General features: G+C 69.7%; 53 protein-coding genes and 1 tRNA gene (1 of these 54 only partly in view). 28 read left to right on the forward strand and 26 right to left on the reverse strand.

Annotation, left to right across the window (positions count from 1 at the left end):
- Positions 1 to 403 precede the first annotated feature (403 nt).
- On the forward strand, positions 404 to 2,479 hold the full coding sequence (locus AC3WLN_RS07080; protein WP_492480344.1) for a M23 family metallopeptidase: 2,076 nt from the start codon (positions 404 to 406) through the stop codon (positions 2,477 to 2,479).
- Between the two features lie 40 nt (positions 2,480 to 2,519).
- Here AC3WLN_RS07080 and gluQRS read toward each other — a convergent pair whose 3' ends face one another.
- From gluQRS to AC3WLN_RS07095, 3 genes are read right to left on the reverse strand one after another with little or no spacing between them, the layout of a single operon-like run.
- Positions 2,520 to 3,425, reverse strand: coding sequence for a tRNA glutamyl-Q(34) synthetase GluQRS (gene gluQRS, locus AC3WLN_RS07085; RefSeq protein WP_492480345.1), 906 nt, complete (start codon positions 3,423 to 3,425; stop codon positions 2,520 to 2,522).
- A gap of 27 nt (positions 3,426 to 3,452) precedes the next feature.
- Positions 3,453 to 3,734: a hypothetical protein gene (locus AC3WLN_RS07090; RefSeq protein WP_492480346.1), complete on the reverse strand. Its 282-nt coding sequence runs from the start codon at positions 3,732 to 3,734 to the stop codon at positions 3,453 to 3,455.
- Positions 3,735 to 3,772: 38 nt separating this feature from the next.
- Complete coding sequence (locus AC3WLN_RS07095) at positions 3,773 to 5,872, reverse strand: ATP-binding protein (protein WP_492480347.1); 2,100 nt, start codon at positions 5,870 to 5,872, stop codon at positions 3,773 to 3,775.
- A 219-nt stretch (positions 5,873 to 6,091) separates the two neighbouring features.
- On the opposite strand from AC3WLN_RS07095, the gene trpA reads away from it, so the two are divergent.
- From trpA to AC3WLN_RS07115, 4 genes are all read left to right on the forward strand, one after another.
- The gene (gene trpA / locus AC3WLN_RS07100) at positions 6,092 to 6,949 is read left to right on the forward strand and encodes a tryptophan synthase subunit alpha (RefSeq protein WP_492480348.1); all 858 of its coding nucleotides are present in this window, start codon (positions 6,092 to 6,094) and stop codon (positions 6,947 to 6,949) included.
- A gap of 62 nt (positions 6,950 to 7,011) precedes the next feature.
- Entirely contained in the window at positions 7,012 to 7,923 is a 912-nt protein-coding gene (accD, locus tag AC3WLN_RS07105; protein WP_492480401.1) for an acetyl-CoA carboxylase, carboxyltransferase subunit beta, read from the forward strand.
- Between the two features lie 47 nt (positions 7,924 to 7,970).
- The gene (locus tag AC3WLN_RS07110; protein ID WP_492480349.1) at positions 7,971 to 9,296 is read left to right on the forward strand and encodes a bifunctional folylpolyglutamate synthase/dihydrofolate synthase; all 1,326 of its coding nucleotides are present in this window, start codon (positions 7,971 to 7,973) and stop codon (positions 9,294 to 9,296) included.
- A 128-nt stretch (positions 9,297 to 9,424) separates the two neighbouring features.
- The gene (locus AC3WLN_RS07115) at positions 9,425 to 10,294 is read left to right on the forward strand and encodes an outer membrane protein (RefSeq protein ID WP_492480350.1); all 870 of its coding nucleotides are present in this window, start codon (positions 9,425 to 9,427) and stop codon (positions 10,292 to 10,294) included.
- A 198-nt stretch (positions 10,295 to 10,492) separates the two neighbouring features.
- Here AC3WLN_RS07115 and trxA read toward each other — a convergent pair whose 3' ends face one another.
- Positions 10,493 to 10,813, reverse strand: coding sequence for a thioredoxin (gene trxA, locus AC3WLN_RS07120; RefSeq protein ID WP_055956782.1), 321 nt, complete (start codon positions 10,811 to 10,813; stop codon positions 10,493 to 10,495).
- 333 nt (positions 10,814 to 11,146) lie between these two features.
- Between trxA and AC3WLN_RS07125 the strand changes: the two genes are divergently transcribed.
- Positions 11,147 to 12,430: a PQQ-dependent sugar dehydrogenase gene (locus tag AC3WLN_RS07125; protein WP_492480351.1), complete on the forward strand. Its 1,284-nt coding sequence runs from the start codon at positions 11,147 to 11,149 to the stop codon at positions 12,428 to 12,430.
- Positions 12,431 to 12,467: 37 nt separating this feature from the next.
- On the opposite strand, the gene AC3WLN_RS07130 is transcribed toward AC3WLN_RS07125, so the two are convergent.
- The 4 genes from AC3WLN_RS07130 to rpmB all read right to left on the reverse strand — a co-directional run bounded on the left by AC3WLN_RS07130 (position 12,468) and on the right by rpmB (position 14,972).
- Complete coding sequence (locus AC3WLN_RS07130) at positions 12,468 to 13,031, reverse strand: TetR/AcrR family transcriptional regulator (RefSeq protein WP_492480352.1); 564 nt, start codon at positions 13,029 to 13,031, stop codon at positions 12,468 to 12,470.
- A 26-nt stretch (positions 13,032 to 13,057) separates the two neighbouring features.
- Positions 13,058 to 13,531: a nuclear transport factor 2 family protein gene (locus AC3WLN_RS07135; protein ID WP_492480353.1), complete on the reverse strand. Its 474-nt coding sequence runs from the start codon at positions 13,529 to 13,531 to the stop codon at positions 13,058 to 13,060.
- Between the two features lie 71 nt (positions 13,532 to 13,602).
- Positions 13,603 to 14,532, reverse strand: a complete 930-nt coding sequence (locus AC3WLN_RS07140; protein WP_492480354.1) for an AEC family transporter — start codon at positions 14,530 to 14,532, stop codon at positions 13,603 to 13,605.
- 134 nt (positions 14,533 to 14,666) lie between these two features.
- Entirely contained in the window at positions 14,667 to 14,972 is a 306-nt protein-coding gene (gene rpmB, locus AC3WLN_RS07145; protein WP_055956796.1) for a 50S ribosomal protein L28, read from the reverse strand.
- Between the two features lie 317 nt (positions 14,973 to 15,289).
- On the opposite strand from rpmB, the gene AC3WLN_RS07150 reads away from it, so the two are divergent.
- The 12 genes from AC3WLN_RS07150 to AC3WLN_RS07205 all read left to right on the forward strand — a co-directional run bounded on the left by AC3WLN_RS07150 (position 15,290) and on the right by AC3WLN_RS07205 (position 30,266).
- Positions 15,290 to 16,195 (forward strand): DUF3108 domain-containing protein, encoded by a 906-nt coding sequence (locus AC3WLN_RS07150; RefSeq protein ID WP_492480355.1) that lies wholly within the window; start codon positions 15,290 to 15,292, stop codon positions 16,193 to 16,195.
- 14 nt (positions 16,196 to 16,209) lie between these two features.
- A complete protein-coding gene (locus AC3WLN_RS07155; protein ID WP_492480356.1) occupies positions 16,210 to 16,539 on the forward strand; it encodes a hypothetical protein in 330 nt (109 codons plus the stop codon).
- Between the two features lie 66 nt (positions 16,540 to 16,605).
- Positions 16,606 to 20,025 carry a helicase-related protein gene (locus AC3WLN_RS07160; protein WP_492480357.1) on the forward strand — a complete coding sequence of 1,140 codons (3,420 nt, stop codon included), beginning with the start codon at positions 16,606 to 16,608 and terminating at the stop codon, positions 20,023 to 20,025.
- A 6-nt stretch (positions 20,026 to 20,031) separates the two neighbouring features.
- Positions 20,032 to 20,307 (forward strand): RNA-binding S4 domain-containing protein, encoded by a 276-nt coding sequence (locus AC3WLN_RS07165; RefSeq protein WP_492480358.1) that lies wholly within the window; start codon positions 20,032 to 20,034, stop codon positions 20,305 to 20,307.
- Between the two features lie 235 nt (positions 20,308 to 20,542).
- Positions 20,543 to 20,881, forward strand: coding sequence for a ferredoxin FdxA (fdxA, locus tag AC3WLN_RS07170; protein WP_463774544.1), 339 nt, complete (start codon positions 20,543 to 20,545; stop codon positions 20,879 to 20,881).
- Between the two features lie 427 nt (positions 20,882 to 21,308).
- Entirely contained in the window at positions 21,309 to 21,899 is a 591-nt protein-coding gene (locus AC3WLN_RS07175) for a CarD family transcriptional regulator (RefSeq protein ID WP_103710281.1), read from the forward strand.
- A gap of 253 nt (positions 21,900 to 22,152) precedes the next feature.
- Entirely contained in the window at positions 22,153 to 23,025 is an 873-nt protein-coding gene (locus tag AC3WLN_RS07180) for an RNA polymerase factor sigma-32 (protein WP_055956812.1), read from the forward strand.
- Positions 23,026 to 23,072: 47 nt separating this feature from the next.
- Entirely contained in the window at positions 23,073 to 23,909 is an 837-nt protein-coding gene (locus tag AC3WLN_RS07185) for a 4'-phosphopantetheinyl transferase family protein (protein ID WP_492480359.1), read from the forward strand.
- 97 nt (positions 23,910 to 24,006) lie between these two features.
- Positions 24,007 to 24,083, forward strand: a tRNA-Pro gene (locus AC3WLN_RS07190).
- Positions 24,084 to 24,433: 350 nt separating this feature from the next.
- Positions 24,434 to 27,526: a glycosyltransferase gene (locus AC3WLN_RS07195; protein WP_492480360.1), complete on the forward strand. Its 3,093-nt coding sequence runs from the start codon at positions 24,434 to 24,436 to the stop codon at positions 27,524 to 27,526.
- Between the two features lie 313 nt (positions 27,527 to 27,839).
- Positions 27,840 to 29,318 carry a GumC family protein gene (locus AC3WLN_RS07200; RefSeq protein ID WP_492480361.1) on the forward strand — a complete coding sequence of 493 codons (1,479 nt, stop codon included), beginning with the start codon at positions 27,840 to 27,842 and terminating at the stop codon, positions 29,316 to 29,318.
- Positions 29,319 to 29,459: 141 nt separating this feature from the next.
- Complete coding sequence (locus tag AC3WLN_RS07205; RefSeq protein WP_492480362.1) at positions 29,460 to 30,266, forward strand: WecB/TagA/CpsF family glycosyltransferase; 807 nt, start codon at positions 29,460 to 29,462, stop codon at positions 30,264 to 30,266.
- A gap of 13 nt (positions 30,267 to 30,279) precedes the next feature.
- Here the strand turns inward: AC3WLN_RS07205 and AC3WLN_RS07210 are convergent, their stop codons facing one another.
- The 5 genes from AC3WLN_RS07210 to AC3WLN_RS07230 all read right to left on the reverse strand — a co-directional run bounded on the left by AC3WLN_RS07210 (position 30,280) and on the right by AC3WLN_RS07230 (position 34,154).
- Positions 30,280 to 30,852, reverse strand: a complete 573-nt coding sequence (locus AC3WLN_RS07210) for an NUDIX domain-containing protein (RefSeq protein WP_492480363.1) — start codon at positions 30,850 to 30,852, stop codon at positions 30,280 to 30,282.
- Between the two features lie 70 nt (positions 30,853 to 30,922).
- The gene (locus tag AC3WLN_RS07215; protein ID WP_492480364.1) at positions 30,923 to 31,210 is read right to left on the reverse strand and encodes a sulfurtransferase TusA family protein; all 288 of its coding nucleotides are present in this window, start codon (positions 31,208 to 31,210) and stop codon (positions 30,923 to 30,925) included.
- A gap of 135 nt (positions 31,211 to 31,345) precedes the next feature.
- Complete coding sequence (locus AC3WLN_RS07220; RefSeq protein WP_492480365.1) at positions 31,346 to 31,750, reverse strand: hypothetical protein; 405 nt, start codon at positions 31,748 to 31,750, stop codon at positions 31,346 to 31,348.
- Between the two features lie 155 nt (positions 31,751 to 31,905).
- Positions 31,906 to 33,273 (reverse strand): glutamate--cysteine ligase, encoded by a 1,368-nt coding sequence (locus AC3WLN_RS07225; protein WP_492480366.1) that lies wholly within the window; start codon positions 33,271 to 33,273, stop codon positions 31,906 to 31,908.
- Positions 33,274 to 33,401: 128 nt separating this feature from the next.
- Positions 33,402 to 34,154, reverse strand: a complete 753-nt coding sequence (locus tag AC3WLN_RS07230) for a 16S rRNA (uracil(1498)-N(3))-methyltransferase (protein WP_492480402.1) — start codon at positions 34,152 to 34,154, stop codon at positions 33,402 to 33,404.
- 284 nt (positions 34,155 to 34,438) lie between these two features.
- Between AC3WLN_RS07230 and AC3WLN_RS07235 the strand changes: the two genes are divergently transcribed.
- Together AC3WLN_RS07235 and ubiA are read left to right on the forward strand one after the other, a co-directional pair.
- Positions 34,439 to 34,903 (forward strand): hypothetical protein, encoded by a 465-nt coding sequence (locus tag AC3WLN_RS07235; RefSeq protein WP_492480367.1) that lies wholly within the window; start codon positions 34,439 to 34,441, stop codon positions 34,901 to 34,903.
- Positions 34,904 to 34,954: 51 nt separating this feature from the next.
- Positions 34,955 to 35,908 (forward strand): 4-hydroxybenzoate octaprenyltransferase, encoded by a 954-nt coding sequence (gene ubiA / locus AC3WLN_RS07240; protein WP_492480368.1) that lies wholly within the window; start codon positions 34,955 to 34,957, stop codon positions 35,906 to 35,908.
- Between the two features lie 15 nt (positions 35,909 to 35,923).
- On the opposite strand, the gene AC3WLN_RS07245 is transcribed toward ubiA, so the two are convergent.
- A complete protein-coding gene (locus AC3WLN_RS07245; protein ID WP_492480403.1) occupies positions 35,924 to 36,403 on the reverse strand; it encodes a DUF6101 family protein in 480 nt (159 codons plus the stop codon).
- A 334-nt stretch (positions 36,404 to 36,737) separates the two neighbouring features.
- On the opposite strand from AC3WLN_RS07245, the gene AC3WLN_RS07250 reads away from it, so the two are divergent.
- Entirely contained in the window at positions 36,738 to 37,565 is an 828-nt protein-coding gene (locus AC3WLN_RS07250; RefSeq protein WP_492480369.1) for a 3'(2'),5'-bisphosphate nucleotidase CysQ, read from the forward strand.
- Positions 37,566 to 37,695: 130 nt separating this feature from the next.
- Here the strand turns inward: AC3WLN_RS07250 and AC3WLN_RS07255 are convergent, their stop codons facing one another.
- Both AC3WLN_RS07255 and AC3WLN_RS07260 read right to left on the reverse strand, forming a co-directional pair.
- Complete coding sequence (locus AC3WLN_RS07255) at positions 37,696 to 37,926, reverse strand: AsnC family transcriptional regulator (protein ID WP_492480370.1); 231 nt, start codon at positions 37,924 to 37,926, stop codon at positions 37,696 to 37,698.
- A gap of 207 nt (positions 37,927 to 38,133) precedes the next feature.
- Complete coding sequence (locus AC3WLN_RS07260; protein WP_055956856.1) at positions 38,134 to 38,343, reverse strand: cold-shock protein; 210 nt, start codon at positions 38,341 to 38,343, stop codon at positions 38,134 to 38,136.
- Between the two features lie 289 nt (positions 38,344 to 38,632).
- On the opposite strand from AC3WLN_RS07260, the gene AC3WLN_RS07265 reads away from it, so the two are divergent.
- A complete protein-coding gene (locus AC3WLN_RS07265; RefSeq protein ID WP_492480371.1) occupies positions 38,633 to 39,022 on the forward strand; it encodes a hypothetical protein in 390 nt (129 codons plus the stop codon).
- 6 nt (positions 39,023 to 39,028) lie between these two features.
- On the opposite strand, the gene AC3WLN_RS07270 is transcribed toward AC3WLN_RS07265, so the two are convergent.
- On the reverse strand, positions 39,029 to 39,247 hold the full coding sequence (locus tag AC3WLN_RS07270; RefSeq protein ID WP_463780926.1) for a hypothetical protein: 219 nt from the start codon (positions 39,245 to 39,247) through the stop codon (positions 39,029 to 39,031).
- Positions 39,248 to 39,405: 158 nt separating this feature from the next.
- Here AC3WLN_RS07270 and AC3WLN_RS07275 point away from each other — a divergent pair, with 158 nt between their 5' ends.
- Positions 39,406 to 39,981, forward strand: a complete 576-nt coding sequence (locus AC3WLN_RS07275) for a type 1 glutamine amidotransferase domain-containing protein (protein ID WP_492480372.1) — start codon at positions 39,406 to 39,408, stop codon at positions 39,979 to 39,981.
- A 95-nt stretch (positions 39,982 to 40,076) separates the two neighbouring features.
- Here the strand turns inward: AC3WLN_RS07275 and AC3WLN_RS07280 are convergent, their stop codons facing one another.
- The 6 genes from AC3WLN_RS07280 to AC3WLN_RS07305 form a co-directional block, all read right to left on the reverse strand.
- Complete coding sequence (locus AC3WLN_RS07280) at positions 40,077 to 40,373, reverse strand: hypothetical protein (protein ID WP_492480373.1); 297 nt, start codon at positions 40,371 to 40,373, stop codon at positions 40,077 to 40,079.
- Positions 40,374 to 40,742: 369 nt separating this feature from the next.
- Entirely contained in the window at positions 40,743 to 41,594 is an 852-nt protein-coding gene (locus AC3WLN_RS07285) for an NAD(P)-dependent oxidoreductase (RefSeq protein WP_492480374.1), read from the reverse strand.
- A gap of 130 nt (positions 41,595 to 41,724) precedes the next feature.
- On the reverse strand, positions 41,725 to 42,927 hold the full coding sequence (locus tag AC3WLN_RS07290) for a pyridoxal phosphate-dependent aminotransferase (protein WP_492480375.1): 1,203 nt from the start codon (positions 42,925 to 42,927) through the stop codon (positions 41,725 to 41,727).
- A 229-nt stretch (positions 42,928 to 43,156) separates the two neighbouring features.
- Entirely contained in the window at positions 43,157 to 44,557 is a 1,401-nt protein-coding gene (gene cysN / locus AC3WLN_RS07295; protein ID WP_492480376.1) for a sulfate adenylyltransferase subunit CysN, read from the reverse strand.
- A 1-nt stretch (position 44,558) separates the two neighbouring features.
- Complete coding sequence (gene cysD, locus AC3WLN_RS07300) at positions 44,559 to 45,500, reverse strand: sulfate adenylyltransferase subunit CysD (RefSeq protein WP_492480377.1); 942 nt, start codon at positions 45,498 to 45,500, stop codon at positions 44,559 to 44,561.
- Positions 45,497 to 46,294 (reverse strand): phosphoadenylyl-sulfate reductase, encoded by a 798-nt coding sequence (locus AC3WLN_RS07305; RefSeq protein WP_492480378.1) that lies wholly within the window; start codon positions 46,292 to 46,294, stop codon positions 45,497 to 45,499. Before AC3WLN_RS07305 ends, cysD begins: the two co-directional genes overlap by 4 nt.
- Positions 46,295 to 46,591: 297 nt before the next feature.
- Between AC3WLN_RS07305 and AC3WLN_RS07310 the strand changes: the two genes are divergently transcribed.
- The 5 genes from AC3WLN_RS07310 to AC3WLN_RS07330 all read left to right on the forward strand — a co-directional run bounded on the left by AC3WLN_RS07310 (position 46,592) and on the right by AC3WLN_RS07330 (position 52,056).
- Entirely contained in the window at positions 46,592 to 47,098 is a 507-nt protein-coding gene (locus AC3WLN_RS07310) for an Lrp/AsnC family transcriptional regulator (protein WP_492480379.1), read from the forward strand.
- A gap of 109 nt (positions 47,099 to 47,207) precedes the next feature.
- Entirely contained in the window at positions 47,208 to 48,983 is a 1,776-nt protein-coding gene (locus AC3WLN_RS07315; RefSeq protein WP_492480380.1) for a diflavin oxidoreductase, read from the forward strand.
- A 76-nt stretch (positions 48,984 to 49,059) separates the two neighbouring features.
- Entirely contained in the window at positions 49,060 to 50,868 is a 1,809-nt protein-coding gene (locus AC3WLN_RS07320; protein WP_492480381.1) for an NADPH-dependent assimilatory sulfite reductase hemoprotein subunit, read from the forward strand.
- A gap of 224 nt (positions 50,869 to 51,092) precedes the next feature.
- Complete coding sequence (locus AC3WLN_RS07325) at positions 51,093 to 51,290, forward strand: hypothetical protein (protein ID WP_055956893.1); 198 nt, start codon at positions 51,093 to 51,095, stop codon at positions 51,288 to 51,290.
- Between the two features lie 142 nt (positions 51,291 to 51,432).
- Positions 51,433 to 52,056 carry a TetR/AcrR family transcriptional regulator gene (locus AC3WLN_RS07330; protein ID WP_492480382.1) on the forward strand — a complete coding sequence of 208 codons (624 nt, stop codon included), beginning with the start codon at positions 51,433 to 51,435 and terminating at the stop codon, positions 52,054 to 52,056.
- A 12-nt stretch (positions 52,057 to 52,068) separates the two neighbouring features.
- Here AC3WLN_RS07330 and pyrF read toward each other — a convergent pair whose 3' ends face one another.
- From pyrF to AC3WLN_RS07345, 3 genes are all read right to left on the reverse strand, one after another.
- Positions 52,069 to 52,764: an orotidine-5'-phosphate decarboxylase gene (gene pyrF, locus AC3WLN_RS07335; protein ID WP_463774458.1), complete on the reverse strand. Its 696-nt coding sequence runs from the start codon at positions 52,762 to 52,764 to the stop codon at positions 52,069 to 52,071.
- 49 nt (positions 52,765 to 52,813) lie between these two features.
- Positions 52,814 to 53,458: a uracil-DNA glycosylase family protein gene (locus tag AC3WLN_RS07340; RefSeq protein WP_492480383.1), complete on the reverse strand. Its 645-nt coding sequence runs from the start codon at positions 53,456 to 53,458 to the stop codon at positions 52,814 to 52,816.
- 74 nt (positions 53,459 to 53,532) lie between these two features.
- Positions 53,533 to 55,644: the 3' portion of a xanthine dehydrogenase family protein molybdopterin-binding subunit gene (locus AC3WLN_RS07345; protein ID WP_492480384.1), read on the reverse strand. It continues 96 nt past the right edge of the window; 2,112 of the gene's 2,208 nt are visible here — the last part of the coding sequence; the start codon falls outside the window, past its right edge; it ends in the stop codon at positions 53,533 to 53,535.

Genomic DNA, 55,644 nt, shown 5'->3' on the forward strand with positions numbered 1-55,644 from the left:
ATCCCCCTCACAGGGGATCCGCAAGAGCAAATACGCCGCCCACGCTTCTCTTTCTCAGATTCACTTGTCAAAGAACACCGCACCCAACCAAACCAAACAGCAGAGCAAGCCCAGAAACCCAGGCTCAAAACCCCGCCAATCGTCAGGAGATGCAAAAGCAAGCCGCCAACCCCGTTGGCCGCCCGCCGATGAACCGGGGTATACGGACCACACCCGAACCCGTCAACACCTTTGTCGAAAAATCTTCACATCCGTCGCGAACACCGTGCCGGCCGCCCGGTGACGCCGTGCCCGAAACGTGCCTCAATCTCGACATGCTGGGCCACGACATCGGTCGCCGGCCGCGCCCCTGCGCTGCGATCTCTCGCGCCGGACCGGCGAACCACGGATAGGAACCATCCCATTGAAGCGCGGCCGTCTCAAGATCGGGGAGCAGGACGGCCCAGGCCAGGACGCTGCGGGTGAATCCCGTGCGGCCGCCCGCGCTCCCGTCGGCAACCTGCCGCCCCTCGACCTCCTCGGCCCGGATGCCACGCGGATCGACCGGCGCGACGTCAATCTGCGCTGGCTCTGCGCCAGTGCCCTCACGGGCCTGACCGGAGCGGCCCTGATCGGCGCGGCGATCCACGTCTCGCTCCAGAGCGAGGTCTCCTTCGCGGCGATCCCCGAGCGCGCCTCGAACGCCGTGCGCCCCGCGCTGAGCGACGGGACCGCCAACGTCGCGCGCAAGAGCGACCGGCTCGTGCGCAACCTGATGATCGCCTCGGCCAAGCAGAGCTTCCGCTCGCCCATCACGGTGCGGCTCGGCGACCGCGAGATCATCAAGGTCCGTCCCTTCATGCGCGTCTCCACCGCGCTCTCGATGACGACCGGGGTCTTTGCCACCGAGATGCCGCGCTTCGACCCGATGAAGCTCAGCACGGACGAGCCCCTGGAGCGCGCCCCGGAGCCGGGCCTCGGCGACGCGCCGGGCGCCGAGGTCTCGGTGATGAAGCGGGATCTCGCCGGTCTCGAGGTCGAGGCGGGCGCGCCTGCGCTCTCCGACGACGACGTGGCGGCGCAGATCGAGGAGGAGCGGCGCCTCTCGGCCGAGGCCGGCCGCCGCGCCGCGATCCCGATCGCCCCGCAGATCATGCTGTCGCGCACCCTGCAGCAGGGGATGGCGAGTTCGGCCTTCGATTCGACCGCCCGCCTCGGGGACGAGGCCTCGCCGTTCAAGTCCATCGACGTCCTGGTGGTGCCGGAGAACGTGACCAGCCTCGCCAAGAGCGGCGGCGGGGCCGAGCCGCCGCTGGTGGAGGAGCGCGACCTCGCCCTCAAGCGCGGCGAGACCCTGGAGGCCGCGCTGAAGAACACCGCCCGCGTCAGCGACGAACAGATTCGCGGCATCGTGGCGGCCCTCGGCGGCCGCACCCGGACGGCGGACCTGTCCGAAGGCCAGCAGTTCCGGGTCCAGGTCGCCCCCGGCCCGAGGCCCGGCGATCCCCGGCAGGTCACCCGGGTGGTGCTCTACGGCGAGACCGGCATCGAGGGCATCGCCGCCATCAACGACCGCGGCAGCTTCGTTTCGGTGGCGCCGCCCACGGAAGATGCGCCGTCGCGCGCGGCCCCGGTCGCGGCCGAGGCCTCGGAGGACGGCGAGGAGGAAGGGGGCACCGGGCCGCGCCTGTACCAGAGCCTCTACGAGACGGCGGCCCGGCACGACCTGCCGCGCGGCGCCGTCGACGACCTCGTCAAGATCTTCGGCTACGACGTGGATTTTCAGCGCCGGATCTCGCAGGGCGACAGCCTCGACGTCTTCTACACCTTCGACGACGAGGGCGCGCAGGGCTCGACCGATCGGCCCGAACTCCTCTACGCCGCGCTCAATCTCGGCGGCGAGGCCCGCAAGGTCTACCGGTTCCAGTCGCCCGACGACGGGACGATCGACTATCTCGACGAGCAGGGCCGCTCGCTCAAGAAGTTCCTCATCCGCAAGCCGATCGCCGACGGCATCATGCGCTCGGGCTTCGGCTACCGACGCCATCCCGTCCTCGGCTACGCCAAGCTCCACACCGGCGTGGATTGGGCGAACCCGATCGGTACGCCCATCGTGGCCGCCGGCAACGCGACGGTGCTGAAGGCGGATTGGGATTCCGGCTACGGGCGTCGGGTCGAGCTGCAGCACATCAACGGCTACGTCACCACGTACAATCACATGTCCCGGTTCGCCCGCGGCATCACCGCCGGCGCCAAGGTGCGCCAGGGCCAGGTGATCGGCTATGTCGGCTCGACCGGCCTCTCCACCGGTGCCCACCTGCACTACGAGGTCATCATCAACGGCCACTTCGTCGATCCGATGAAGATCCGCGTCCCCCGCGGGCGCGAGCTCGACGGCCGGATGCTCGCCGAGTTCACGCGCCAGCGCGAGCAGATCGAGGGCACGATGCAGAAGTCGCGCACGGCCTCCGCCATGGCGCAGCGCGACGTGATGCGCTGAGCGGCGCGGGTCTCCCCCGTCGAGGACAGAGGCCGCGTCGCTACGAAAAACCGAGGCGCTTCCGGATCGCGGCCGGGGTCTCGCCGTCTGCACGCAGATCGGCGAGGGATCGCGAGCCGCGGGACTTCGCGAGCTTCTCGCCCGCGGAATCCAGCAGCAGGCCGTGGTGATGGTAACGGGGCGACGGCGCCCCGACGAGCGCCTGCAGCAGCCTGTGCAGGTCGGTGCTGGCACGGAGATCCGCGCCGCGGACCACGTGGGTGACGCCCTGTTCGGCATCGTCCATGACCACCGCGAGGTGGTAACTCGTCGGCACGTCGCGGCGGGCGATCACCGGGTCGCCCCAGCGCGCCGGATCGGCGGCCTCGTCCCGCTCGGCCCCGATGTGCCGAAGCCCCCTCCCCTCCCCCGTATCCACCGTGAAGGTCCGCACCGCATGCGGTCCGGGGGCCGCCGCCAGGGCGCGGGCCATGTCAAGGCGCCAGGTATGCGGCTCGGCGGCGGCGCGGCGGCGATCGGCGAGGTCCTTCGGAAGCGCCCGGCAGGTCCCGGGATAGAGCGGTGCGCCGTCGGGATCGCGGGGCACGGCCGTTCCCCGGGCCGCGGCCTCGGCTTCCACCGCCGCCGCGATCGTGCCGCGGGAGCAGAAGCAGGGATAGGCGAGGCCGCGTTCGGCGAGGGCGAAGACCTGGCGGCGGTAGGCGTCGAGATGCTCCGACTGGCGCCGCTCGGGCGGCACGAACCGCAGGCCGAGCCAAGCGAGGTCGTCGCGGATGGCCTGGACCAGTTCGGGCCGCGACCGCACCGGATCAATATCCTCGATCCGCAGCAGCAGGCGCCCCCTCTCGCCCTGGGCGAGGGCGTCGTTGAGGAGGGCGGAGAAGGCGTGGCCGCAATGCAGGCGCCCGTTCGGGCTCGGGGCGAACCGAAACACCGGCGCGGTCACGGAGCGATCACCCCGACTGTCGCGCAATCAGCCGCCGACGCGGCGCAGGCAGCTCTGTTCCTTCGGCACGCAGGCGATGCCCGGCAGCGAGCAGGCGACGCCGCCCTCCCCGCGCTGGCAGACCCGGCAACCGTCGCCCCATTCGGCGCAGGCCGTATCCTCGCTCGGGGCGATGGCCGCCCGCGGATGCGACGGGGCCGGTACGGCGGCCCCGATCAGGACCGTCGCGGCGGTGAGGGCGACGACGCTCCAGGCGACCCGGCGGTCGTGGTTGCGCGTCGGCGCGTCGGTGGTGAGGTCATCGGCCATGCCGCGGTGTTCGCGCGGGCGGCCGGGCGTGTCAACGCTCAAGCGGCCGCCGCGCGGCGGGCCAGCAGGTCCGGCAAGGCGCGCAGATCCAGCGGCTTGGCGAGAAAATGATCGAAGCCGGCAGCCCGGGCCTCGCGCTCGTCGTCGCGGCCGGCATTGGCCGTGAGGGCGACGAGCCGCAGGGCCGGCGCCCGCCCCTCGGCCTCGCCCGCGCGGATGCGCCGGGCGGTCTCCAGGCCGTCGAGGCCGGGCATGCGGATATCGAGGAGGGCGAGATCGAAGGGCGCATGGTCCGAGGCCTCGCGGATGCGGGCGAGGGCTTCCTCCCCGTCCCGCGCCAGGACGACGACGGCCCCGAGGCGCTGCAGCGCCTTGGTGGCGAGGAGCGCGTTGATCGGATTGTCCTCCGCCAGCAGCACGCGCGGGCCGCCGGGGACGTCGGGATTGCCGGGCTCCGGGCGCGCGAGGTCTCCCCGATGGGTCGTCCGTCCCTCTGGATGCGGCGCCTGCGGCTGTCGTTCGATCCGCGGGGAGGCGGGGGCCAGCAATCGGTCGAACAGCGACCGGGCGCGGACCGGCTTGACGAGGTAGCTGTCGAAGCCCGAGGCCGCCGGGGCACCGAAATCGCGCCGATCGAAGGGCGACAGCAGCACCAGGCAGCAGCGCACCCCGTGACGCCGCGCCTCCCCGGCAAGGGTCCGGACCGCCGCGTCCCCGAGAGTGCGATCGGCCAGAACCGCGTCGAAGGCTGCGTCCGGGAGGGCCGCGAGTCCCGCGTCGAGATCCGGCACCACCTGGGCGGAAGCACCCGAGCGGGTGAGCCGGCGGGCGAGATAGGGCGCCTGGAACGGCGAGGTCGCGACGATGAGGACGCGGCGGCCATCGAGGCTGGGCGGCCGCTCGCGGTCCGACTCGGCGACACCGAGCGGCAGGAGAACCGTGAAGGTGCTGCCGATGCCCGGATGCGAGGCGGCGTCGATGCGGCCGCCCATGCGGGTGACGAGGCGGCGGGTGATGGCGAGACCGAGTCCGGTCCCCTCGTACCGGCGGCTGGCGCTGCCGTCGCCCTGCTCGAACTCCTCGAACAGGCGCGGAATGCGCTCCTCCGGAATGCCCGGTCCGGTATCCGCGATGGCGATGCACAGCTGGCCGTCGCCGTAGGAAAGCTCGACGCCGACGCCGCCGGCCCCGGTGAACTTGATGGCGTTGCCCGCGAGATTGACCAGGATCTGGCGCACCCGGTCCGCATCGCCGATCACGAGGCGGGGGACCTCGTCGGCGATGTCGACGGCGATCTCGATGCCCTTGTCCTGGGCGCGGGGCGCCAGCAGCTCGACCACCCCCTCGGCGATCTCGGCCGGATCGAAGGGCTCGGCGGCGAGATCGAGGCGTCCGGCCTCGATGCGCGAGAAGTCGAGGATGCCGTCGATGAGGGTGAGCAGCGCCTTGCCGGAGGTGCCGATGGATTCGACGTAGGTCCGCTGCTCCGGATCGAGGCCGGTCTCGAGAACGAGGTCGGCCATGCCCAGGATGCCGTTCAGCGGCGTGCGGAATTCGTGGCTGACGGTGGCGAGGAAGCGCGACTTGGCGACGTTGGCGGCCTCGGCTCGGGTCAGGGCCTCGTCGAGGGAGCGCGCCGATTCCACCCGCTCGGTGATGTCGGCGCCGGCCCGCAGCCATTGCGTCTCGCCGGTGCTGCCCGGCACCGGCATCTCGATGAACGAATACCAGCGCGGCGGCCCGGAGACCGGGGCGAGCCGCATCTCGATACGGCGTACGCCGTCGGCCTGCCGCACGGCTTCTCCCGTCTCCAGCACCGTCGGCTGCCGCATCGTGCCCAGGAGCGACAGCGGCTCGGCACCGACGAGACGGCCGAAGCCCGCATTGGCGAAGGTGATCCGGCCCTGGGAATCGCGCTGGACGATGATCTCCGTCGTCGCCTCCACCAGGGCGCGGTAGCGCTCCTCGCTCTCGGAGAGGCGCCAGATCCGGTCCTCGAGATGCTCGGTCAGGGCGCCCTCCCGGGGCCCCGGCCGAAGGACGCCCGGGGCCGGACGCGTGAGGGCCCGCAGGACCCAGCCCGCCAGGAAGGCGACCCCCGAGGGGATAAGGACGAGGACGACGTCCTGCGGGATCATGAAGCCGGCCTCCGGCGGGGGAGGTCCCGCCGGGACAGACCATGCCGCCCGAGGTTGAAGGCCGGCTTTCGAAAGGCTGTTAAGAAACCGTAGCCGCGCTCTCCCGCATGCGACGCGACGCGGCACACGCTTCACGGGCCGGTCGCGATGGTGTAGGCGCGGCGGCTTGATCCCGGGCCGCGCCAGGGGCGGCCCCGAGGAACGCGAGACGTGAGAGTCATGACGGCTACGAGTTCGGCAAATCCCGGCCAGGCGCGCATCGCTGCGGCCTTCGCACGCTGCCGCGCCGAGAATCGGGCGGCCCTGGTCACCTACGTCATGGCCGGCGACCCGGATGCCGACACCTCCCTGAAGGTGCTGCAGGCCCTCCCGGCCGCGGGAGCCGACATCGTCGAGTTCGGCCTGCCCTTCACCGATCCCATGGCCGACGGCCCGGCGATCCAGGCGGCCGGCCTGCGGGCACTCAAGCACGGCCAGGGCGTGGTGCGGACCCTCGACCTCGTCCGGCGCTTCCGCGAGGGGAACGCCGAGACGCCCGTGATCCTGATGGGGTACTTCAACCCGATCCATGCCTACGGCGTCGCGCGCTTCCTCGACGACGCCCTCGCGGCCGGCATCGACGGGCTGATCGTGGTGGACCTGCCGCCGGAGGAGGACGACGAACTCTGTCTGCCGGCGCTGGAGAAGGGCCTCGCCTTCATCCGCCTCGCCACGCCGACCACCGACGAGAAGCGGCTTCCGGCCGTCCTCGCGAACACCGCCGGCTTCGTCTACTACGTCTCGATCACGGGCATCACCGGCACGGCGACCCCGAACTTCGACCGCGTCGCCGAGGCGGTGGGCCGCATCCGCCGCCACACCGATCTGCCGATCGTGGTCGGCTTCGGCGTGCGCACCGGTGCGGACGCCGCCGCCATCGCCCGCGGCGCCGACGGCGTGGTGGTCGGCTCGGCCCTGGTGGACGCCATGCGGGCGACCCTCGACGCCGAGGGCGTGTCGACGGGCCGGACGGTCGAGGCCGTCAGCACCCTGGTGTGCGAGCTCGCCGAGGGCGTCCGTTCCTCGCCCCGCGCCTGACGCAATTTCACGAGACTTTCCGGCTCGCTCGCTTCGAGCCCGCACAAGGACGCCGTCGCATGATGGTTGAACCGATGAACTGGATCTCGGAGGTCGTGCGCCCCAAGATCAAGACCCTGTTCAAGCGCGAGACCCCGGAGAATCTCTGGGTGAAGTGCCCGGATACGGGCCAGATGGTCTTCCACAAGGAGGTGGAGAGCAATCATTGGGTCATCCCGGGCTCCGAGCACCATCTGAAGATGAGCGCCCAGGCGCGCCTGAAGATGATGTTCGACGAGGGCACCTGGATCGATGTGCCCCTGCCGGAGGTCGCGACCGACCCGCTCAAGTTCCGCGACGAGAAGCGCTACGTCGACCGCCTGAAGGACGCGCGGGCCAAGACCGGGATGAACGATGCCTTCAAAGTCGGCTTCGGCCGCGTCTCGGGCCTGCCGATGACCCTCGCGGTGCAGGACTTCGCCTTCATGGCGGGCTCTCTCGGCATGGCGGCGGGCGAGGCCTTCGTGCGTGGTGCCGAGACAGCGCTCGACAAGCGCACGCCCTACGTCCTGTTCTCGGCCTCGGGCGGCGCGCGCATGCAGGAAGGCATTCTCTCGCTGATGCAGATGCCCCGCACCACCGTGGCCGTCCGCCGGCTCAACGCGGCGAAGCTCCCCTACATCGTGGTGCTCTCGAACCCGACCACCGGCGGCGTCACCGCCTCGTACGCGATGCTCGGCGACGTCCATCTCGCCGAGCCGGGCGCCTTGATCTGCTTTGCCGGCCCGCGCGTCATCGAGCAGACCATCCGGGAGAAGCTGCCCGACGGGTTCCAGCGCGCGGAATACCTGCGCGACCACGGCATGGTCGACCAGGTCGTGCACCGGCACGCCCTGAAGGACACGATCGCCAACCTGTGCGGCCTCCTCATGAACCAGGAGCCCGGGACGCAGCCGGCCCGAGCGGCCGCTCTTCCGGTTCCGGAGCCCGCCTAAGGCACCACGCCCGCCGCCCCCTCCCCTCCGCGACGCGACGTTCGACCATGGATTCCTCCGACGCGCTGATGGCGCGCTTCCTCGCCCTGCACCCGCGCACGATCGACCTGTCGCTCGGCCGGATCGAGCGCCTGCTCGCCCGCCTCGGCCATCCCGAGCGCAGGCTGCCGCCCGTGATCCACGTCGCCGGCACCAACGGGAAGGGCTCGACCATCGCCTTCATGCGGGCGATTCTCGAGGCGGCGGGGCTGGCGGCGCACGTCTACACCTCGCCGCATCTGGTGCGCTTCCACGAGCGGATCCGGATCGGGGCCATCGGGGGCGGCCAGTTCGTCCCCGAGGACCAGCTCGCCGACGCCTTCGCCCGCTGCGAGGCCGCCAACGAGGGCGAGCCGATCACGGTGTTCGAGATCACCACCGCGGCCGCCCTGCTGCTGTTCTCCGAGCAGCCGGCGGACGTGCTGCTGCTCGAGGTCGGCCTCGGCGGCCGGGTGGACGCCACCAACGTGATCGACCGGCCGGCCGCCGCGGTGGTCACGCCGATCGGGCGCGACCACGCCGAGTATCTCGGCGACACCGTCGAGGCCGTGGCCACCGAGAAAGCCGGCATCTTCAAGAAGGGCTGTCCGGCGATCATCGCCGCTCAGGATTACGCAGAGGCGGATTCGGTGCTGTGCCGTCTCGCCGAATCCGTCGGCGCCACCCCGATCCGCGTCGGCAACCAGGACTTCTCGGTCCATGCCGAGCGCGGGCGCCTCGTCTATCAGGACGACGTCGACCTGTTCGACCTTCCGAAACCCCGCCTGAACGGCCGCCACCAGTTCACCAATGCGGGCACCGCCATCGCGGCCCTGCGGGCGGCGGGCTTCGGCGACATCGGCACCGCGGCCATCGAGGCCGGCCTGAACAACGTGGAATGGCCCGGCCGCCTGCAGCGCCTGAACCGGGGCCGCCTCTCCGACCTCGTCCCGGCGGGCGCCGAGTTGTGGCTCGACGGCGGCCACAACATCGACGGCGGGCGCATCCTGGCCACCGCCATGGCGGATCTCGGCGAGCGCTCGGACGTGCCGCTCGTCCTGATCGTCGGCCTGCTCGGCACGAAGGATGCGGAGGGCTTCCTGCGCCACTTCATCGGCCTGGCACGCGTGCTGGTCGCGGTGCCGATCGCCGGGCAAATGGCGGCGCGGCCCGCCGAGGAGGTCGCGAGCATCGCAGCGGAGGTGGGCCTGAACGCCCAGACCGCGCCCAGCGTCGAGGCCGCTCTGGAGAGCCTGTCGAACATCGCCTTCGAGCGGCCGCCGCGAATTCTGATCTGTGGCTCGCTCTACCTCGTGGGCGCTGTCCTCACCGCCAACGGCACGCCTCCCACCTGATTTTCCTTAACTTTTCCGGCTCCGTTCACGTCCACGTCAAGTCCGCGGTGTGACCCTGGCGCTACATCTTGGCTGTGGAAACTGAAGTAGGTTCTCCCTCGATCGGGCATATCGCTGGGGATCAAATAATGAAAAAGCTTCTTACGTCTTTCGCGGCCTTCACGGCCCTCACCGCCGCCGCTTCGGCCGCCGACCTTCCGCGCCGCGCGGCTCCGCCGGTGTTCGTGCCGGTGCCGGTGTTCACCTGGACCGGCTTCTACGCCGGTTTCAACGCCGGTTACGGCTTCGACGCCAGCGACCGCGGCACCAACGTCTACAACAACGTCTTCCCGAACCTCGTTCGCGGTGGCCCGAACCTGATCGCCGGCGCCGGTGGCCCGTCGCAGGTCGCCTACTCGAACAACTCCAACGAGGGTTTCACGGGCGGCGGTCAGATCGGCTACAACTACCAGTTCACCCCGGGCTCGGGTGTGGTCGTCGGTATCGAAGCTGACGCGCAGTACGTCGACTTCGGCCGCAGCCGGAACAACTTCGTCCTGACCCCCGGCTTCGCTCCCGTCGCCGGCGTCACCTTCGTCGATCCGCGCGGCACCGCCAGCCTCGACTACTTCGGCACCGTCCGCGGCCGCATCGGCTACGCCTTCGACCGCGTCCTCTTCTACGGCACCGGCGGCTTCGCCTACGGCGCCGGCAGCAACGAGCGTTCCTTCGGCGGCTTCCGCGGCAACGACGACTTCCGCACCGGCTACGCGGCTGGCGGCGGCATCGAGTACGCCCTGCCGACCGACTCCTTCCTGAACTTCTTCCGCTCCTCGGCCGTCACGCTCAAGGTCGAAGGCCTGTACGTGAACCTCGAGAACAACAACCGCAACGCTGGCGTCTACGCCTTCGACACCAACGGCGTCCTCTACCGTCAGCCCGGCTTCACGAACCGCAACAGCGGCGCCGAGTTCGCTGTCGTGCGCGCCGGCCTGAACTACAAGTTCGGTTCGTACTAAGCCGACATATCGGGTCTCGAAACGGGGGAGCCCGGCCGCAAGGCCGGGCTTCTTCCGTTTGAGGCTCCCGTCCGACAACCAATTAGCTGCGCCGGCGCAGGTGCGTCCTGCACAACAAAAAAGCCCAGCTTCGCGCCGGGCTTTTTCTGGTTCAGGGCCGCATCGAGGCGCCTGGCCGGCGACCGGCCGCACGAAGGTTCAGGCGCTGGCCTGGATCCAGCGGGACAGATCGCCCTTCGGCGCCGCGCCCACCTTCTGGCTCGCGAGCTGGCCGTCCTTGAAGATCAGCAGCGTCGGGATCGAGCGGATGCCGTACTGCGCGGCAATCCCCGGGTTCTCGTCGACATTGACCTTGGCGATCTTCACCTTGCCCTGGAGATCGGCCGAAATCTCCTCGAGGGCCGGACCGATCTGGCGGCAGGGGCCGCACCACTCGGCCCAGAAATCCACTACGACCGGCTCCGCGGACTGAAGAACGTCCTGCTCGAAGCTCGCGTCGGTCACTTTCACCGTCGCCATGGGGAAACTTCCTTTCCGGTTCCGCCGAATGCGGAACCACCTCTTCGCCGTCATCGCGCTGCGAGACCGTGCGCTGTGTGAGAGACTTGGCGATGGCGGGGGGAACGGTCAAGGCATCCTGCACCGCAAGCAGGGCTGCCCTCCGCCGGGAACGCGGATTGTCCACGCCCGTGCGCGGCGCGCCCCGGTGGCGTCGCCCGCCCCGCGTCGACCCTCGTCAAAGCGTGTCCGTCGCCCCATGTCCCTCTCGTCCCTGCCCCGGCGGGCCGCTTGGCCGGCCGATGGGGCTCGACCCGAAGCCGGCCCCGGTGCCGGTATGGAGGAACACCCGACGTGAAGCGCATCCCCTACAGCCTGCTCGCCACCGCAGCCCTTCTCAGCCTCGGCACGGCCCTCCATGCGCAGGAACCGGCGGGCGCCGAACCGCGGCAACCCAGGGTCGGCGGCGATGCCTTCGCGGCCCCCACCAGCCCCGCCACCGGCAACAGTCCGGCCGAGACCGAGGCGCCGAACGCGCCCTACAAGCCCCTCCTGCCGAACCAGACCCGGGCGCCGAAGCCCGAGGCGGCCACCAAGGTGAAGACCGAGGTCGTGGCCAAGGGCCTCGACAATCCCTGGGCGATGGAATTCCTGCCGGACGGACGCATGCTGGTCACCGAGAAGGCCGGCAAGCTGCGCATCGTCGCCAAGGACGGCACGCCCGGTCCGGCGATTCCCGGCGTGCCGAAGGTCGATGCCCGCGGCCAGGGCGGCCTCCTCGACGTCGCCCTGAGCCCGAGCTTTCCGGCCGACCGGCGGATCTATCTGAGCTATTCCGAGCCGCGCGAGAAGGGCAACGGCACCAGCGTTCTCCGCGCCAAGCTGATCGAGGAGAACGGCACCGCCCGCCTCGACGAGGTCAAGGTCATCTTCCGGCAGATGCCGACCTACGACGGCGACAAGCATTTCGGCTCGCGGCTCGTCTTCGCTCCAGACGGCAAGCTGTTCGTGACGGTCGGCGAGCGCTCGGACAAGGTCACCCGCGTCCAGGCGCAGGACCTCACCAGCGGCCTCGGCAAGGTCTTCCGCATCGATACCGACGGGAATGCGCCCAAGGACAACCCGTTCTCCGGCGGCGAGAAGGCCAAGCCGGAAATCTGGTCCTACGGCCACCGGAACGTCCAGGCGGCGGCCCTCGACCCGCAGGGACGGCTCTGGACCGCCGAACACGGCCCGCGCGGCGGCGACGAACTGAACCGGCCCCGGCCAGGCGTGAACTACGGCTGGCCCGAGGTCACCTACGGCCTGGAATACAGCGGCGAGAAGATCGGCGAGGGCAAGACCCAGGCGGGCGGCACGGCGCAGCCGGTCTATTACTGGGACCCGGTGATCGGCCCCTCGGGCATGGCTCTCTACAGCGGCGACGCCTTTCCGGCCTGGAAGGACGCCTTCCTGATCGGCGGTCTCGTCAGTGAGGGGCTCGTCGCCGTGAAGCTCGACGGCGACAAGGTGGTGACCGAGGAACGCATCCCCCTCCAGGCCCGCATCCGCGACGTCCGGGTCGGCAGCGACGGCGCGGTCTACGCGGTGACGGACGGATCGGACGGCAAGGTCCTGAAGCTGACCCCCGGCAACTGAGGATCCGGCCCCGACCGGCAGCGCAGAGCTGCCGGTTTCAGGGGTCGGGGATCAGGCGGAGCCGAAGCCGCCCCAGCATGCGCCCGAAGGCTGCGGGTTCGTCGAGGGCACGCGCCAGGACCAGACCGCCCTGGATCGCCGCCACGGCCTCCTCGGCGAGGTCGGAGGCGGCCTCCGGCCCATGCCCGACGCGCAGCAAAGCGAGGCCAAGCGCCTCACGCCAGGCCGTGAAGTATCCGGCGATGCGTGCGGCGAAGCGGTCCCGCCCCTCGGTCAGGGCGAAGGCGCCGACGAGGCAGGCCCGGCCGCCCGAGCGGAAATAGCTGTCGGTCTCGGCCAGCATTCGGGAGATCGCCGCACGGGGATCGGCGTCCTCGCGCAGGGGCGCGTAGATCCGGCTCTCGAACCAGTCCTCGATGGCTGCGAGCACGGCGTCGGCCATCTCCGCCTTCCCCCCCGGGAAGGCATGATAGAGGCTGCCCTTGCCGAGCCCCGTGCGCGCGCCGAGGAGCGCGAGGCTCGCGCCCTCGTAGCCGAATTCGCGGAAGACCTCGGCCAGGACGGGAATCGCCGCTGCCCGGGCTCCCTCCCCCTTTCCCATGCCGTTTCCCTTTGCGAGCCCCGCCCCTACAGGCCGAGATCGGTCAGGCCGGGATGATCCTCGGGCCGCGGCGCGGACCGGTCCCAGTGGAACTTGCGCTCGGATTCGGCGATGGCGAGGTCGTTGATGCTGGCGTGGCGCTCGCGCATCAGGCCATTCGCGTCGAAGGCCCAGTTCTCGTTGCCGTAGGCGCGAAACCACTGCCCGGAGGCGTCGCGGAACTCGTAGGCGAACCGCACCGCGATGCGGTCGTCGCTATGGGCCCAGATCTCCTTGATGAGGCGGTAGTCCAGCTCGCGGGCCCACTTGCGCTGCAGGAATGCCACGATGGCGGGCCGGCCGGAAAAGAACTCCGCCCGGTTCCGCCAGCGGCTGTCCGGCGTGTAGGCAAGCGCGACTTTCTCCGGGTTGCAGCCGTTCCAGCCGTCCTCCGCGGCGCGGACCTTCCGGATGGCGGTGTCACGCGTGAAGGGCGGCAGGGGCGGGCGCGATTCGGACATGGCGGCAGTTCCTCGATTCGGCACGACGTCTCCGCGTCTGTACCGGTTGGTACAAAGCCCCGGATCTTCCGTCAAGCGTGTCCCAGGAGCGTGAGCCAGGCGATGGTGGTGAGCGTCGCCAGCAGGGTCGAGAGCATCACGGCGGCGGCGACCACGCCGGTCTCGGTCTTATAGCGCGAGGCCAGGAGGTAGGCATTGATTCCCACCGGCATCGCGGCGAACAGGGTGGCCACGCCGGCATAGGCCGGCGGCATGGTGAAGACGTGGAAGGCCAGCACCCAGACCGCGAGGGGGTGGACCACCAGCTTGAGCACGGTGATGAGCGTGGCGCTCGGCAGGTCGTGCAGCACCCGGTAGCGCACGAGACCGGCCCCGAGGGCGATCAGCGCGCAGGTCGAGGCGGTGCCGGCCAGGGAATCGACCAGGGTCTTGACCATGCCCGTCGGTGCGAGCCCGAGCGCCTTCATGGCGAGACCGGCGATGAGGGCCAGAAAGATCGGGTTGCGCAGCAGGACGAGGGCGAGGCCGCGCAGGCGCCTGAGGATCGAGGCCTGCCCGTCCGCCTCGATGAGGAAGGTGGCGCAACCCATCATCAGGGGCAGGTGTACCGCGAGCAGCATGAAGAGCGGGAAGGCGCCCTCCTCGCCATAGGCCTGGAGAATCATCGGGACGCCGATGAAGACGGTGTTCGACTGGCTCGCGGCGAAGCCGTGCAGGATGGCGCCGCGACGCTCCACGCCCGTGCGGCGCAGGCTGAGGAGCGAGCCGATCATCCAGGACAGGGCGGCGCCGCCGAAATAGCTGAACCAGTAGGACGGCGTGATCTCGCCCGTCAGGCCAGGCCGCGTCAGCGTGGCGAGGATGAGCGCCGGGACCGCGATCGAGAAGACGTATTCCGACAGGCCGTCGCTGACCTTGTCGGACAGGAAACCGGCCAGGGCCGCGATCCAGCCGACCAGGATCAGGCCGAAGATCGGGGCGACGAGCGACAGGACGGTCATCGGGGTCGAGCCGCTACTCCAACGCGAACGGCCACCGTACGCGCTGGGCGTGCGGCGGCCGTTCGGGATTCAGGATGGATATACGTGCGGGCCGAGGTCGGTTCGGGCCGGACCGATTCGATCCGGTCTGCGCCTCAGGCGGCGGCGGGCGTCTCGACTTCGGCGAGCTTCTTGTGCAACTCGCGCTTCAGGAGACGGGCCGTCTGCGACAGCTCGATCTCGCGCGCCTTGATCAGGAAGGCGTCGAGGCCGCCGCGGTGCTCGACCGAGCGCAGGGCATGGGCCGTCACGCGCAGGCGCACCCGACGCTTCAGGGCGTCCGACTGCAGCGTGACCTGGCACAGGTTCGGCAGGAACCGGCACTTGGTCTTGCGGTTCGAGTGGCTCACGAGGTGGCCGGTCTGCACGGCTTTGCCCGTGAGTTCGCAACGGCGCGACATTGTTCTATTTCCCGTCTCGTTCCGCATGTCCGACAGGCTGGCGGGAAACCAGAACCGCGTCGCGGCAAACGGCTTCTCGCACGCCAGGCCCGGTGGAGCGGCGTTCTCATTGAAGGCGCGAGCCTATAGGGGACTGTGCCCCTTGGCGTCAAGGTGCGGGACGATCTTTCGCGCCGTTTCGCCGGTGACGGCCCATCAGATTTCAAGCGCGACTGTACCGCCTCCAACGATGTGTTAACCATGAGCACGGACGATGCGGGAGAGATGTCCCCGGCCCGTTCGACCGGAGACCGACAGCCAACCCCGAGTCCCCAGCCATGTGCGGCACCCGCAAGCGCTCCGCCCCGCTCCCCCTATTCGGCGCCAGCCTTCTGACGCTCGCGGCCCTGATTTGCGCTCCGGCGGCTCAGGCGCGCGCCAAGGCGGCCAAGGCGGCCGCCACCGTGACCGTGGACTACGACATCGCCCTGGCGGGCCTGACCATCGGAAACGCCCAGGTGGCCGGCGCTTTCGAGGGCTCCGGCTACCGGATGGACGTCTCGGCCCGCCTGACCGGCCTCGCTGGCGTCGTCACCGGTGGCATGGGCTCGGCCCGCGCCAGCGGCGCCATCGCGGCGGCCCCGCAACCCAGCACCTTCGCGATCGCCACCAAGACCACCAGCTCCGGCATCGCCGTGCGCATGGCCCTGGCCCGAGGCACCGTCACCCAGGCCGAGATCACCCCGCCCCTCGTCGACATGGGCGACCGGGTGCCGATCACGGCCGCCAACAAGCGTGGGGTCATCGATCCGGCGAGCGCCCTGATGATGCCGGTGCAGGGCCGCGCCGACCCCATGGACCCGGCCAATTGCAACCGCACGCTCCCGATCTTCGACGGCGCGACCCGGTTCGACGTCGTGCTGAGCTATGGCGAGACGCGCAGCGTGGCCAAGCCCGGCTACAACGGCCCCGTCCTCGTCTGCAACGCGCGCTACACGCCCATCGCCGGCCATCGCCCGGACCGGCCCGGCGTGAAGTTCATGGAGGACAACCGCGAGATGTCGGTCTGGCTCGCGCCGGTCGAGGGCACCCGCGTGCTGCTGCCGGTGCGCATCGCGGTGCGGACCACGGTGGGCACCAACATCATCGAGGCGACCCGGTGGACCCAGACCGGCGGCCAGCAGGGCAGCACCACCGTGTCGGCCCCGGGCACTTCCGTCACGCAGGCCAGCCTGGCGCAGTGAAGGCGGTGCCCGGCATGCGCATCGGCCGGCGCTGCGGGCTCGCCGCGCTGCTCGTCCTGGCGGCCCGAGAGGCGCCAGCCCAGTCGAGCCTGTCCACCGGACCGGATTGCGGCGGCGACGCCTATTCCTCGGCGCAGGTCATCGAGAACCGGCCGCCCCGGCGCGGCCCGCTCACCGCGGTCCCCGAGACCCTCTGCGCCGATGTCGCACCACAGGGCGTGCAGCCGCCCGTGGAGATCGGAATCTACCCGAGCCTCGGCGCGTCCGGCATGCCGCCACGGGATGGCAGGCGGGGCTATGGCGACCCATATGAGGCGCAGCCGCCACGGCAGCGCCGCCCCTGAAGGCGCCGCGGCGGTCTCCCCCGTTCCTGAGCCTGCCGGCCTCGCCGAAGGGACCGCCCCCACCTCATGATCCGCCCTTCCCTCTCCCCGCAGGCCCGCGCACGCGGCGTCACGGCGGTGCTCGGGCCGACCAATACCGGCAAGACCCATCTGGCCATCGAGCGCATGCTCGCCCATCCCACGGGCATGATCGGGCTGCCCCTCCGGCTGCTGGCGCGGGAGGTCTACCTACGCGTCGTCGCGAAGGTCGGGGTCGACAAGGTCGCCCTCGTCACCGGCGAGGAGAAGATCAAGCCGGACAGGCCGCGCTACTGGATCTCCACCATCGAGGCGATGCCGCGCGACCTCGACGTCGCCTTCGTGGCGATCGACGAGATCCAGCTCGCCGCCGACATGGACCGGGGCCACGTCTTCACCGACCGCCTGCTGCATCAGCGCGGACGCGAGGAGACCCTGCTGATCGGCTCCTCGACCATGCTGCCGCTGGTGCAGTCGCTGATTCCCGGCGTCCATACGACCACGCGGCCGCGCCTGTCGCAGCTCACCTTCGCGGGCGAGAAGAAGCTCGGCCGCCTGCCCCGGCGTTCGGCCATCGTCGCCTTCTCGGCCGAGGAGGTCTACGCGATCGCCGAGCTGATCCGGCGCCAGCGCGGCGGCGCGGCGGTGGTGCTCGGCGCGCTCTCGCCGCGGACCCGCAACGCCCAGGTCGAGCTCTACCAGTCCGGCGATGTCGACTACCTCATCGCCACCGACGCGGTGGGCATGGGTCTCAACCTCGACGTCGATCACGTCGCCTTCGCGGCGAACTGGAAGTACGACGGTACCCGGTTCCGCAAGCTGACCCCGCCCGAGATGGGACAGATCGCCGGCCGCGCCGGGCGCCACCTCTCGGACGGTACCTTCGGCTCCACGGGGCGCTGCGCCCCCTTCGAGCCCGAGATGATCGAGGCCCTGGAGACCCACGACTTCGAGCCCCTGCGGGTCCTGCAATGGCGCAACCCCGACCTCGACTTCACATCCCTGAAGGCGCTGCAGGAGAGCCTCGACGAGCATCCGCGCGAGAAGGGCCTGACCCGGGCCCCCATGGGCGAGGATCAGTCGGCTCTCGAGATCCTGATGCGCGAGGACGACATCCGCGATCTCGCGAACCGGCCCGCCCATGTCCGGCGGCTTTGGGACGTCTGCGGCGTGCCCGACTACCGCAAGGTCCATCCGCAAACCCATGCCGACCTCGTCGCCCAGCTCTACCGCTTCCTGATGCGCGGCATGGCGGGGCGCATCCCCGACGACTGGTTCGCCAAGCATGTCGCCATGATCGACCGCACCGACGGCGACATCGACGCGCTCTCCCAGCGCATCGCGCAGGGGCGGACCTGGACCTTCGTGGCGAACCGTCCGGATTGGCTCGTCGATCCGGTGCATTGGCAGGGCGAGACGCGTCGGGTAGAGGACAGGTTGTCCGACGCCCTGCACGAACGCCTCGCGAGCCGTTTCGTCGATCGGCGCACCAGCGTCCTGATGCGGCGCCTGAGAGAGAATACGATGTTGGAAGCTGAGATCACCGCCGGCGGGGACGTCACCGTCGAGGGCCAGCATGTCGGCCATCTGCATGGCTTCCAGTTCGTTCCGGATCCCGGTGCGGAAGGGCATGAGGCCAAGACCCTGCGTTCGGCCGCCGAGAAGGCGCTCGGCGGCGAGATCGAGGCCCGCGCCGAGCGGTTCTCGTCGGCCGCCGATGCCTCCCTGGTGCTGAGCCATGACGGCGTCATCCGCTGGACCGGCGACCCGGTCGCCAAGCTGACGCCCGGCGACAAGCTGTTCGAGCCGCATGTCCGCCTGCTCGCCGACGAGCAGCTGACCGGTCCGGCCCGCGACAAGGTCGAAGCCCGGCTCGTCGCCTGGCTCAAGGCCTACGTGGTGCGCCTCCTCGGCCCGCTGATCGAGATCGAGACCGCGGCCGACCTCACGGGGCTCGCCAAGGGCATCGGCTTCCAGGTGGTGGAGGCCCTCGGCGTGCTGGAGCGCGCCAGGGTGGTGCAGGAGATGCGCACCCTCGACCAGGAGGGCCGCGGTGCGCTGCGCCGCCACGGTGTCCGCTTCGGCGCCTATCACATCTTCCTGCCGGCCCTGCTGAAACCGGCGCCCCGGACCCTGGCGGCTCAGCTCTGGGCCCTGAAGAACGGCGGCCTCGACCAGCGCGGCCTCGACGAGATCGCCCATCTGGCCAGCTCCGGCCGGACCTCGATCAAGGTCGATCCTGAGATCGCCAAGGGTCTCTACCGGGCGGCCGGCTTCCGGGTCTGCGGTGAGCGCGCCGTGCGCGTCGACATCCTCGAGCGCCTCGCCGACCTGATCCGCCCGGCCATCGCCTATCGGCCCGGCACCACGCCGGGCGAGGCGCCGGTCGGCGCAGCCGACGGCGACGCCTTCGTGGCGACGGTGGGCATGACCTCCCTGGTCGGCTGCTCGGGCGAGGATTTCGCCTCGATCCTGAAATCGCTCGGCTATGCCCCCGAGACCCGCCCGGGCCCGGCCATCACCGTCCCGCTGCTCCCGGCCGCGCCGACCCAGCCGGCGGTGCCGAACCTCGCCGCGGCGGGCGGCGAGACGGCCACGGACGAGAATGCCCCGGCCGAGGCCGCGGGCGAAGCGGCCCCCGAGAGCACGACCGAGGCGGCGTCGACGGACGACGGCACGGCCACGGCCGAGACCGTCGAGCCGGAGATCGCGTCCGGCTCGACGGAAGACTCCGTCGCGGCTCCGGTGGAGACCGCCGCCGAGGAGGCGACCTCGCAAGAATCCGCGTCCGAGGAGAATCCGTCCGAGGAAAGCCTGGCCCCGGATAGTTCGACCCGGGACCCTGCAGCCGAGGAGCCCGCTGCGTCGGCCGAATCCGCCGAGGACCCCGCTCCGCAGCCCGTCGCCGATGCGGCCGCTGTCGCCGAAGCCGCGGAGCATCCGGCCGAGGGAGCCGAGACCACTGGGTCGGAGGCAGCCACCAGGGACGTGCCGGCGGACGGCGAGGCCGCCGCGACCGAAGCTTCGACGGAGGTTGCGACCGTCGAGGTCTGGCGGCTCCAGCGCCACCAGCGCAACGCCAATCCGCGCCAGAACCGTCCGCGCGGCCAGAACCGCGATGGCAACGCACCTCGCGCCGCCGGTGAGGCACGGCCCGACCATCGCCGTCCGGGCGGCCCCGGTGCCGAAGGCCGCGATCGTCCGCGCGGCGGTGCTCCGGGCGAGCGCCCCGAAGGGGGCCGCCGCGGAGGGCCCGGCGAGGGACGGCCGGATGGCGGACGGCCGCAGCGCCGCGAGCGCTTCGAGCCGGGCCGGACGCGGCCCGAGCGTCGGGACGAACCGCGGGCGGCACCCCGCGACGAGCCCCGTCCGCAGCGCCGCGAGCGGGCTCCGGATCCGGATTCGCCCTTCGCGAAGCTCGCCGCCCTGAAGGCGCAGCTCGAGGCGGGGAATGACCGCAAGCGCTGAGGTGGGATGAAGCCGGGACGTCAACGGCTCGACAAATGGCTGTGGTTCGCGCGCTTCGCGCGGACCCGATCGCTCGCGGCGCGGCTCGTCACCGACGGCTATGTCCGGGTCAACGGCAAGCGGGTCGAAACCTCCGCGACCGCCGTCGCCCTCGGGGATGTCGTGACCGTCGCGGCGGCCCACTCCACGGTGATCGCCAGGGTGCTCGACCTCGGCGAGCGGCGCGGCCCGGCGCCGGACGCCCAGCGCCTTTACGAAGTGGTGGGCGACGCGACCGACTGAGCAGGCCCGCCGTGTCACCGGCGCGACACGCCGCGGCGTGGTCATGCCCGGGACCCGTCCGCGTGCTTGTCAGCCCCCCGGACAGGGTCTAGAGCCAGCGCGACTCCCTCTTGCCCATGCGATTCCGCATCCAAGCCACCCTGCATCAATTCATCCGTGCAACGATCTGCGCGAGCGACCATGCACAGGCATCGAGACGCTCCCGGCGATGCCCGGATCAAGGACTGAAGGCCCCATGACCTACGTCGTCACCGACAACTGCATCAAGTGCAAGTACATGGACTGCGTCGAGGTCTGTCCGGTGGACTGCTTCTACGAAGGCGAGAACATGCTCGTCATCCATCCGGACGAGTGCATCGATTGCGGCGTCTGCGAGCCCGAGTGCCCGGCCGAGGCGATCAAGCCCGATACCGAGCCGAGCCTCGAGACCTGGCTGAAGGTGAACGCGGATTACGCGCGCACCTGGCCGAACATCACGCAGAAGAAGGATGCGCCCGCGGACGCCAAGTCCTGGGACGGCGTCGCCGGCAAGTTCGAGGCGCATTTCTCCGCCAAGCCCGGTACCGGCGACTGATCGCCGCGACGCAGCGTCCGAACGCGGGTCCCTGACGGGTTCGGCTCTCTGCCAAGCGGCTGTGGAGAGCTGCGGGGCCAAGCCCGATGGCGCGGCCGAGGGCCGGCAATCCTTTGATTCGGCGACCGGTTTGTGTTATTACAAAGATCTGCCGTCGTTCGTGCCCGACGTGCTGCCTCCAGCCATCACCTGATGGGTCTCACACTCAGTTGTGGATCGGGGCCGCATGCGATCGATCGCTGAAGGCCTCGCTGTCTTCTGCGAACGCTCCCTCGTTGTGCGATCATCGGCTTGCCCGGGAACCGGCAGGTTGTGCGTCACAGATGCAGATCCTTCGGACAAGGGGCTGGAGCCGGGTGACCCACCCCGGATTACAGGGTTCGGCGCGGCGTTCAAGGCCGCGCAATGTTCTGGAGGCGCTTCTCGCATGACCACAGCCAAGAAGACGACGGCAGGCCGCCAAGGCTTCAAGACCGGCGAAGCGGTCGTGTACCCAGCCCACGGTGTCGGTCGCATCACCGCCATCGAAGAGCAGGAGATTGCCGGCTACAAGCTTGAGCTGTTCGTGGTGTCCTTCGAGAAGGACAAGATGGTCCTGCGCGTCCCCACCGCGAAGGCCAACAGCGTCGGCATGCGCAAGCTCGCCGAGCCGGACCTCGTGAAGAAGGCCCTGGACCTCCTCACCGGCCGTGCCCGCATCAAGCGCACCATGTGGTCGCGTCGCGCCCAGGAATACGAGGCCAAGATCAATTCGGGTGACCTCCTGTCGGTCACCGAGGTGGTTCGCGACCTGTATCGCTCCGAGGCGCAGCCCGAGCAGTCCTACAGCGAGCGCCAGCTCTACGAATCGGCTCTCGACCGGGTCGTGCGCGAGATCTCGTCGGTGAACCGCATCACCGAGACCGAGGCCCTCAAGCTCATCGAGCAGAGCCTGGCCAAGTCCCCGCGCCGCGCCAAGGGCGAAGCCGAGGCGGAAGGCGAGGCCGAGGGCGACGACCTGCAGGAGGAGGCCGCCTGATCGGCAGCTTCTCGTACTCCCGGCTCAGTTCCGGACAGGCGAATTTCGAGCCCGGCGCATCGCGCCGGGCTTTTTCGTTGCCGATCCATGAACGCAGGTCTTCGCTCACGAGACCGTGTGAAGCACCCCGGACCCGGAACCATCCCGCGGACCTCGGGTTGTCGCGTTGCCAGGCACAGGTCTCCGGTCCGATTTCGGTCGGCGATATCGACCCGTGGTCAGAAGCACACGTTTCATCGAGGCGGAGGCGGGGATGGCGGATATCGCAGGGATACGGCGGCAGTTCATACGCACGGCGATGGAGGCGCCTTTCCTTGCGCGGGATGAGGAACGCGGCCTTGCCGTCCGCTGGAAGGACGAGCGCGACGAGCGCGCCCTTCACGGGCTGATCTCGGCCCATATGCGCCTCGTCATCGCCATTGCCGGGCGCTTCCGGCACTACGGACTTCCGATGGCCGACCTCGTCCAGGAAGGCCATGTCGGCCTAATGGAAGCGGCGGCCCGCTTCGAGCCGGAGCGGGAGGTTCGTTTCTCCACCTATGCGACGTGGTGGATCCGGGCCTCGATCCAGGACTACATCCTGCGGAACTGGTCCATCGTCCGCGGCGGCACGAGTTCGGCGCAGAAGGCGCTGTTCTTCAACCTGCGTCGCCTGCGCGCGCGGCTCATGCAGTCGACGGAAGAGCATGTCGGCGACGAGATCCATCGCCGCATCGCCACCGCCATCGGCGTGTCGCGGGAGGACGTAGCGCTGATGGATGCCCGCCTCTCCGGGCCCGACATGTCGCTCAATGCCCCGGTCGGCGAGGAGAGCGAAGCCTCCTCCGAGCGGATGGATTTCCTCGTGGACGGTGCCGCCCTGCCCGACGAGACGGTCTCGGCGACGGTCGACGGCGAGCGCAGACTGATCTGGCTAAATGAAGCGCTGACCGTCCTGTCGGAGCGTGAGTTGCGCATTCTGAAGGAGCGCCGGCTCGCCGAAGATCAGGCAACCCTCGAGGCCCTCGGGCACCGGCTCGGCATTTCCAAGGAACGCGTGCGGCAGATCGAGAACCGCGCCCTGGAGAAGCTGCGCCGCGCTCTCGCCGAGCGGTTTCCGCAGACAGGTGGCAACGTCTATGCCTGAGCGGATGGCGGGCAGTTCGCACCTTTCAGCGTGTGCTACCGCTTGATATGACCGTCCCGAGGCTCGCTTCGCGCGCTGAGCCTCGGAGACTGCCGGCCATCGAAACTGATCGACCTGTCGCCGACGATTCACGTCCCTCCGATCCGTCGTTTCCCGAGTGGAACACGTCGCTTGTCGGGGCGGGTCGTGGGATTTCCGTCTGGCTGATCGATCTGACAACCGTCGCGGCCGATCAGGCGAGGCTTCTCGCCTGGCTCTCGCCAGAGGAACGCGCGAGGGCCGACCGCTTCCTCCGCGTCGCGGATCGCGAGCGCTTCGTCGCCAGCCATGCCGCGCTGAGGCTGATTTTGGCCAAGGCCAGCGGCCTCGCTCCCCAGGCGCTGATCTTCGAGCAGGATGCCGGTGGAAAGCCGGTTCTGACACCGTCTCAGCGGGCGGACGTCCACTTCAACCTGTCGCACTCAGGTTCCCAGGCTCTGATTGGCGTCTCGACCGTGGCTCCGATTGGGGTCGATTTGGAGGCGATCCGGCCAATCGGCGATCCGCTCGTGATCGCCCGGGCGCATTTTCATCCTGACGAGATCGCGGCCCTGATGCGCGCATCGGGAAACCGGCGGATCACGGCGTTCTTCCGATGCTGGACGCGCAAGGAGGCGGTGGTGAAGGCCCTGGGCATGGGCCTCGCACTACCCTTCGACAGCTTCTGCGTCGCCGAACCAGCCCGCGAAGCGATCCGCTGGACGGGCGCGGACCCGGCACCGCAGGGTTGGTCGCTGATCGACCTCGACGTTGGGCCGGACGCTGCAGCTGCCATCGCGATTTCCTTACCTGGTCAGGCTTGCCACCGCTTCCGTCTGCCGAACCGCTGGCCGGATCTCGCCTGACGGCGCAGCTGCCATACGATTTCCGCCCCGGAAGCGCTTGCGGCATCCGAGAGGGCTCGCTATACGTCCGCTCGCCGGCCCAAACAGCCGGCTTTGTCGGAGTGTAGCGCAGTCTGGTAGCGCACCACGTTCGGGACGTGGGGGTCGCAGGTTCAAATCCTGCCACTCCGACCAGCTTCTCAAGGCTCTGCCTTTTCCCGAGATCGTCTGAATTCCAAGCTTCGAAAACGATCTCGCCTGTCGGCGTGACACGTTCCTGTGCGCCCTCATGATGCCCATCATCGTGAACGCCACCGTGGCGCGCGATATGGCGATCGGCTCTGGAATCACGCTCACCGAAGATTCAGCTCTCCGCCCTAGCCTCGGATCGAACCGCTTCCGGTGCCTCCGGTGGCGCCCAGGCGAGAGATGATCGGGGACGCGTGACGGAACGACCGGACAGATCCGTCGCGACTGCCCCTCCCGATTTGGTCGCCGACCGCTTCGGCCCGCGGGCGCACGGAATCGCGGGGTGGCCCTGGGCCGTGCCGGCTCCCGTTTTTCCGGCGCATCCCCGTGCCGGCCAGCCCTGGCCGCATCTGTGCGTCCTGACCCTGATCCATGAGGAGTCCGACGCGCTCGCCGCCACCCGGGCCTCCGTGGCGGCACAGGGATACCCGAACCTTCGCCACGTTCTGATCCCGCGCGCCGACGCCGCGACGCAGTTTCGCTCCATCCTCTCGGACGAGGCCTGGGACTGTCTCCTGGTGCTGCGGCCGGGCGATCTCCTGGCGCCCGACGCCCTCTCGGCCCTAAGCCTCCAGCGCGTTCTCAGCGGTGCCGATCTGATCGTCGGCCTGCGCGTCGTCTTCGACACCGCGCCGCTCGGCCTCGATGCCCCCGCGACCCCACCGGGAAGGCCGATCGATCCCGTTCCACCGGACGGGCCGCTCGCTCCCTTCACCGGCGGCGAGGTCCTGCTTTCTCGGGCCGTGATGCAACGCGCCGGAGGTCTCGATCCCGAGGCGGACCATCCGGTCGCCGCGCTCTGGCCTCGCCTCGCGTGCCAGGGTGCGCAACTGGCCCGCGTCGGGAGGCCGGTCCTCCTGCAATACGAACCGGGCCGTTCGGCGCCCCCTATGGTGCCCGGCCTCTCGGTGGCCAGCCTGACCGATCAGGGCCCTGTCGGCGGAGCCGGGATCGCCCATCGGCGCCTCGCCGATGCCCTGGTCCTGGCGGGCCACCGCGTCAGCGAGCATCGCCTCTCGTCGGAATCGCCGCCGGCCGCGGCGGAATGGGTCGACGCGTTTCCGCGGACCGAACAGGCCCTGGTGCAGGGAGGCTACGATCTCGTTCTGGCCGGAAATCTTCACGGGGCGACCCGCCGCACCACGATCCTGAACCGCCTCGGACGGACCGTTCCCGTCGCGGTTGTGCTGCACGACCTGTTCCCCGTCACCGGGCGCTGCGCCTCGCCCGACGGGTGTCCGGTCATCGCCGGGGGATGCGACGCCCGCTGTCCCTCGCCGGATGCCTATCCACAGCTGGGGTCGGACCGGATCGCTGGCGTATATGCCGAGAAGCAGGCCGTCCTCGCAGCGGCCGGGGGCCCCCTCCTGCTCGCGGCGTCCGATTGGACCGAAACCGCGGCGCGCGCGCTCGCTCCGGCCGGGACCTCGATCGCCCGGATCGATCTTGCCTTTCCCACAGGGGTCTTTCGACCTCAACGGCGCGAGGACCTGCGCCGCCGGCTCGGCCTACCCGTCGACGAGACCCTCGTCCTGTTCGCCGCCGTCATCGCGGACGCGCCGAGCAAGGGCACGGCCGAGCTCGCCGGTATCCTGCGCCGGATCGCGCGGCCGGGGCTTCGCTTCGTCGCGGTCGGTCGCCTGGACGACCCGGCCTCCCTCGGGATTCCGAACCTGATCGCCACCGGAGCCATCGCCGACGAGGCGACGCTGGCGGCTTGGTACGGCGCCTGCGACATCGCCGTCACGGCGAGCCGCCTGGAGACGTTCGGACAGACGCCGGTGGAAGCCGGCCTGTGCGGAACACCGACGATCGCCTACCGGGCCACCGGCCTGGCCACGGCGGTGATCGACGGGATCTCCGGACGCCTCGTGCCGCTGGAGCCCGGTGCCCTCGAAGCGGCGCTGCTGGACCTGATCGCGGACACGCCCGAGCGGCGACGGCTGGGATTTCTCGGGCGCATCGCCCTGGAGAGCCGCAACAGCCCAGCCGCCGCCGCATGGCGCCTGAACGACGTGCTCGTCGCGCGAGGCCTGCTGCCGCCCGCAGCCGCGACCGGACGCATCCGCTTCACGCCGGCGATGCTGTCCGCCTTCGCCATGGCACAGGACCCTGCGCCCGGACGGACCGGACTGGTCCCCAAGGACGCATCGCCACTCCTGCGCCTCGCCCGCCGGGCCAAGCACAGGCTCATCGGTCGGGACATGCCGCCACGGCTGCGCCGCCTCCTCTACGCGGCCGCCACGCTCCGCATGCGCGTAAGGAGGGAGCGCCCGATGACCGATCGCCCCGAGAGGCCGGCGCGTCGCATCTATCTCGACCTGACGCACCTGCGCGGGCACGTGACCGGCATCGAGCGCGTCGCCATCGATCTGTTCACGCCGGAGGTGCTGCATCCGCACCCCGTTACCGCGATCCGTGCGACGGGCATCGCTGGCATGATCGCGGCTCAGCAGATCGGCCTACCGCTGCGGGCCCTGCGCGACCGCTCCGCCCTGTTCGTCTTTCCCGGGTTTCCGCCGAGCCCGCTCGCGGCCCTGCGGCGGCGGCACTGCGTCACCTATGTCCACGACACCTTCCTGCTGACCCGGCCGCAGGACCTGAGCTGGAAGAGCCGGCTCTACATGGCGCCGAGCTTCGCCTTCGCGCTGCGCCACGGCCGCTTCTTCCTCGTCAACTCCGCCACCACCGGAAACGCGGTTCGTGCCCTCTGCGCCCGCGAGGCGCTGGTCGCCCTGTTGCGGCCGGCCATCCGCGACGTGTTCGGACTGGCCGACCTGCCGGCGCCTCCGGCCTATCGCCCCGGAGATCCACTCCGCCTCCTCTGCATCGGGACGATCGAGCCGCGGAAGGACTATCCGGCGGCGATCGCCATCACCGCGGCGTTGAACGCGATGGGGATCGCGGCGGAACTCCATATCGTCGGTCGGGTCGGCTGGGGCCGGCACGCCTTTCTCGCCGCGCCGCCGCCCTTCCTGACGCTCCACGGCTACCTCGACGACGCGGCTCTGCGCCGACTGGCGGGCCGATGCCACCTGCTGCTCTCGACCTCCAAGGCGGAGGGCCTTGGGCTGCCTCTGCTCGAAGCCCAGCATGGCGGCCTCCCCGTCGTCGCCCCGCACGGCCCCGTCTTCTCCGAGGTGCTGGCCGGCTCAGGGCTGCACATCGCGCCCTCCGCGCCGGAAGAATCCGCGCACGCGATCCTCGATTGGGTCGCAAGTCCGACCTTCGCGACCGTGCCGACGGCCTCGCGCGCGAATGTGGCACGCTGGAACCGCCTCGTGGCCGGGGACGCGGCCTGCTTCTCGACCTTTCTGAGGATCGGCCCCGCGGCGTACGACACCGCGAGCAACCGGGTCGTACCGCCTCCCGATCGTCGCTCCGCATGACCGATGTCGAAGTTGTACACAGGGAAGAGATCCAAACGGGGCCGTCTAAGCAGATCGCAACATGTCCGCAGGCCTGTTCTTGCCAATATCCTCGAGATTCCTCGGTTCTACGAGGGCGCCCGGGACGACCGTCTTCGTCGCGCCCACCGGAGAAAATTCAATGGCACGTGGCGTGCGGACGGGACGATGTCGCTCAGGGTCCGCCAAGCTTGTGTCCCATTTGGAAACAGGTGGGCGCTGAAATTGGGACGATGTGGCTCGAAGCGGCAAAGCAGAACCGCGCGGGTGGCGGCCAAGTCGGGAGACGAGACGGATGTTCGACTTCGGAAGGCCGGTCCACGGTGAGCCGGTGACCCTCGACAAGATGGCTCCTGCCGGGTTCGACGCCGGTGCGATCCTACGCCATCTCCTGCGCGGCATGGGCGTGATCCTGCTCGGCGGCCTGGTGGCGGTGATCGTCGCGATCACGCTGCTCAACGTAGCGACCCCGACCTACACCGCCGTCACCCAGATCCTGGTCGATCCGGCGGACCTGCCCGTCATCGCCAACGACCTCAGCAACCGGCAGCCCCAGGCCGACAGCGGCGTCTCCATCGCCGAGAGCCAGACGCGGGTGATGCAGTCCGACAGCGTCCTGCGTCGCGTGGTCGAGCGTCTCGACCTGACGCAGGACGACGAGTTCGTTCCGACCCCCTCGACCAATCCGCTGCTGCTGCGCATCAAGGCGCTCCTCGGCATGGAGCCGCCGCCGGCAAGCCGCGATCCGGTCAATCTCGCCCTCGACACCTTACGCCTGAAGCTCGGCGTCCGTCGCGCGGAGCGGACCTTCGTCATCGACGTCTACGTCCAGACGCAGGACCCGGAGAAGTCCGCCCGGATCGCCAACGCCATCGCGGAGGCCTACTTCGCGGAGGACGCTGCAGCCCGCACCGAGGTGGCGCGCCGAGCCTCCGACGCCCTGACGAGCCGCCTGACCACGCTGCGCCAGGCGGTCGAGGAGACCGAGCGCAAAGTCCTGCAATATCGCACCGCGAACAAGCTCGTGACGTCGAGCGGCCGCCTGCTCAGCGACCAGCAGCTCAGCGACCTGAACCAGCAACTCGTCACCGCCACCCTGAGGACGGCGGACGCGAAGGCGCGGCTCGATCAGGCGCGTCACATGCGTACCGGCGAGGCCGGGACCGCCCTGCCGGAGATGCTGCAATCCCTCGAGATGCAGAACCTCCGGCAGCAATACGCGACGCTGTCGCGCAACACCGCGGAACTGGCAGCCCGCCTCGGCGACCGCCACCCCGCGATGGCCGACCAGTATGCGCAGCAGCGGGATCTCCAGCGCCTGATCCAGCGCGAGAAAGAGCGCATCATCGACACGTCGCAGAAGGACTACGACCGCGCCGTCGCCAGCGAAGCGGCGGTGCGGCGCAGCCTGGATCGCGCCAAGATCGAGACGGCAGGCAACGATCGCGCGAATGTCGGTCTGCGCGAATTCGAGCGCGAGCTGGAGGCCCGACGCTCGATTTACGAGGCCTTCCTCCGCCGCTCGCGCGAAACCAGCGAGCAGGAGCGTCTGAACAGCTCGAACGTGCGGGTCATTTCCACCGCGACGCCCCCGCGCCTCCGGACATGGCCGCCCTCTCCCAAGCTGGTCCTGCCCCTTGCCCTGCTGCTCGGCCTCGGCCTCGGTGCCGGCGCCGCACTCTGGCTCGGAACCCGCCGGGACCGGCGCATCGCCCGGCCCCCCAGGCCGAGTGCGCCGACGGGGGCTCGCAGCTTTCGAGCGGTCGATGCCTGACAGGTCTCCCGTTCACCGTTCCCCAGACCGATCCTTTCACACCCCGCCCGAGCCGGCCTCTCCTAACCCGGGACGGGCGAGCCCCGAGGTCCCGTCGCGCATTCCGTTCGTCGGCACGGGACGAGTTTCAAAGGCGATGACATGAGCGTCCGCTTGTTCGACATCACGTTCACGCCCGGTTCGGCCGCCGACATCCTCGCGACCGCCGCGCGCCGACCGGCGACGCGACCGCGCATGATCGTCACCGCAAATCTGGACCACGTCGTCACGCTGTCGGAGAACGCGGCCTTCCGAAAGGCTTACGACGGCGCGGTCGCCCATACGCTGGATGGCACGCCCCTCGTCTGGCTGGCACGGCTCTGCGGGGCCCGGTCGGCACGGCGGGTCACCGGTCACGACCTCGTGGCGGCGGCCTTCGCCGCGCCCTGGCCCGCCGGACGGCAGATCTTCCTCGTCTGCTCGTCCGAGGCCGTTGGACTGCGGCTCACCGAGCGCTTGGTATCGGAGGGCGCCGCGCGTGCCTCGATCACCTTCGTCGTCCCACCCTTCGGCTTCGAGAACGATGAAGCCTATGGAGCGCAGCTCTGCGCCGCGGTGCGGGCCCACTGCACGACGCTCCTCGTCTTCGGAGTCGGCGCGCCCCGCTCGGAAATCTGGGTTGACCGCCAGGGCACCAAGCTCGGGACTCCGGTCGTGCTCGCCGTGGGCGAGGCCCTCAACGTCGCGGCGGGGCTGGTGCCCCGCGCGCCGGCTCTGATGCAGCGCGTCGGTCTCGAATGGTTCTTCCGGTTCTGGCATGCCCCGCACCGGCTCTTCGGCCGCTACTTCGTGCGGTCCTGGGGCCTGATCGGAATCATCCTGCGCCGCGTTCTGTTCCGCAAGCCCAAGCGGCGCCCCCAGGCCGCGCGGACTAGACCCGACGGACGCCGCGCGCCCGACACGCCCTGAGGCGTCGGCAGGATCAGGCCGCCGCGAACAGGTGCGGGTGCCGCACTCGGAGGGTCAGGATCAGCGCCAGCGTCTTGATGTCGGTGACTTCGCCGCGATCGGTCATGGCCGCGAGTTCGCCGAGGGGCATCTCTCGCACGGTGATGTCCTCGTGTTCGCCGAGCAGGCCGCCACCGGGTCCGACCCGGTCGGGCGCCTCGTAGGCCGCCAGGAACAGATCGATCTGCTCGGTCGAGATTCCCGGCATGCTCCAGCCGCAGGCAACGGATTCCAGGACGCCGAGACGAACCCCGGTTTCCTCGTAGGCCTCGCGCCGTGCGCCCTCCTCCGGCTCCGATTCGTCGAGCAGGCCGGCAGGCACCTCCAGCACGGAAGTGGCTCCCGCCGCATAGAAAGCCGGAGTCCGGAACTGCTCGACCAGAAGCGCGACCCGCCGCGTCGGATCATAGGGTAGAACCGCGGCAGCCCGTCCATGATCCTCGATCTCGCGCGCCAGGCGTGTGCCGTCGGGCATCGTCACTTCGGCGACGAGAAACCGGCTCCAGCCGTCATGCACGATCCGGGTGCCGCGAATAATCGGCGCCATTCTGCTCTCCCCCGTCGGGCCGCCGCAGCCGTGGCGACCGGATGGCGCGGACTAACAGGGCGTTGGCGCATCAATGAGGCGTGGAGCGCGTGTTTTCGGCAACGGTCCCGGGGATTGTGAGGTTTCGACGGATCGCGAAGGTCAGGACACTCGCATCCCGTTCCTGCCGGACGAGGGTGTCGCCCTCCTCCCGCACCAGGTGCGGAATGTCGATCACCGCCATTGGATCGGTGCAGGTGACCACCAAGAGGGTGCCGGGCGTAAGTTGCCGCAGCGCCTTGCGGGTCCGCAGAACCGGTAAGGGGCATTTCAAACCGGTCAGGTCGAGATAGATCGCCTCGCTGTTCCCATCGGCCATCGATATCGCGTCCCGGGTCTCCTCCACCGACGACGCCCTACCATACCGACGCGGAAAATCCCGCCGGAGGATTCAACCTCCGACGGGATCTCAAGGCCCGGCTCGGGGGGCCCATGGCCCCCCGGGACCGTCGAATCAGTAGCCGTAGCCGTAGGCGGGGTAGCCGTAGCCATAATCGTAGGACGGGGCGGCGTAGTAGCCATAGGTGGGCGCACCGTAGCCATAGCCGTAACCGGTCCCGACATAGCCGCGATCGTAGTAGCCGTACCGGGGCGCCTGGCTGGCCGCGATGGCGCCGCCGATGATGCCGAGAGCCGCACCGGCCGCTAGGGCGCCGCCGACGCCGGGGCCGCGACGGTAACCACCGTAATAGCCGCGGCCGTAGCCGCCGCGGTAGCGGACGGTCTCGACCGTCGCGCCGCCGCCGACCTGGGCCGCGCTCAGAGCGGGCATCGGTGCGGCCTGAGCGGTGGTGAAGGAACCGGCCGAGAGGCCGATGGCGGTGGCGCCCGCGAGGGCGAGAGACAAGATGCGCGACATGCGAGGGTTCTCCGTCACAGGTTCGAATATCGCTGGAAACGGTGAAGTTGGCGATCCGTTCCAGAATCGCCACAGTCAAGCTCCGCCTGCGCGTGCCTTCAAGCACATTCGGGTGTGCCGGACGTGATATCCCCGGTTTCGACGACCCGACCGCTTCAGAAGACGCATTCCAAGAAGGCGGGCTCCACCGAGCGCTGCCAGCGCCCCTCGTAATCGGCGAGGCGCTCCTCGGCGAGGGAGCGCCCGGCCGCCACGATGGCCTCGAGCGGTTGCAGGAAGTGGGTCTCGTCCCGGCCCTGCCCGTCCCGCCGCGCCCGGGCGGCGAGTCCGGCACGGGCGATCGTCAGCGCCTCCGCCGCCACCGCCCCGAGGGGACGCCCGGCGATGCGGGCCGCGAGACCGAGGCGGGGCACGGTGGCCCGCAGGCCTTCGCGCTCGCAGGCGTTCCAGCCCTTGGCGATGTCCCAGGCCGCGGCCTGCGCGGCCTCGTCGTAGAGGAGGCCGACCCAGAAGGCGGCCTGCGCGGCAATCATCGCCGGACCGCCCACATCGGAGCCGCGCATCTCGATGAAGCGTTTGAGCCGAACCTCGGGGAAGGCGGTCGAGGCGTGATTGGCCCAATCCGACACCGTGGCGCGTTCGCCCGGCAGCGCGGCGAGGCGGCCGGCCATCAGGTCGCGGAAGGAGGCCCCGGAGACGTCGTGGTAGGTCTCGCCCCGCTTGACGAAGTACATCGGCATGTCGAGCAGCCAGTCCACGTAGGACTCGTAGCCGAAGCCGTCCTCGAAAGCGCGCGGCAGCATGCCGGTACGGTCGCCGTCGGTGTCGCGCCAGATCTCGGACCGGCGGGAGAGGAAGCCGTTGGGGCGCCCGTCGGTGAAGGGCGAGTTGGCGAAGAGCGCGGTGGCCACCGGCTGCAGCGCCAGGGCGACGCGCATCTTGGCGACCATGTCGGCCTCGGAAGCGAAATCGAGGTTCACCTGGACGGTGGCGGTGCGCAGCATCATGTCGAGGCCGAGGCTGCCGACCTTGGGCATATAGCCCGCCATGATCTTGTAGCGGCTCTTCGGCATCACGGGGGTCTCCTCCCGTGTCCATTTCGGGCTCATGCCCAGATCGAGGAAACCGATGCCCAGGCCGTCCGCGACCCGGGCCGTCGCGTCGAGATGCGCGCGCAGCTCGGCCGCGGTCGCGTGCACGTCGGCGAGCGGCGCGCCAGAGAGCTCGAACTGTCCGCCGGGCTCCAGGGAGATGGCGCCGCCCTCGGCACCGGCGAGACCGATCAGGTGGCCGGCATCCTCGATCGCCTCCCAGCCGGTCTCGCGCCCGAGCCCCTCGAGGAGTGCCCGGATGCCCTTCTCACCCGCATAGGGGACCGGACGATTGCCGGCGCGGTAGAAAGGTACCTTCTCGTGCTCGGTGCCGATGGCGAAGCGCGCACGCGGCTTCTCGCCCTCCGCGAACCAGGCGATGAGTTCGTCCCGCGTGGTCAGGGGCGTCGTGTCGGACGTGTCGCGCGCCATGCGCTGCCTCTTCAGGAAGGTCTTTCAGGGGAGAGGCGCACCGGACCGCAGCGGCGTGGCCCCTTCAATCGGGTCAACGCGCCTCATAGGCCAGCGGACCCGCGCGAACAACGCGGGCTTGGACGACCTCAGCGGGCGTCGCCGAGCACGGCCTGAACCAGGGCCAGGACCGTCACGGCCGCCGTATCGGCGCGCAGGATGCGCGGCCCGAGGGAGAGCGCCACAGTGTTCGGGCGCTCCAGGATCAGCGCGCGTTCCTCCGGAGCGAACCCGCCTTCCGGCCCGACCAGCACCGCGAGCGGCGGCGGGGCCGCTGGGTCCGCCGCCTGCCGCAGGGCGAGAACGGGATCGGAAACCGGCGCATCCTCATCGCAGAAAACCAGCAGCCTCAAGGGGTTGAGCTCGGCAAGCGCAGCCGGGAGCTTCGCGGTGTCCCGAATTTCCGGAAGATCGAGGATGCCGCATTGCTCCGCCGCCTCAATGGCGTTGGCCTGCAGACGGTCGAGGTTCAAACGCTCGCTCTGGGTGTAGCGGGTCAGGACCGGCCAAAGGGTGCCGGCCCCCATCTCCACGGCCTTCTGCGCCACATAATCCAGGCGCGCCGTCTTCAGCGGAGCGAACAGGTAGTGGAGATCGGCGCGCACGGGCTGCCGGCGTGTGCGCTCCCGCACGATCAGGTCGGCACTCTTGCGCCCGGTCGGGGCGATCTCGGCCCGCCACTCACCGTCCCGTCCGTTGAACAGGAGGACCGGATCGGCAGGCCCCCGCCGCAGGACATTGAGGAGATAGTTCGCCTGCGCCCGGTCTAGGGGCAGCGTGGCGCCAGCCGCGAGATCGGCCTCGACGAAGAGACGGGGGGCGGTGAAGTCGTAAGCGGCCATGGTCCGCGTCGTCGCGTGGGGTATCCCGGCTGTCAACGCCGTGGGCTCGAAGCGGGTCGTCTGATGCAAAGCCGCAACAGGTACCGACATTGCGCCGGAAATCCACGTCGGAATGCCGCCCGGCGTTTGCGGCTCGAAAGACGCCACATTCCTATGCCGAAATGAAGCCAAGACCAGCGTGCGCCGGATAACGGCCGCATCCGGGCACGAATCAGGCCATTCCGCATCCGATCGAGGGGCCACCCCCATCGGATCGAGAATGGAGGGAGAAAGGATCTCGAGGCATGTCGTTCAAGACCATCGCGGTGCTGGCCGCCGCCATCGCCGGCGCCGCGCTCTCCGGCAGCCCAGCCTTCGCCCAGGGCGCCGAGTGCGGCGAGATTCAGCAGACGCTCCAGGCCCGCAAGGATCTGATCGGCAAGGCCAACGCCGCGTCGAACTCGAAGAAGAAGATGACGCCGGCCGAGGCCTGCGCGCTGTTCGGCAAGCTCCAAGCCAACGGCACTGCCGGCCTCAAGTGGATCACCGCGAACAAGGAGTGGTGCTCGATTCCGGATTCCTTCGCGGAAGGCTTCAAGGCCGATCACGTCAAGGTGTCGGGCATCAAGACCAAGGTCTGCGGCGTCGCCGCCCAGGCCTCGAAGATGGAAGCGCAGGCTCGCGCCCAGGCCCAGAACGGTGGCGGCGGTGGCCTGCTCGGCGGCCCCGGCCTCACCGGCAGCCTGAAGATGCCGCAGGGTGCTCTCTGATCCTGTGCTGATGCTCGCCCGGACGAGTCGGTCCATCGCGCCCACCCGTCCATGGACGGCGTGAGTCCCCCGAACGCGGACCGCCGCGTCGCCGATGCGGTGGCCGGACATTGGGTCGACCGGATCGCGCCGCGCTGGGCGCGGCCCTACCTGCGCCTCGCCCGCATCGACCGCCCGATCGGCTGGTGGCTCCTGCTGCTCCCGTGCTGGTGGTCGGCCTCCCTCGCGGCCATCCGGTCCGGTGCCGCCTTCCCCGACCCAGCCCATCTGGTCCTGTTCTTCGTCGGCGCCGTCGCCATGCGTGGTGCGGGCTCGACCTACAACGACATCGCCGACCGCGACCTCGACGCACAGGTGGAGCGCACCCGCTCGCGACCTTTGCCCTCCGGGCAGATCCGTGCGCGCCACGCGGCCCTCTTCCTGGTGGCGCAGGCCCTGGTCGGTCTCGCGGTGCTGCTGCAGTTCAACGGCACCGCCATCGCGGTCGGCATGGCCTCTCTCGTGCCGGTGGCGATCTATCCCTTCATGAAGCGCGTCATGCCGGTGCCGCAGGCGGTCCTCGGCCTCGCTTTCGCGTGGGGCGCGCTGATGGGATGGGTCGCGGTCTTCGCGCACCTCGATGCGCCCGCCCTGCTGCTCTACGCAGGCACCATCGCCTGGGTGATCGGCTACGACACGATCTACGCCGTGCAGGACATCGAGGACGACGAGATCGCCGGCATCCGTTCCTCGGCCCGCTTCTTCGGCCGCCGGATGCGGGGGGCGATCGGACTGTGCTACGGCACCAGCACCGCCTTCATCGCGCTGGCCGCTCTCCTGGCAGGCGCCGGCCCCGTGGGCCTTCTGGGCGTCGCTCTGTTCGCGGCCCATCTCGGGCGGCAGGTGCTGCACCTCGACACGCGCGACGGACGCGGTGCCCTCCATCTCTTCCGCTCCAACCGGGAAGCGGGCCTGATCCTGTTCCTCGGCCTGGCAGCGGATGCCGCCGTGAAGCAGATCCTCTAGGTCTCGTGGCTCGGCTCAGCAGCGGGCGCCGGAGATGATCTCGCTCTCCCCGCGATGGATCAGCGGGCGCACCGGCAGGGCGCCCGTCTTGCGGCGAACGAGGAAGCGCGGGCGCCGGCCGTTGAGGAGGCCGTGACGGCGGCGGGTCCGGGTCCGGCCCAGAGCCACCGGCCCGAGCTGGTTCGAGACGCCGGCGAGTTCGCCATCCTCCTTGACGATCATCCGCGGCAGGCCAGACTTCGCGGAGACGTCGCGCCAATGCGCCACCACCTCGTCCTCGCAGAACGGTCCGAGGCGGGTGATGACCCGACCGGCGGCATCGACGAGCAGGAGATCGAAGCGGTCTTCGCCGCAGGCATCCGAATCATCTTCGGCGAAGGCGAGAGCCACGCCGGCCGGCCGGGCAGGCCCCTGGCGGTCGATCACCGGAAGACGGGACACCGCGAGAGTCGGGACAGTGCCGACGAAGGAGGCATCCGCCGACATGTCGTTCATGTTCGCGAAAGTGTTCATGGCTCGTACACCCTGTTGGCGCCGGCAACCTCTATGGGCCACCCGTCTATGACAAGCAGATTTGCGTCTAACCTCCTCAGACCAGCTTAAGAGTGAGCGTTAAGCGAGTATGGACAAGCCTGAAGCAGATGGAATGCTCAACGCTTCCTTGCTTCATTCCACGAGATTTGCCCGTATCGACATCTGCGTCACTCTGCTTGTGACAACCCACCCGGCACCGTACAACGAAGGTCGCGCCGCCCTCCAGGCACTCATGCCGGGGCGACGGGCTCTTCAACAAGCGCCCAGCCAGACCTCCAGACCCGTATGGAGACGCATGTCCGACCCGATCGCCCCGGAAGCCGCGCACGCCCTCGTTCCCGCCCTGCGCGAGACGATCCGTGAAGCGGCCGCCCTCGCCCTGCCGTTCTACAGGGCGGGGGGACAGACGGGCGCGCGGGTGTGGTCGAAGGCCGGCGGGTCTCCGGTGACCGAGGCCGACGTCGCGGTGGACACCTTCCTGAAGGTCCGCCTCAGCGCGATGCTGCCGCGGGCCGCCTGGCTCTCGGAGGAGACCAGCGACAATCCGGTGCGCCTCGATGCAGGCCTGGTCTGGATCGTCGATCCCATCGATGGAACGCGCGCCTTCATGTCGGGGCATCCCGACTGGTCGATCGCCGTGGCCCTCCTCTCGGCGGGGCAGCCGATCCTCGGCTTCGTCCACGCACCCGTGACCGACACGTTCTATGAGGCGATTGCCGGCGCAGGCGCCACCCGCAACGGGCAGGCCATCGCCGTCTCCGGCCAGGGAGCCGTCGAAGGGGCGCGGGTCACCGGCCCGAAGCCGATGATGGACCGCCTTGCCCGAGGCGCCGGCGCGCACGGGCAGCCGGTCGATCTCGTTACAGTCGAGCGGGTGCCGTCCTTGGCCCTGCGGGTCGCGCGGGTCGCCGAGGGCTCCATCGATATCGGATTGGTCTCGCCCCATGCCCGGGACTGGGACCTGGCCGGCGCCGACCTGATCCTCCGCGAAGCGGGCGGCACGGTCAGCGACCTGCTGGGACGTCCCACGACCTACAATCGCCCGGACCCGGTCCATGGGGAGCTCGTCGCGGTCTCCAAGGGCCTGCGTGACGATGTCGTCGCAGCGCTGGCGCCGCGCTGAGCCCGCCTTAGGCTGCCGCCGCGAGGTTTCCGGAGACAGGAAAGCCCGACACCTGGGCGCCGGGCTCGACCTTGATATCGGTTCGATGATGAGATGCGATCCGCCCCGACAGAATCAGGGCGGCGTCGGATCAGTGATGCTCGCGCAGGGCGATCGCCTCTGGGGCCATGCCGAACCGCTCGGCCAGATGCCAGCGCAGTTCGCGCGGCGAATGGTAGTTGTAGGAGGTATCGATGAGGTGGCTGAGGTCGACGGTCTCGGCTTCGTGAGCCATCGTCTGCTTCAGGTGACCCACCTTGAAGGTCGCCGCATCGGTGACGGGCGAACGGACGCCGCGGCGTCGGGTATATTCAAACAACATATTTTTCTTGTGTGCTTTCAAAACGTGCAGATTTTGCGTGCAATGTCTCGGACGGGTCGGGCTCGACGAGCCGTCGGCGTCGTTGGGAGTTGCGGGACTTGCCGGAGCTTCGACCCCATCTCCCCAGAAGGGTGTCGGTCGCCGGCGGCGGAGGCTTCATCGAAGCCATTCGAGGTGACGCCAGCCCGAGGGCTGGCGCCGAGAGCGTCAGGCCGCCTGGAGGTTACCAGCCGAGTCCTTGCCGCTGCGCTTGTCGGTCTGAATCTCGTAGGAGATCTTCTGACCTTCAATGAGGTTGCGCATGCCAGCGCGCTCGACCGCGGAGATGTGAACGAACACATCCTTGCCGCCGTCGTCAGGCTGAATGAAGCCGTAGCCCTTGGTCTCGTTGAACCACTTTACAGTGCCGGTATTCACGAAATAGATCCTCGTATCGTTCGTCGATCAACAGCATGCGTCTACTCGACGCAAGCGGCGGATCCTCTTCGGTAGGCCTGACGGAATCAGCAGGACGTGAGACGCTTGCGGTACAAGATCCCAGCTCACCGATACCCGCTATCACTCATGTAGTCGCATCATGCGGCCGCAACAAGGCGTGCTACCCCACCGAAACAACGGCGGCTTAGCCCGCCCGCGACGGCAGACCCGGTGTCATTCGCGAGGGCGACCGCATATAAGAGTTCCTGAGCAAGCGGTTAGGCGATCCATGGCGGGCATCTCGGTTTCCCTCGAAGGGGCGAACATTCAGCTTTCCTTTCAGAAGGACGATCAGGCCACAGCGGTGGTGATGGATGCACGCGCGGCGCGCGCCCTCGTGCGCGCGGTGGGACACCTTCTCACCGCCATCGACGAGCCAGACGATAGCGACCTGTCGGAAGAGATGAGCGACGAGGAGATCGCGATGCTGGACGTGACGTCCTCCGCGATCGAAGTCGGCACCGACGAGAAGGGCCAGGCCGTGGTGGCGCTGCAGGCGGGTGCCCTGCCCCCGTTCCAGCTCCGCCTGACGGACGAAGAGGCCCGTCACGTGGCGACGAGCCTCTCCGAAATTCTGAGTGCACCGCGCGACGTGCGCGCCTCGCACGGCGATCACTGATCCGCGCTACATCCGAACGCCGGGATCGGTCGGACCGCCCGGCAGGTAATCCGGTTCGGACCCGGGGCCGGCCGGCTCGTCGATGCCCGGATCGTTGACCGGATAGGGCGTGCGCGGCCCCGTCGGCCCGATATCGGGCTGCTCGTCGGGCGGGGGCGGTGCTGGCAAATCACCGGGAATTCCACCCGGCAGCGGCTCGGGGATCGGCAGGCCGGGATTGGCCATCTCGTGGTTGGCCATGCGAAGCCTCCTGTCTGTCTGAGGGATGTGCGGACCAACACGGGCGGACGCGGCCGGGTTCCCGCCCCCGCCGGGCCCGCGGGGAACCTGCGTCCGGCAGGACTTGTTCAGTGCCGTACCCTCAGCAGTTCCGGAGAATTCCCATGTCTGACATCGGACAGACCAAGGTCTTGATCGTCGCCACCGATGGCTTCGAGGAGACCGAACTCACCGTTCCGCAGAGCAAGCTCAAGGAAGCCGGAGCGACCGTCCACGTCGCCGCGCCGCAATCACGCGCGGCCAAGGAATCCATTCGCGGCTGGGACAAGACCGACTGGGGCAAGAACGTTGCCGTCGACAAGGACCTCGAGTCGATCTCACCCGAGGACTACGACGCCCTCGTCCTCCCGGGCGGTCAGATCAATCCGGACAAGCTGCGCCTGGAGCCGAAGGCCCTCGAGGTGATCCGCAGCTTCCTGGAATCCGGCAAGGTGGTGGCCGCCATCTGCCACGCGCCGTGGCTCCTGATCGAGGTCGGGGCCGCGAAGGGGCGCCGGATGACCTCGTTCGCGTCGATCCGGACGGACGTCGTGAATGCGGGTGCGGAGTGGAAGGACGAGGCGGTCGTCACAGACCGGGGGCTCATCACGAGTCGAAACCCCGGCGATCTCGACGCGTTCTGCGCCAAGATCATCGAGGAGATCCAGCAAGGTAAGCACGGCAGCCGCGCGGCAGCCTGATCGGTCCAAAGGCCCACCGCCAATCCGCGCACGCCCGGGGTCCGGGCGTGCGAACGAGCCGGCACGCTTCTTCGCGATGGTCCAGGCACCGTATCCTAGCGCTTGGCGACCGCCTTCTGCACCTTCGCCTTCTCCGGCGACGCGCCGGCGAAGAGTTCCGAAAGATGGCGCTGGTCCAAGGTCTTGGCGAAGTCCGGGACCGGCTCGGAGACCGCCGCGGGTTCGGTGCGCCGTGGGGTGATCGATCCGGTGGTGACGGGGTCCGCAAGGTCCGCCTGGGCGCGGAGCGAAGAGGTCGGTTCGCGCTGCAGGCGCAAGGTCCAGTGAGCGGCGGTGGAGAGCGCAGCGACCGCGAGGATCGCCTTGATGCCACCCGTCAGGAGGCGTCTCATAGTGGTCAGGCCCGAAACTACGCGGTGGCACACGACCGGTTCCCCGGCCGACACCCACACTTGCCCAGGATCCTTAACGACGGCGATCGGCGTGATGGCGGCCTGCGTCCCACGATGGGACGAAGCCGATGAGGTGGGCCATGCGCCAAGGCAGCGGTTCCTGTTCCCCGCGTCCCTGACACGCCTGTCGCCACCCGGCCCACTAGGCCTCACAGAAACCCCGCAGAGAACTGGTCCGCGCGGTCCCGTCACGACAGACCCCGCCGCCATGCAAAGCCCGAGAGGGTTCGCGAAACCATCGGGCGCCTCGGCAGCAGGGACCGCCGATGTAGGCGGCGAAGGCTGAGCCGGCAACCGGCATCGCCCGCGTCATGACGGCTGCGACGATCCGCACGCGGCCGCGAAGGCCAGCAGGCGGGCACCGTCGCCCGCCTCGTCCGGCCCGGACAGGCGCGCATAGAGGTCGGCCGCGCCGGCGAAGACTTGGCGCCCGGCGGGATCGTCCCCGAGGAACGCGGCGATCTCGTGCATCTCGGCGACCCAGCGCTGCGCTTTGGGCAGCATGTCGGGCAGGCCGCGGGCGAAGCGCGCGAGGAGAGCCGGCTCGGTTTCGGCGAGTTCCGCCCGCAGGGCCTCGCCGGCCCCCGCCCGTTCGGCCCCCAGCACCATGAGGGCGGCCAGGGCCGTGAGGCCCTTGTTGATGCCCGCATAGGCCATCTTCAGCCCGGAGGCCGCGCCGATACCACCGGAATGCATCCTGAGGTCGACACCGAGGTCGCGTAGAGGTCGCGCGGATTCGGCGGCATCGCCCGACACGTGGAGGCGCGGACCGGGGGTGCCGGGCTTGGGCGGCAGGCCGATGATCGCAGCATCGAGGAAAGCCGTCCCGGTGGCTGCGACGATCCCGGCGATCCGCCGGACGGTCTCGACGTTCACCGCGTTGCAATCGACGTAGACGGGCTTGCGGGCCGCCGCCGAGAGGATCGGTGCCAGGGAGACCGCAAGCGTCTGGGCATCGGCCGGCGGGACGATGGAGAGCAGGAGGTCGGCGCGCATCAGGCCGGGCAAGTCGGTCTCGGTCATGCCGGCGGCGAGGGCCCGGGTCCGGGTCGCCGCGCTGCGGCCGTCGAGGACGGTCAGGACGTCGGCGCCGTTCCCGGTGAGGCGCGCGGCGAGCGCACTCCCCATCGCGCCGGCGGCCAGGATGGCGATCGTCGTCATGAGCAGGCCCCCTCCGAATCGCGAGCGACCGCGCCCCGGCTCTCGGCCGGGACGCGGTCTCTCCTGGATGCAAAGGTCAGACCCGAACCGGGGAGCGGACCCGGACGGCGGGCTGCGCCCCGGGGCGGTGTCAGCGCAACGAGCCGCAGAAGCGCTGGATCCGGGTGCAGGCCTCTTCGAGGGCGGCGTTGGAGGTGGCGTAGGAGATGCGCAGGTTGGGGCCGAGGCCGAAGGCCGAGCCGTGGACGGCCGCGACGCCCTCGGCCTGGAGCAGCTCGACCACGAAATCCTCGTCGGTCTCGATGGTCTTGCCGGCCGGCGTCCTGCGCCCGATGGTCTCCGCGCAGGACGGATAGACGTAGAAGGCGCCCTCGGGCGTCGGGCACTTCAGGCCCTGGGTCTGGTTCAGCATCGACACGACGAGGTCGCGCCGGGTGTGGAAGGCCTTGCGGAACTCGGCGAGGTGCGCCTGCGTGCCCTCGAGGGCCGCCACCGCCGCCCATTGCGAGATCGTCGAGGCGCCGGAGGTCTGCTGGCCCTGGACGAAATCCATCGCCTTGATCAGGGGCTCGGGGCCGGCGGCGTAGCCGATGCGCCAGCCGGTCATGGCGTAGGCCTTGGAGACGCCGTTCATCGTCAACGTGCGCTCGTAGAGGCCGGGCTCGATCTGGGCCGGCGTCACGAATTCGAAGTCGCCGTAGGTCAGGTGCTCGTACATGTCGTCGGTGAGCACCCAGACCTGCGGATGGCGCATCAGCACGTCGGTGATCTTCTTCAGCTCGTCGCGGGCATAGGCCGCCCCCGAGGGGTTCGAGGGCGAGTTGAGGATGATCCACTTGGTCTTCGGGGTGATCACCCGCTCCAGTTCCTCGGGCTGAAGCTTGAAGTCATGCGCCATGTCGGTCTCGGCGAAGACCGGGGTGCCGCCGCAGAGCACCACCATCTCGGGGTAGGACACCCAGTAGGGCCGCGGGATCACCACCTCGTCGCCGGGATTCAGGGTGGCGAGGAGCGCGTTGTAGATGACGTGCTTGCCGCCGGTGCCGACGATGGTCTGGGACGGCTTGTAGTCGAGGCCGTTCTCGCGCTTGAACTTCTTGGCGATGGCCTCGCGCAGCGGCACGATGCCGGAGACGGGCGGATACTTGGTCTCGCCGCGCCGGATCGCCTCGACGGCCGCATCCTTGATGTGCTGGGGGGTGTCGAAATCCGGCTCTCCCACGGAGAGGCTGATCACGTCCATGCCCTGCGCTTTCAGCTCGCGCGCCTTCTGCGTCATCGCGATGGTCGCGGACGGCTTCACGCGGGACAAGGCGTCGGCCAGAAAGCCCATGGGTGGTCACTCCCGTTTATTTTCGAAGGTCGGATCGAGCGGCGCGGACCCTAGTCGCGCCGTCGCGCACGGGCAAGGGAGACCTGCTGTTGCTGCATCGATCCCCCTGCAACCCGGCGCGGGCATGCCGTGAACGCGAACCGCCGCGACTCCGGTGGGAGCCGCGGCGGCGGGACGGCGTCGCGTCAGGACAGCCTCGGAATGCCGAGGCCCGTGCGGGGCGGCCCCGTCAGATTCCGCCGAAGACCCAGCGCAGCTTCGACAGGAAGCCGCCGCCGGAGCGCTTTTCGCGCACCTCCGCGGGCTCGTCCTTGACGGTGGTCGCCGCGGAATCGGCCTGGATCAGGCCGAGGGCCGCCGTGTCGGTGGTCTCGCGGTCGATCAGGATGAAGCCGCCGGTGTCGCGGTTGGCCGTATAGGCATCCACCGCCACGGCCCGGTCGAGGGTCAGGGTGACGTCGGCGATGTCGTTGGCGGTGAGGCGCGCGGCCGGCTCGGGGTTGCCGGTCTCGGGATCGATCCGGGTCCGGATCGTGGACACGACCGCGTTCACCGTCACGGTCCCGATCTTGGCGAGCAGCGTGGCGCCCGGCAGCAATTCGGTCTCGGCCGCCCAGAACAGGCGGGCGTCGAGGCTGTCGGTCACCCGCATCGGGGCGTCCGCCGTGACGATCACCGAGCCCCGCGAGGCGTCGATCTCGTCGGCCAGCACCAGGGTCACCGACTGGCCCTCCACCGCATGGGCGAGGTCGCCGTCGGCGGTGAAGATCCGGGCGATGGTCGAGGTCCGGCCCGAGGGCTCGACGATCACGGCGTCACCGGGCGCGACGCGGCCGCTGGCGATGAGGCCGGAGAAGCCCCGGAAATCCGAGTTCGGCCGGTTGACCCACTGCACCGCCATGCGGAACGGGGCGGCCTGCTCCTCGACGCGGACCGGGACCGCCTCGAGATACTGAAGCAGCGGCGTGCCGGTGTACCAGGGGGCGGCGGTGCCCGGCAGCACGACGTTGTCGCCGTTCTTGGCGGAGAGCGGAATCGCCCGGATCTCGGTGAAGCCGAGGGGCGCGGCGAAGTCCTCGAACGCGGCCAGGAGTTCCTCGAAGCGGGTCTGCGACCAGCCGACGAGATCCATCTTGTTCACCGCGAGGGCCACGCGCTTGATGCCGAGCAGCGAGACGAGGAGCGCGTGGCGCCGGGTCTGCCGGGTCAGGCCCTGCCGGGCATCCACCAGGATCACCGCCACGTCCGCCGTGGAGGCGCCGGTGGCCATGTTGCGGGTGTACTGCTCGTGGCCGGGGGTGTCGGCGACGATGAAGGAGCGCTTGTCCGTGGAGAAGAAGCGATAGGCGACGTCGATGGTGATGCCCTGCTCGCGCTCGGCCTGAAGGCCGTCCACGAGGAGCGCCAGGTCGATCTCGGCGCCCTGCGTGCCGTGCTTGCGCGAATCGCGCTGCAGCGCCGTCACCTGGTCGTCGAAGATCTGCTTGGTGTCGTGCAGCAGGCGGCCGATCAGCGTCGACTTGCCGTCGTCGACGGAGCCGCAGGTGATGAAGCGGAGCACTTCCTTGTTCTGGTGGGCCGACAGGAAGGCATCGTAGCCGAAGGCGTCGGGTGACTGATGGATCGTCATCTTAGAAATAGCCCTCCTGCTTCTTGCGCTCCATGGCGCCCGCGCCGTCCTTGTCGATGACCCGCCCCTGCCGCTCCGAGGTGCGGGCGGCCAGGGTCTCGCCGATGATCTCGGGAAGGGTCGCGGCATCGCTCTCGACGGCGCCGGTCAGCGGATAGTCGCCCAGCGTCCGGAAGCGGACCGACACGTCCCGGGGGGTCTCGCCCGGGTTCAGGGGCAGGCGGTCGTCGTCGACCATGATGAGCTGGCCCTCGCGCTCCACCACCGGACGCGGCTTGGCGAAGTAGAGCGGCACGATCGGGATCTGCTCCTGCTCGATGTAGAGCCAGACGTCGAGCTCGGTCCAGTTCGAGAGCGGGAACACGCGCAGGGACTCACCGCGCTTCTTCCTCATGTTGTAGAGGTGCCAGGGCTCGGCGCGCTGGCGCTTCGGGTCCCAGCGATGCTGGGCCGTGCGCAGCGAGACGATGCGCTCCTTGGCTCGGCTCGCCTCCTCGTCGCGCCGGGCGCCGCCGAAGGCCGCGTCGAACTTGTGCTTGTCGAGGGCCTGGCGCAGCGCCTGGGTCTTCATGACGTCGGTGTGGACCTCGGAGCCGTGGCTGACCGGGCCGATGCCGCGGGCGAGACCGTCCTGGTTGGTGTGCACGATGAGGTCGAGGCCGAGTTCCTTCGCGCGCTGGTCGCGGAAGGCGATCATCTCCCTGAACTTCCAGGTGGTGTCGATGTGCATCAGCGGGAACGGCAGGCGCCCGGGCGCGAAGGCCTTCAGCGCCAGGTGCAGCAGCACCGAGGAATCCTTGCCGATGGAATAGAGCATCACCGGGTTCTCGGTCTCGGCGACCGTCTCCCGCATGATGTGGATGCTCTCGGCCTCCAGGCGCTGAAGGTGGGTGAGCCGGGCGGACCGGCTCGCCGCTTGCGTGGTGAGGGGGGCGGCGCTCATCGGGCCATCTCCAGGGCGTTCGAGGTCGGGGTGGTTTCGAAGGCGGCCGCTTCCTGGCCGGGCGCGACGGTCTCGTCAGGCGCGTGGACGTGCAGGCCGCATTCCTTCTTGGAGGCCTGCTCCCACCACCAGCGGCCGGCGCGCTCGTCCTCCCCGACCCGGATCGCCCGGGTGCAGGGCGCGCAGCCGATCGAGGGGAAGCCGCGGTCGTGCAACACGTTGTAGGGCACGTAATTGTCGGAGACGAAGCGCTCGACATCGGCGCGGGACCAGTCGGCCAGCGGGTTGATCTTGATCAGGCCGCGCGCCTCGTCGGCCTCCGCCAGCGGCGTGTCGGCACGATTGGCCGACTGCCCGGCCCGCAGGCCCGTCAGCCATCCGGCGGCGCCCTCCAGCGCACGGCCGAGGGGCTCGACCTTGCGGAAGCCGCAGCAGGCCTGGCGGGCGGCCACCGAGTGGCGGAACCCGTTGATGCCGGATTCGGCCACGAACCGCTCCTCGGCCTCGCGCTCGGGCGCATAGGCGCGGATCCGGATGCCGTAGGCCGATTCGGTCTCGGTCCAGGTGTCGTAGGTCTCCGGATAGAGGCGACCCGTGTCGAGGGTGACGATCTCCGTCCGACCCTTGTGCATCGCGAGCGCGTGCGTGAGCGCCTGATCCTCGATGCCGAGGCTGGTGGTGAACACGAGGCGGCCCGGCACCGTCGTCTCGATCAGCGCGATCCGGCCCTTCAGGTCGAGGCTCGCCATCGCGGACGCGAGGTCCCGCGCCGCGTTTTCCAGTTGAGAGCTCATGAGCGACTTCGCGATATGACGTGGTGGACGTGACGGGGCGTGTCACTTGGTGGACGGGGTGAGTGACTTGGTGACGAGCGTGGCGATGTGACTTGTCTGGCACCTGAAATGTTCGCTATAACGAACGCTGTCAAGGCATGGCGGCCATCGATACCGGGCAACCCCCAGTCCGATCCCACCCGTCTCGCAACGGGCGGCGCCCCATTCCGTTGCCCGGTGAAGAAAATTCCTTCTCATCGGGCGGTCACGATGTGCTGACCCGCACGTCCACCCGGCTCACGAACCCGCGAGGCCAGCTTGGATTCGATCGATCTGAAGATCCTGTCGCTGCTGCAGCACGACGCCACCCTATCCATCGCCACCATCGGCGAGAAGGTCGGCCTGTCGCAGACGCCGTGCTGGAAGCGCATCCAGCGCCTCGAGGCGGACGGCGTCATCGACCGCCGCGTCGCCGTGCTCGATCCGGTGAAGCTCGGCCTCGGCCTCACCGTCTTCGTCTCCATCGAGACGGCGGATCACTCGCGCGAGTGGCTGGAACGCTTCGCCGAGACGGTCTCGGCGATGCCGGAGGTGCTCGAATTCTATCGCATGGCCGGCGACGTGGATTACATGCTCCGCGTCGTCGTCGCCGATATGCGCGCCTACGATACGTTCTATAAGCACCTCATCGCGACTCTGCCCCTCAAGAACGTGACCTCCCGGTTCGCGATGGAGAAGGTCAAGTCCACCACGGCCCTGCCCCTTCCGGCCCCGCCCGCCAACGGACGCTTCACCCCGACCTTGTCGGTGGTGGCCGGGGAATAAAATTCTCTTTTGCACTGCACACGCAGGCAGCTCCTTCTACCGTGACGTCGTTCTGTAAAACGGACAACCCCGTTGACAGCCGGCTTCTCAGGACGACATGGCTTTCCACATGGCACGACACGCGATCATTCCCCGCACGGCTCCCTTCGGCGACACCGAACGCGCGAGCCTCGACGCCGTCCTCGGCGCCGCCTCCCCGATCCAGCGCGCCTGGCTCGCGGGCTTCCTCGCCGGCCTCGACGCGAGCGGCGCCCCGCAGGCCGCCGCGGCGCCGGCCGCTCCGCCCAAGGCCGCCGAGCCCCTGACCATCCTGTTCGCGAGCGAGTCGGGCAATTCCGAGAAGCTCGCCGGCGACATGGCCAAGCTCGCCCGCAAGAACGGCTTCAAGCCGAAGGTCGTCGATTTCGCCGACCTGGAGATCGCCAGCCTCGCAGGCGAGAAGCGCGTGGTCGCCATCGCAGCCACCTGGGGCGAGGGCGAGCCGCCGGCCCGGGCCGTGCGCGCCTACAACGAGCTGATGGGCGACGGCGCCCCGCGCCTCGACGGCGTGTCCTTCGGCGTGCTGTCGCTGGGCGACACCTCCTACGCGGAGTTCTGCGCCATCGGAAAGGCGCTGGACGCCCGCTTCGAGGCCCTGGGCGGCACCCGGGCCCATGAGCGCGCCGACCTCGACCTCGATTTCGAGACGCCGGCCGCCGCCTGGATCAAGGACACCCTCAAGGCGCTAGCTCCCCCCCCGAGCGCCGACAACGTCGTGGCGGTGGACTTCGCCGCCCGCGCCGCCGGCGACGAGGAGGAGGACGTCGAGCCGAGCCGCGAGCCCCGGGTCGTGGAGGTCATCGACCACGTCAACCTGAACTCGTCGCGCTCCGACAAGGAGACGATCCACCTCGCCCTCGAATTCGAGGACGGCGCCCCCGCCTACGAGCCCGGCGATTCCCTGGAGATCTATCCGGAGAACGACCCGGCCCTCGTCGACGAGATCCTCGGCGCCACCGGCCTATCCGGCGACGCGGCCCTGCGGCAGGCCCTGCTGGCCGAGCGCGACATCACCACCCTCTCGGCCACCACGGTGGAGCGCTTCGTCAAGGCGACGGGCCATGCCGAGGCGCAGAAGCTCATCGAGGGCGGCGAGCTGCGCGCCTGGATCGAGGGGCGCCACCTCATCGACCTCATCACCGCCTATCCGGCGACGCTGACGGCCGAGCACCTCAACACCATCACCCGGCCGCTGCCGCCGCGGGCCTATTCCATCGCCTCCTCGCGCAAGGAGGTGGGCGACGAGGTCCATCTCGTGATCGCGGCCGTGCGCTACGAGACCCACGGCCGGGCGCGCAGCGGCGTCGCCTCGACCCATGTGGCCGACCGCATCCGGAACGGCGCCAAGCTGCGGGTGAAGCTGAAGCCGAACCGGCACTTCCGCCTGCCGCAGGACCCGGCCACCGACATCATCATGGTCGGCCCCGGCACCGGCGTCGCCCCGTTCCGCGCCTTCGTGCAGGAGCGCCGCGCGGTCGAGGCCCCGGGCCGTTCCTGGCTGTTCTTCGGCGACCGGCACTTCACCCACGACTTCCTGTACCAGCTCGAATGGCAGGAGGCCCTGGAGGACGGGTCGCTGACGCAGATCGACGTGGCCTTCTCGCGCGACCAGCCCGAGAAGATCTACGTGCAGGACCGGATCGCCCAGCACGCCAAGGAGGTCGTCGCCTGGCTCGACGGCGGCGCGAGCTTCTACGTCTGCGGCGACGCCACCCGGATGGCCAAGGACGTGCGGGGCGCCGTGGTGAAGGCCTTCCAGGACGTGAAGGCCCTGAGCCCGGCCGAGGCCGAGGCGGCGGTGGCCGCCCTGGAGCGGGCGCATCGCTACCAGCAGGACGTGTACTGACGCGAGCCTGAACCCTCCCCCCTCTGCGGGGGAGGGACGCGCACCGACCGCAAAGAACGCGACATTAGAAGACCGGATGCCCGCCATGGCCGACAAGACCACCACCCGCACCTACGAGACCCCGCCCACCGACCGCCCGATCTCGGACGCGGAAGCGGCCCGCGCGGCGGGTCTCGCCGCCAACGAACACATCAAGATCGCCAGCGGCTACCTGCGCGGCACCCTCGCGGACGGCCTCCTGAAGCACGCCACCGGCGCCATCTCCGAGGATGACGGGCAGCTCGTGAAGTTCCACGGGATGTACCTGCAGGACGACCGCGACATCCGGGCCGAGCGCACCAAGAAGAAGCTCGAGAAGGCCTACAGCTTCATGATCCGCCTGCGCATCGCCGGCGGCGTCGTCACCCCGAAGCAGTGGCTGGCGCTGGACGAGATCGCCACGACCTATGCGGGCGGGGCGCTCCGGGCGACCACGCGCCAGACCTTCCAGTACCACGGCGTGATCAAGTCGAACCTCAAGCGCACGATGGCGGCCATCGACGCCACGCTGCTCGACACCATCGCGGCCTGCGGCGACGTCAACCGCAACGTGATGGCGGCCACGAACCCGGCCCAGACCGGCGCCCACAAGGCCGCCTACCAGCTCGCCAAGGACATCTCGGATTCGCTCCTGCCCAAGACCAGCGCCTGGCGCGAGATCTGGCTCGACGGCGAGCGCGTGGTGGGCGGTGAGGACGCGGCCGAGATCGAGCCGATCTACGGCAAGACCTACCTGCCCCGGAAGTTCAAGACGGTGGTGGCGGTGCCGCCGTCGAACGAGGTCGACATCTTCGCCCACGACCTCGGCTTCATCGCGATCCTGGACAGACGAGGGAAGGTCACGGGCTGGAACGTCACGGTCGGCGGCGGCATGGGCATGACCCACGGCGAGACCGACACCTTCCCGCGCACCGCGGACGTGATGTGCTTCGTGAAGCCCGAGGACGCCCTGAAGGCGGCCGAGGCCGTGATGACGGTCCAGCGCGACTGGGGCAACCGCAAGGTCCGCAAGAACGCCCGCCTGAAATACACCATCGAGCGCTACGGTCTGGCCGCCTTCCGGGCCGAGGTCGAGAAGCGCGTCGGCAAGCCGCTGGCCGACCCCAAGCCCTTCACCTTCACGGGCAACGGCGACCGCTACGGCTGGACCGAGGGGGACGACGGCCGCCACCACCTCACGCTCTACGTCGCCTCCGGCCGGATCAAGGACTATCCGGACGGCGGCCCGCAGCTGCTCACGGGCCTGCGCCGGATCGCGGACGTTCACCAGGGCGACTTCCGCCTGACCGGGAACCAGAACGTCATCATCGCCAACGTGCCGTCCGAGCAGCGGGCGCAGATCGAGGCGCTGGTGGACCAGTACGGCATGATGAAGGGCGCCAGCGCCCTGCGCCGCAACTCCATGGCCTGCGTCGCCCTGCCGACCTGCGGCCTGGCGCTCGCCGAGAGCGAGCGCTACCTGCCGAGCCTGATGGACGAGCTGGAGGCGAGCCTCGCCTCCCACGGCCTCCAGGACGACGAGATCACCATCCGGATGACCGGCTGCCCCAACGGCTGCGCCCGGCCCTTCATCGCCGAGATCGGCTTCGTCGGCCGTGGCCCCGAGCGCTACCACCTCTATCTCGGGGCAGCCTTCGACGGTTCGCGCCTCGGCAAGCTCTACGCCGAGGACGTCACCGCCTCGGAGATCAAGACGATCCTCGATCCGCTCTTCGCGGCCTATGCCCGGAACAAGCAGCCCGGCGAGCGGTTCGGCGATTACCTGATCCGCGACGGCTACGTGACGGCCACGATCAACGGCCCGGACTTCCACGAGAACACGGGTGCGCTGAAGAGCGCCGCCTGATCGGGGCCCATCGAACCGGCGGCGCCGGAGGGCGGACGACCCTCCGGCGGCTATGGTCGCGGCGCCCGTCCGATCCGCCGAAGTGCAGGACAGTTGCGCCGCACCATGAGGGCGCCCGAGAGGGCACTCGCCAAGTCTAACGGCCACGCTTGAACTTCGTGAACCGGGCGCGCAACCGTTCCCGGCTCGGCCCGTTGTCTGGAGAGACAGCCGGGGAGGCCCTCATGGCCAAGCATGAGATCTTGAATTTCTTCGAACATCGGCGCGATGGCGCCTGGGTCTGCGTGAAGCCGTTCACGCTGACGACCAAGAGCAGCAGCGTCGATATCCGCCAGGGCATGCGCTTCGACTACGGCAAGCGCATCGGCGGCGTCGATCTCGCCGAGTATCTCGAGCAGCTGGGCTCCCAGTTCGGGTCCTGACCGAGGGAGCGTGCGGGCGCTTCGCGACGCCGCTCGGTGGCACGCGTTCGCCCGTGCGTGGCCCGTCGCCCTGCCGCGCACGACGGTGAGTGCGGCGGGGCGCGTCTTTGACGCCGAGGTGGCAACAGCCTAGTTTACCACCATGACCCGTACAGCGGCCATCGTCCGCGAGATCCCCGACGAAGCGGCCCCGACCACGCGCTGCCGTATCCTCGCGACGGCCGAAGAGGCGTTCCGGCTCGTCGGCTACCAGAAGACCACCGTCGCCGACATCGCCAAGTCGCTCCGGATGAGCCCGGCCAACGTGTACCGCTTCTTCGAATCGAAGAAGGCGATCCACGAGGCGGTGATCAAGCGCCTGATGGACGACACCGAGAAGCGCGTCGGCCTGGCCGCCGTGGCACCGGGCCGGAACGCGGCCGAACGCATCTCCGACGTGATCACGGTGATGCATCAGGCCTGCGTCGAGCGCTGCGAGGCCAATCCCCGCCTGCACGAGATGGTCGAGGCGGCGATCACCGAGAGCTGGGACGTCTGCCGCGCCCATGTCGATGCGATCGGGGCCGTCTTCGGCCGCCTCGTGCGGGAGGGTGCGGAGGCCGGCGAATTCGCGGTGGCCGATCCGGACGTCGCGGCGCGGTGCATCCACACCGCCATCATCCGCTACTGCCATCCCGCCCTGGTCAGCCGCTATCCCGATGCGGGCGCCCCGTCCCTCGACGCGATGATCGCCTTCCTGATCGGAAGCCTGCGCCGCAGGACCTGAGAGGCGCGGCCCCTATCGCATCTCCGCGACGATGCCCTGCGCCACCGCGCGGGGGTCCGCCGCCTGGGTGATCGGCCGGCCGACCACGACGTGGTCGATCCCGATCCGGCGGGCCTCGCCGGGCGTCATCACGCGCTTCTGGTCGCCGGCCTCCGCACCGGCCGGCCGGATGCCCGGGGTGACGATGGCCCGCTCCGTCCCGATCCGGGCGCGCACCGCCTGCGCCTCGGCGGCACTGCAGACGATGCCGTCGATGCCGGCCTCGGCCGCCTGCGTGGCCCTGCGGGCGACCAGTTCGGCCACCGGCAGGGCATAGCCGGCCTCGGCCGCGTCGCGATCGTCGTAGGAGGTCAGGACCGTCACGGCCAGGATCTTCGGGCCGTTGGCGCCCCGGCCCCGGATCGCGGCCTTCATGGTCTGCGGATAGGCGTGGACCGTGAGGAAGGTGGCGCCGAGATCGGTGAGCGCGCGCACCCCCTCCTCCACCGTGTTGCCGATGTCATGCAGCTTGAGGTCGAGGAAGACCTTGCGGCCGGAGGCGGCGAGGCGCGGCACCAGGGCGAGGCCGCCCGCATAGGCGAGGCGATAGCCGATCTTGTAGAAGGTCGCCGCATCGCCGATCCGGTCGACCAGCCGCTCGGCTTCATCCACGGTTCCCACGTCGAGGGCGACGATCAGGCGGTCGCGCGGGTCCTGCAAGGCGGTCATGGCTCTCTCCGGTTTCGCGGGCGAGCGATCCCGCGCGGGGCCGCTCCTGTCAACGGGGCGCCATCGCGTGCGCCACCTCCGTCTTGAGGACGGGCAGCAGCTCGGCCTCGTACCAGGGATTGGCCTTGAGCCAGCCGCTGTTGCGCCAGGAGGGATGGGGCAGCGGCAGTACCCGCGGCGTGCCGGGGGCCGCCAGGATCTCCCGCCAGCGCCGCACCGTGTCGGTCAGCCCCGCCTTCGACCGCCCGAGATGCCATCCTTGAGCGTATTGGCCGATCACCAGGATGAGTTCGAGGTTGGGAAGCCCGGCGAACAGCTCCGCTCGCCAGCGCTCGGCGCATTCCCGGCGGGGGGGCCTGTCGCCCCCCTTGGCGTCGTAGCCGGGAAAGCAGGCGCCCATCGGCACGATGGCGAGGCGGCTCGCGTCGTAGAACGCCGCCTCGTCGAGGCCGAGCCAGTCCCGCAGCCGGGTGCCGGAGGGGTCCATGAACGGGATGCCGCTCTTGTCGGCGCGGTTGCCCGGTGCCTGGCTCGCCACGCAGAGCCGGGCCGAGGCCAGGCCCTGGACGATGGGGCGCGGCTCCTGCGGCAGGGGCGCGCCGTAGAGCGGCGCGTCCCGGCAGATCCGGCAGGCGCGCAGGCGCGCCACGGTGACGTCGAAGGGAGTTTCGGCCGTGTCGATCGCGGAGCGCATGATGCCCTCCGAGATAGGCAGCGACCCGACGGCCGGCGAGGGGCCGTGTCGTCGCCCCCGGTCGCCGCCCCGGCTCAGGCGCCCTTGAGGCCGCTGAGGTCGAGGGGCAGCGAGCGCAGGCGCTGGCCGGTGGCGGCGAAGATCGCGTTCGAGATCGCCGGGGCGATCACGGGCACGCCCGGCTCGCCGATGCCGGTGGGCGCGGCGGTGGAGGGCACGATGTGGACTTCGACCACCGGCATCTCGCTCATGCGGGTCGGCTCGTAGGAATCGAAGTTCTTCTCCTGCACCACGCCGTCCTTGAGCGTGATCCTGTTGCGCAGGACCGAGGACAGGGCGAAGCCCACGGCGCCCTCGACCTGGGCGCGGATCACGTCCGGGTTGACCGCGACGCCGACATCCACCGCCGCCACGATGCGGTTCACCTTCACCTTGGCGTCCTCGGCCGTCACGTCGGCCACCATGGCGACGTAGGAGCCGAAGGATTCGTGCGCCGCGACGCCGAGGCCCCGGTTCTTGTCGGATACCTTCTTCGGGTCCCAGCCGGCCTTCTCGGCGGCGAGCTTCAGGGTCGCGGAGAGGCGCGGGGCGCCGCCGAGCAGCCCGAGGCGATAGGCGACGGGATCGGCGCCGGCCGCATGGGCGAGCTCGTCGATGAACACCTCCATCGCCTGGGCGGTGTGGGTGTGGCCCACCGAGCGCCACCACAGCACAGGCACGCCCTCGCGGGCATTGTGAACCTCGAAGCGGTAGGCGGGCAGCGCGTAGGGCGTGTCGGAGGCGCCCTCCACCGTGGTCGCGTCGACGCCGTCCTTCACGATCATGGTCTCGAAGGCGGTGCCGATCATGATCGACTTGCCGATGGTCCGGTGCTCCCAGCCCGTGATCCCGCCCTTGGCGTCGAGGCCGGCGCGCAGGCGGTGGACCACCATCGGGCGGTAGAAGCCGCCCGCCATGTCGTCCTCACGGGTCCAGACCAAGTGGATGGGCGCCTTGCCCCCGGTGGCACGGACGATGGAGGCGGTCTCGGCGAAGTAGTCGGCGCTCGGGGTGGCGCGCCGGCCGAAGGAGCCGCCGGCCCACTGCGTGTGCAGCCGGACCTTGTCGGTGGTCACCCCGAGATTGGCGGCCACCACGGCCTGCTCGATGGTCTGGAGCTGGCAGCCGGCGAAGACGTCGTAGGTGCCGTCCGGGGCCTTCTCGATGGTGGCGTTCAGGGGCTCCATCGCCGCGTGGGCGAGGTAGGGGAAGGTGAACTCGGCCTCCAGCACCTTGGCCGAACCGGCGATCGCCCCGGCGGCATCGCCCTTCCTCGAGGCGACGAGTCCGGGGCTGTCGAGGCGCTTGCGGAAATCGGCCAGGATCGCGTCGGACGAGCGGGTCTCGGCCGCGCTGTCGTCCCAGGTGACCTTGAGCGCGTCGCGGCCCTTCATGGCCGACCAGGTGTCCCTGGCCAGCACGGCGACGCCGGTGGGGATCGTCACCACGTCGACCACGCCCGCCACCGCGCGGGCGGCCGCGTCGTCGACGCTCTTCACGGTGCCGCCGAAGCGCGGCGAATGGGCGACCACCGCCGTCAGCTGCCCGGGGCGGCGGATGTCGAGGGAGTAGATCGCCGTGCCGTCCGTCTTGGCCACCGAATCGAGGCGGGCGACCTTCTTCCCGATGAGGGTGAACTGGTTGGCCTCCTTGAGGCGCGGCTCCTTCGGCACCGGTTGGGCGGCGGCGGCCTCGGCGAGTTCGCCGAACCGGGCCTGCCGGCTCGAGGCCGCGTGGCGCACCGTGCCGGACTCCACCGTGATCTCGGAGGCCGGAACCGACCAGCGCTCCGCCGCCGCCGCCACCAGCATGGCCCGGGCGGCCGCACCGGCCTTGCGCAGCTGGAACCAGGAATTGGCGATGGCGGTGGAGCCGCCGGTCCCCTGGACGGGGCCGAAGGCGAAGTTGTTGTAGAGCGTGGCATCGGCCGGCGCGAAGGTGGTGCGGATGGTCGCCCAGTCCGCATCGAGCTCGTCGGCCAGGATGGTGGCCAGGCCCGTCGTGTTGCCCTGGCCCATGTCGAGGTGCTTGATCACCACCGTCACGGTGTCGTCGGCGGCGATCCGCACGAAGGCGTTCGGCATCGGCGGCAGGGCCGAGAGGTCGGGGCCGGCGGCGGCCTGGGCGAGCTTCGCCGGATCGAGGGT

Source organism: Methylobacterium sp. FW306-05-D, assembly GCF_058782155.1.

Coding starts and splice junctions, on each gene's coding strand:
- AC3WLN_RS07090 (WP_492480346.1), bottom strand. CDS start 3,734: ATGGCCGATGACCTCACCACCGACGCGCCGACGCGCAACCACGACCGC.
- AC3WLN_RS07095 (WP_492480347.1), bottom strand. CDS start 5,872: ATGATCCCGCAGGACGTCGTCCTCGTCCTTATCCCCTCGGGGGTCGCC.
- trpA (WP_492480348.1), top strand. CDS start 6,092: ATGACGGCTACGAGTTCGGCAAATCCCGGCCAGGCGCGCATCGCTGCG.
- accD (WP_492480401.1), top strand. CDS start 7,012: ATGGTTGAACCGATGAACTGGATCTCGGAGGTCGTGCGCCCCAAGATC.
- AC3WLN_RS07110 (WP_492480349.1), top strand. CDS start 7,971: ATGGATTCCTCCGACGCGCTGATGGCGCGCTTCCTCGCCCTGCACCCG.
- AC3WLN_RS07115 (WP_492480350.1), top strand. CDS start 9,425: ATGAAAAAGCTTCTTACGTCTTTCGCGGCCTTCACGGCCCTCACCGCC.
- trxA (WP_055956782.1), bottom strand. CDS start 10,813: ATGGCGACGGTGAAAGTGACCGACGCGAGCTTCGAGCAGGACGTTCTT.
- AC3WLN_RS07130 (WP_492480352.1), bottom strand. CDS start 13,031: ATGGGAAAGGGGGAGGGAGCCCGGGCAGCGGCGATTCCCGTCCTGGCC.
- AC3WLN_RS07135 (WP_492480353.1), bottom strand. CDS start 13,531: ATGTCCGAATCGCGCCCGCCCCTGCCGCCCTTCACGCGTGACACCGCC.
- AC3WLN_RS07140 (WP_492480354.1), bottom strand. CDS start 14,532: ATGACCGTCCTGTCGCTCGTCGCCCCGATCTTCGGCCTGATCCTGGTC.
- rpmB (WP_055956796.1), bottom strand. CDS start 14,972: ATGTCGCGCCGTTGCGAACTCACGGGCAAAGCCGTGCAGACCGGCCAC.
- AC3WLN_RS07150 (WP_492480355.1), top strand. CDS start 15,290: ATGTGCGGCACCCGCAAGCGCTCCGCCCCGCTCCCCCTATTCGGCGCC.
- AC3WLN_RS07155 (WP_492480356.1), top strand. CDS start 16,210: ATGCGCATCGGCCGGCGCTGCGGGCTCGCCGCGCTGCTCGTCCTGGCG.
- AC3WLN_RS07160 (WP_492480357.1), top strand. CDS start 16,606: ATGATCCGCCCTTCCCTCTCCCCGCAGGCCCGCGCACGCGGCGTCACG.
- AC3WLN_RS07165 (WP_492480358.1), top strand. CDS start 20,032: ATGAAGCCGGGACGTCAACGGCTCGACAAATGGCTGTGGTTCGCGCGC.
- fdxA (WP_463774544.1), top strand. CDS start 20,543: ATGACCTACGTCGTCACCGACAACTGCATCAAGTGCAAGTACATGGAC.
- AC3WLN_RS07175 (WP_103710281.1), top strand. CDS start 21,309: ATGACCACAGCCAAGAAGACGACGGCAGGCCGCCAAGGCTTCAAGACC.
- AC3WLN_RS07180 (WP_055956812.1), top strand. CDS start 22,153: ATGGCGGATATCGCAGGGATACGGCGGCAGTTCATACGCACGGCGATG.
- AC3WLN_RS07185 (WP_492480359.1), top strand. CDS start 23,073: ATGACCGTCCCGAGGCTCGCTTCGCGCGCTGAGCCTCGGAGACTGCCG.
- AC3WLN_RS07200 (WP_492480361.1), top strand. CDS start 27,840: ATGTTCGACTTCGGAAGGCCGGTCCACGGTGAGCCGGTGACCCTCGAC.
- AC3WLN_RS07205 (WP_492480362.1), top strand. CDS start 29,460: ATGAGCGTCCGCTTGTTCGACATCACGTTCACGCCCGGTTCGGCCGCC.
- AC3WLN_RS07210 (WP_492480363.1), bottom strand. CDS start 30,852: ATGGCGCCGATTATTCGCGGCACCCGGATCGTGCATGACGGCTGGAGC.
- AC3WLN_RS07215 (WP_492480364.1), bottom strand. CDS start 31,210: ATGGCCGATGGGAACAGCGAGGCGATCTATCTCGACCTGACCGGTTTG.
- AC3WLN_RS07220 (WP_492480365.1), bottom strand. CDS start 31,750: ATGTCGCGCATCTTGTCTCTCGCCCTCGCGGGCGCCACCGCCATCGGC.
- AC3WLN_RS07225 (WP_492480366.1), bottom strand. CDS start 33,273: ATGGCGCGCGACACGTCCGACACGACGCCCCTGACCACGCGGGACGAA.
- AC3WLN_RS07230 (WP_492480402.1), bottom strand. CDS start 34,154: ATGGCCGCTTACGACTTCACCGCCCCCCGTCTCTTCGTCGAGGCCGAT.
- AC3WLN_RS07235 (WP_492480367.1), top strand. CDS start 34,439: ATGTCGTTCAAGACCATCGCGGTGCTGGCCGCCGCCATCGCCGGCGCC.
- ubiA (WP_492480368.1), top strand. CDS start 34,955: ATGGACGGCGTGAGTCCCCCGAACGCGGACCGCCGCGTCGCCGATGCG.
- AC3WLN_RS07245 (WP_492480403.1), bottom strand. CDS start 36,403: ATGAACGACATGTCGGCGGATGCCTCCTTCGTCGGCACTGTCCCGACT.
- AC3WLN_RS07250 (WP_492480369.1), top strand. CDS start 36,738: ATGTCCGACCCGATCGCCCCGGAAGCCGCGCACGCCCTCGTTCCCGCC.
- AC3WLN_RS07255 (WP_492480370.1), bottom strand. CDS start 37,926: ATGTTGTTTGAATATACCCGACGCCGCGGCGTCCGTTCGCCCGTCACC.
- AC3WLN_RS07265 (WP_492480371.1), top strand. CDS start 38,633: ATGGCGGGCATCTCGGTTTCCCTCGAAGGGGCGAACATTCAGCTTTCC.
- AC3WLN_RS07270 (WP_463780926.1), bottom strand. CDS start 39,247: ATGGCCAATCCCGGCCTGCCGATCCCCGAGCCGCTGCCGGGTGGAATT.
- AC3WLN_RS07275 (WP_492480372.1), top strand. CDS start 39,406: ATGTCTGACATCGGACAGACCAAGGTCTTGATCGTCGCCACCGATGGC.
- AC3WLN_RS07280 (WP_492480373.1), bottom strand. CDS start 40,373: ATGAGACGCCTCCTGACGGGTGGCATCAAGGCGATCCTCGCGGTCGCT.
- AC3WLN_RS07285 (WP_492480374.1), bottom strand. CDS start 41,594: ATGACGACGATCGCCATCCTGGCCGCCGGCGCGATGGGGAGTGCGCTC.
- AC3WLN_RS07290 (WP_492480375.1), bottom strand. CDS start 42,927: ATGGGCTTTCTGGCCGACGCCTTGTCCCGCGTGAAGCCGTCCGCGACC.
- cysN (WP_492480376.1), bottom strand. CDS start 44,557: ATGACGATCCATCAGTCACCCGACGCCTTCGGCTACGATGCCTTCCTG.
- cysD (WP_492480377.1), bottom strand. CDS start 45,500: ATGAGCGCCGCCCCCCTCACCACGCAAGCGGCGAGCCGGTCCGCCCGG.
- AC3WLN_RS07305 (WP_492480378.1), bottom strand. CDS start 46,294: ATGAGCTCTCAACTGGAAAACGCGGCGCGGGACCTCGCGTCCGCGATG.
- AC3WLN_RS07315 (WP_492480380.1), top strand. CDS start 47,208: ATGGCACGACACGCGATCATTCCCCGCACGGCTCCCTTCGGCGACACC.
- AC3WLN_RS07320 (WP_492480381.1), top strand. CDS start 49,060: ATGCCCGCCATGGCCGACAAGACCACCACCCGCACCTACGAGACCCCG.
- AC3WLN_RS07325 (WP_055956893.1), top strand. CDS start 51,093: ATGGCCAAGCATGAGATCTTGAATTTCTTCGAACATCGGCGCGATGGC.
- AC3WLN_RS07330 (WP_492480382.1), top strand. CDS start 51,433: ATGACCCGTACAGCGGCCATCGTCCGCGAGATCCCCGACGAAGCGGCC.
- pyrF (WP_463774458.1), bottom strand. CDS start 52,764: ATGACCGCCTTGCAGGACCCGCGCGACCGCCTGATCGTCGCCCTCGAC.
- AC3WLN_RS07340 (WP_492480383.1), bottom strand. CDS start 53,458: ATGCGCTCCGCGATCGACACGGCCGAAACTCCCTTCGACGTCACCGTG.